Annotated in this window: 47 protein-coding genes and 1 pseudogene (2 of these 48 running past the window's edge); 35 read left to right on the forward strand and 13 right to left on the reverse strand. The window is 35.7% G+C overall.

The genetic code is table 11. The annotated features are described in order from the left end of the window. A protein-coding gene (locus tag ABH968_RS09335) for an ABC transporter permease (RefSeq protein ID WP_370043785.1) crosses the window boundary here: on the forward strand, positions 1-837 show its 3' portion. Its footprint begins 483 nt before the window's first position; the window shows 837 of its 1,320 coding nt (coding positions 484-1,320); its start codon lies beyond the left edge, outside the window; the stop codon is at positions 835-837. A 220-nt stretch (positions 838-1,057) separates the two neighbouring features. On the opposite strand, the gene ABH968_RS09340 is transcribed toward ABH968_RS09335, so the two are convergent. Further along, positions 1,058-2,218 (reverse strand): class I SAM-dependent methyltransferase, encoded by a 1,161-nt coding sequence (locus ABH968_RS09340; protein WP_370043786.1) that lies wholly within the window; start codon positions 2,216-2,218, stop codon positions 1,058-1,060. Positions 2,219-2,399: 181 nt separating this feature from the next. Here ABH968_RS09340 and putP point away from each other — a divergent pair, with 181 nt between their 5' ends. The 12 genes from putP (at position 2,400) to ABH968_RS09400 (ending at position 17,093) form a co-directional block, all read left to right on the forward strand. Continuing rightward, positions 2,400-3,887, forward strand: a complete 1,488-nt coding sequence (gene putP, locus ABH968_RS09345; protein WP_370043787.1) for a sodium/proline symporter PutP — start codon at positions 2,400-2,402, stop codon at positions 3,885-3,887. A gap of 133 nt (positions 3,888-4,020) precedes the next feature. Continuing rightward, positions 4,021-5,307 (forward strand): GTPase HflX, encoded by a 1,287-nt coding sequence (hflX, locus tag ABH968_RS09350; protein WP_370043788.1) that lies wholly within the window; start codon positions 4,021-4,023, stop codon positions 5,305-5,307. 408 nt (positions 5,308-5,715) lie between these two features. Then, positions 5,716-7,203 carry a peptide MFS transporter gene (locus ABH968_RS09355; protein WP_370043789.1) on the forward strand — a complete coding sequence of 496 codons (1,488 nt, stop codon included), beginning with the start codon at positions 5,716-5,718 and terminating at the stop codon, positions 7,201-7,203. A 752-nt stretch (positions 7,204-7,955) separates the two neighbouring features. Then, positions 7,956-9,101 carry a M20 peptidase aminoacylase family protein gene (locus ABH968_RS09360; RefSeq protein WP_370043790.1) on the forward strand — a complete coding sequence of 382 codons (1,146 nt, stop codon included), beginning with the start codon at positions 7,956-7,958 and terminating at the stop codon, positions 9,099-9,101. Then, positions 9,101-9,925 (forward strand): GNAT family N-acetyltransferase, encoded by an 825-nt coding sequence (locus ABH968_RS09365; RefSeq protein WP_370043791.1) that lies wholly within the window; start codon positions 9,101-9,103, stop codon positions 9,923-9,925. Before ABH968_RS09360 ends, ABH968_RS09365 begins: the two co-directional genes overlap by 1 nt. A 22-nt stretch (positions 9,926-9,947) precedes the next feature. Further along, positions 9,948-11,054: an o-succinylbenzoate synthase gene (menC, locus tag ABH968_RS09370; protein ID WP_370043792.1), complete on the forward strand. Its 1,107-nt coding sequence runs from the start codon at positions 9,948-9,950 to the stop codon at positions 11,052-11,054. Between the two features lie 299 nt (positions 11,055-11,353). Beyond that, a complete protein-coding gene (locus ABH968_RS09375) occupies positions 11,354-12,406 on the forward strand; it encodes a YkvI family membrane protein (protein ID WP_370043793.1) in 1,053 nt (350 codons plus the stop codon). A 648-nt stretch (positions 12,407-13,054) separates the two neighbouring features. Further along, positions 13,055-14,005, forward strand: a complete 951-nt coding sequence (locus tag ABH968_RS09380) for an ABC transporter permease (RefSeq protein ID WP_370043794.1) — start codon at positions 13,055-13,057, stop codon at positions 14,003-14,005. After that, on the forward strand, positions 13,998-14,951 hold the full coding sequence (locus ABH968_RS09385) for an iron chelate uptake ABC transporter family permease subunit (RefSeq protein WP_370043795.1): 954 nt from the start codon (positions 13,998-14,000) through the stop codon (positions 14,949-14,951). The genes ABH968_RS09380 and ABH968_RS09385 overlap by 8 nt, the downstream gene beginning before the upstream one ends. Continuing rightward, entirely contained in the window at positions 14,948-15,709 is a 762-nt protein-coding gene (locus tag ABH968_RS09390; RefSeq protein ID WP_370043796.1) for an iron ABC transporter ATP-binding protein, read from the forward strand. The genes ABH968_RS09385 and ABH968_RS09390 overlap by 4 nt, the downstream gene beginning before the upstream one ends. Before the next feature lie 57 nt (positions 15,710-15,766). Continuing rightward, positions 15,767-16,777: a siderophore ABC transporter substrate-binding protein gene (locus ABH968_RS09395; protein ID WP_370043797.1), complete on the forward strand. Its 1,011-nt coding sequence runs from the start codon at positions 15,767-15,769 to the stop codon at positions 16,775-16,777. 1 nt (position 16,778) lies between these two features. Continuing rightward, entirely contained in the window at positions 16,779-17,093 is a 315-nt protein-coding gene (locus ABH968_RS09400) for an antibiotic biosynthesis monooxygenase family protein (RefSeq protein WP_370043798.1), read from the forward strand. Between the two features lie 279 nt (positions 17,094-17,372). Here the strand turns inward: ABH968_RS09400 and ABH968_RS09405 are convergent, their stop codons facing one another. Further along, complete coding sequence (locus tag ABH968_RS09405; protein WP_370043799.1) at positions 17,373-18,023, reverse strand: hypothetical protein; 651 nt, start codon at positions 18,021-18,023, stop codon at positions 17,373-17,375. Between the two features lie 305 nt (positions 18,024-18,328). On the opposite strand from ABH968_RS09405, the gene ABH968_RS09410 reads away from it, so the two are divergent. The 7 genes from ABH968_RS09410 to ABH968_RS09440 all read left to right on the forward strand — a co-directional run bounded on the left by ABH968_RS09410 (position 18,329) and on the right by ABH968_RS09440 (position 24,551). After that, the gene (locus tag ABH968_RS09410) at positions 18,329-19,231 is read left to right on the forward strand and encodes a polyprenyl synthetase family protein (RefSeq protein WP_370043800.1); all 903 of its coding nucleotides are present in this window, start codon (positions 18,329-18,331) and stop codon (positions 19,229-19,231) included. 12 nt (positions 19,232-19,243) lie between these two features. After that, a complete protein-coding gene (comX, locus tag ABH968_RS09415) occupies positions 19,244-19,402 on the forward strand; it encodes a competence pheromone ComX (RefSeq protein ID WP_370043801.1) in 159 nt (52 codons plus the stop codon). Between the two features lie 35 nt (positions 19,403-19,437). Then, positions 19,438-21,696 carry a sensor histidine kinase gene (locus tag ABH968_RS09420; RefSeq protein ID WP_370043853.1) on the forward strand — a complete coding sequence of 753 codons (2,259 nt, stop codon included), beginning with the start codon at positions 19,438-19,440 and terminating at the stop codon, positions 21,694-21,696. Beyond that, positions 21,680-22,294, forward strand: a complete 615-nt coding sequence (locus ABH968_RS09425; RefSeq protein ID WP_232733125.1) for a response regulator — start codon at positions 21,680-21,682, stop codon at positions 22,292-22,294. The genes ABH968_RS09420 and ABH968_RS09425 overlap by 17 nt, the downstream gene beginning before the upstream one ends. Positions 22,295-22,728: 434 nt before the next feature. Further along, the gene (locus ABH968_RS09430) at positions 22,729-23,628 is read left to right on the forward strand and encodes a hypothetical protein (RefSeq protein WP_370043802.1); all 900 of its coding nucleotides are present in this window, start codon (positions 22,729-22,731) and stop codon (positions 23,626-23,628) included. Positions 23,629-23,657: 29 nt separating this feature from the next. Then, entirely contained in the window at positions 23,658-23,786 is a 129-nt protein-coding gene (locus ABH968_RS09435; protein ID WP_370043857.1) for a hypothetical protein, read from the forward strand. 153 nt (positions 23,787-23,939) lie between these two features. Further along, entirely contained in the window at positions 23,940-24,551 is a 612-nt protein-coding gene (locus ABH968_RS09440; protein WP_370043803.1) for a phosphatase PAP2 family protein, read from the forward strand. Positions 24,552-24,653: 102 nt separating this feature from the next. Here ABH968_RS09440 and ABH968_RS09445 read toward each other — a convergent pair whose 3' ends face one another. Next, positions 24,654-25,337 (reverse strand): 2-hydroxy-3-keto-5-methylthiopentenyl-1-phosphate phosphatase, encoded by a 684-nt coding sequence (locus ABH968_RS09445; RefSeq protein ID WP_370043804.1) that lies wholly within the window; start codon positions 25,335-25,337, stop codon positions 24,654-24,656. Positions 25,338-25,685: 348 nt separating this feature from the next. Between ABH968_RS09445 and ABH968_RS09450 the strand changes: the two genes are divergently transcribed. After that, a complete protein-coding gene (locus ABH968_RS09450) occupies positions 25,686-28,307 on the forward strand; it encodes a Spaf_1101 family AAA-like ATPase (RefSeq protein ID WP_370043805.1) in 2,622 nt (873 codons plus the stop codon). 121 nt (positions 28,308-28,428) lie between these two features. Next, positions 28,429-29,625 carry an AAA family ATPase gene (locus tag ABH968_RS09455; protein WP_370043806.1) on the forward strand — a complete coding sequence of 399 codons (1,197 nt, stop codon included), beginning with the start codon at positions 28,429-28,431 and terminating at the stop codon, positions 29,623-29,625. A 72-nt stretch (positions 29,626-29,697) separates the two neighbouring features. On the opposite strand, the gene ABH968_RS09460 is transcribed toward ABH968_RS09455, so the two are convergent. From ABH968_RS09460 to thrC, 5 genes are all read right to left on the reverse strand, one after another. Further along, entirely contained in the window at positions 29,698-30,168 is a 471-nt protein-coding gene (locus ABH968_RS09460; RefSeq protein WP_370043807.1) for a hypothetical protein, read from the reverse strand. Then, positions 30,101-32,275 (reverse strand): site-specific integrase, encoded by a 2,175-nt coding sequence (locus ABH968_RS09465; RefSeq protein WP_370043808.1) that lies wholly within the window; start codon positions 32,273-32,275, stop codon positions 30,101-30,103. Before ABH968_RS09465 ends, ABH968_RS09460 begins: the two co-directional genes overlap by 68 nt. Positions 32,276-32,277: 2 nt before the next feature. Next, positions 32,278-33,606, reverse strand: coding sequence for a tyrosine-type recombinase/integrase (locus ABH968_RS09470; RefSeq protein WP_370043809.1), 1,329 nt, complete (start codon positions 33,604-33,606; stop codon positions 32,278-32,280). 178 nt (positions 33,607-33,784) lie between these two features. Then, a complete protein-coding gene (gene thrB / locus ABH968_RS09475; RefSeq protein ID WP_370043810.1) occupies positions 33,785-34,714 on the reverse strand; it encodes a homoserine kinase in 930 nt (309 codons plus the stop codon). Then, positions 34,711-35,763, reverse strand: a complete 1,053-nt coding sequence (gene thrC, locus ABH968_RS09480) for a threonine synthase (RefSeq protein WP_370043811.1) — start codon at positions 35,761-35,763, stop codon at positions 34,711-34,713. Before thrC ends, thrB begins: the two co-directional genes overlap by 4 nt. A gap of 207 nt (positions 35,764-35,970) precedes the next feature. On the opposite strand from thrC, the gene ABH968_RS09485 reads away from it, so the two are divergent. Further along, on the forward strand, positions 35,971-37,200 hold the full coding sequence (locus ABH968_RS09485) for an MFS transporter (protein WP_370043812.1): 1,230 nt from the start codon (positions 35,971-35,973) through the stop codon (positions 37,198-37,200). A 649-nt stretch (positions 37,201-37,849) separates the two neighbouring features. Continuing rightward, the gene (locus ABH968_RS09490) at positions 37,850-38,716 is read left to right on the forward strand and encodes a MurR/RpiR family transcriptional regulator (RefSeq protein ID WP_370043813.1); all 867 of its coding nucleotides are present in this window, start codon (positions 37,850-37,852) and stop codon (positions 38,714-38,716) included. Between the two features lie 67 nt (positions 38,717-38,783). Here ABH968_RS09490 and ABH968_RS09495 read toward each other — a convergent pair whose 3' ends face one another. After that, positions 38,784-39,584 (reverse strand): GNAT family N-acetyltransferase, encoded by an 801-nt coding sequence (locus ABH968_RS09495; protein WP_370043814.1) that lies wholly within the window; start codon positions 39,582-39,584, stop codon positions 38,784-38,786. Positions 39,585-40,308: 724 nt separating this feature from the next. Between ABH968_RS09495 and ABH968_RS09500 the strand changes: the two genes are divergently transcribed. Then, on the forward strand, positions 40,309-41,235 hold the full coding sequence (locus ABH968_RS09500; RefSeq protein ID WP_370043815.1) for a manganese-dependent inorganic pyrophosphatase: 927 nt from the start codon (positions 40,309-40,311) through the stop codon (positions 41,233-41,235). A gap of 38 nt (positions 41,236-41,273) precedes the next feature. Here the strand turns inward: ABH968_RS09500 and ABH968_RS09505 are convergent, their stop codons facing one another. Then, positions 41,274-42,653 (reverse strand): FAD-dependent oxidoreductase, encoded by a 1,380-nt coding sequence (locus ABH968_RS09505; protein WP_370043816.1) that lies wholly within the window; start codon positions 42,651-42,653, stop codon positions 41,274-41,276. A 126-nt stretch (positions 42,654-42,779) separates the two neighbouring features. Here ABH968_RS09505 and ABH968_RS09510 point away from each other — a divergent pair, with 126 nt between their 5' ends. The 3 genes from ABH968_RS09510 (at position 42,780) to ABH968_RS09520 (ending at position 47,358) form a co-directional block, all read left to right on the forward strand. Then, positions 42,780-43,487 (forward strand): DsbA family oxidoreductase, encoded by a 708-nt coding sequence (locus tag ABH968_RS09510; RefSeq protein WP_370043817.1) that lies wholly within the window; start codon positions 42,780-42,782, stop codon positions 43,485-43,487. A gap of 579 nt (positions 43,488-44,066) precedes the next feature. Further along, on the forward strand, positions 44,067-44,690 hold the full coding sequence (locus ABH968_RS09515; RefSeq protein ID WP_370043818.1) for an FMN-dependent NADH-azoreductase: 624 nt from the start codon (positions 44,067-44,069) through the stop codon (positions 44,688-44,690). Between the two features lie 307 nt (positions 44,691-44,997). Beyond that, the gene (locus ABH968_RS09520; protein WP_370043819.1) at positions 44,998-47,358 is read left to right on the forward strand and encodes a bifunctional 2',3'-cyclic-nucleotide 2'-phosphodiesterase/3'-nucleotidase; all 2,361 of its coding nucleotides are present in this window, start codon (positions 44,998-45,000) and stop codon (positions 47,356-47,358) included. 30 nt (positions 47,359-47,388) lie between these two features. On the opposite strand, the gene ABH968_RS09525 is transcribed toward ABH968_RS09520, so the two are convergent. The 3 genes and pseudogenes from ABH968_RS09525 to ABH968_RS09535 form a co-directional block, all read right to left on the reverse strand. Further along, complete coding sequence (locus ABH968_RS09525) at positions 47,389-47,757, reverse strand: DUF2500 domain-containing protein (protein WP_370043820.1); 369 nt, start codon at positions 47,755-47,757, stop codon at positions 47,389-47,391. Between the two features lie 38 nt (positions 47,758-47,795). Beyond that, positions 47,796-48,014, reverse strand: a complete 219-nt coding sequence (locus ABH968_RS09530; protein WP_370043821.1) for a YceI family protein — start codon at positions 48,012-48,014, stop codon at positions 47,796-47,798. Beyond that, positions 48,004-48,305 (reverse strand): annotated as a pseudogene (locus ABH968_RS09535) (YceI family protein). The gene ABH968_RS09530 and the pseudogene ABH968_RS09535 overlap by 11 nt, the downstream one beginning before the upstream one ends. Before the next feature lie 495 nt (positions 48,306-48,800). On the opposite strand from ABH968_RS09535, the gene ABH968_RS09540 reads away from it, so the two are divergent. From ABH968_RS09540 to ABH968_RS09570, 7 genes are all read left to right on the forward strand, one after another. Beyond that, positions 48,801-49,106, forward strand: a complete 306-nt coding sequence (locus tag ABH968_RS09540; RefSeq protein WP_370043822.1) for a winged helix-turn-helix transcriptional regulator — start codon at positions 48,801-48,803, stop codon at positions 49,104-49,106. A 222-nt stretch (positions 49,107-49,328) separates the two neighbouring features. After that, complete coding sequence (gene murB, locus ABH968_RS09545; RefSeq protein WP_370043823.1) at positions 49,329-50,243, forward strand: UDP-N-acetylmuramate dehydrogenase; 915 nt, start codon at positions 49,329-49,331, stop codon at positions 50,241-50,243. Positions 50,244-50,298: 55 nt separating this feature from the next. Next, the gene (locus tag ABH968_RS09550) at positions 50,299-51,054 is read left to right on the forward strand and encodes an exodeoxyribonuclease III (protein ID WP_370043824.1); all 756 of its coding nucleotides are present in this window, start codon (positions 50,299-50,301) and stop codon (positions 51,052-51,054) included. 819 nt (positions 51,055-51,873) lie between these two features. Beyond that, the gene (locus ABH968_RS09555; RefSeq protein ID WP_370043825.1) at positions 51,874-54,237 is read left to right on the forward strand and encodes a penicillin acylase family protein; all 2,364 of its coding nucleotides are present in this window, start codon (positions 51,874-51,876) and stop codon (positions 54,235-54,237) included. Positions 54,238-54,834: 597 nt separating this feature from the next. Continuing rightward, positions 54,835-55,206, forward strand: a complete 372-nt coding sequence (locus ABH968_RS09560; RefSeq protein ID WP_370043826.1) for an ArsR/SmtB family transcription factor — start codon at positions 54,835-54,837, stop codon at positions 55,204-55,206. Continuing rightward, on the forward strand, positions 55,187-57,313 hold the full coding sequence (locus ABH968_RS09565) for a heavy metal translocating P-type ATPase (RefSeq protein WP_370043827.1): 2,127 nt from the start codon (positions 55,187-55,189) through the stop codon (positions 57,311-57,313). Before ABH968_RS09560 ends, ABH968_RS09565 begins: the two co-directional genes overlap by 20 nt. Positions 57,314-57,481: 168 nt before the next feature. Next, positions 57,482-57,671, forward strand: the 5' portion of a protein-coding gene (locus ABH968_RS09570) for a late competence development ComFB family protein (RefSeq protein ID WP_370043854.1). Its footprint extends 110 nt past the window's final position; 190 of the gene's 300 nt are visible here — the first part of the coding sequence; it begins with the start codon at positions 57,482-57,484; the stop codon falls past the right edge of the window.

Below are 57,671 nucleotides of genomic sequence, written 5' to 3' on the forward strand. Positions count from 1 at the left end.
GAAGCTGAAGTAGAAGGCACGTATTATAATGGTAGTGAGGAAGGTTATAAGGGCTCATTAATTGGTAAAGAGATCGAATTATCATTAATGCCACATACTGATGGGGCAGAAGAGACAGAGAACATGAAATATACGATTGTCGGTGTTATGAAGAAGCCTTCTTATGATTGGATGATTAATAACTCTATCTATATGGATACAGAGCAAAAGTCAATGCTAGCTTCAAGTTTAGCTGCAACAGGTAAGGTTAAAGAGGATGAAATGTTTTATTCGGAATTTAATATTTTTGCGGATAGCATGGAAAATGTAAAGCCGATATTAGACAAACTAAAAGACAAGGGCTATAGCGTTTATTCAGTTACTGAGCAATTGGATAAAATGAATGTATTTTTCCTAGTTTTAAAAATCGGTTTAATATTTGTTGGAACAATTGCTGTTTTGATCGCCTCAATTGGCATTTTCAATACAATGACAATGGCTGTTACAGAGCGTACTCGTGAAATCGGAGTTTTAAAGGCGATCGGAGCAAGTCCAAAGCTTATTCAACGATTGTTCTTAATGGAAAGTACATTCATTGGTATTATTGGTACTTTGATAGCGGTAGCCATTTCATATGTTATTAGCTTTGTAGCAAATGCTACATTACCTTTAATTCTAAAAGCAGCAACAGGGGAAGATGCTTTTAGTAGAAATGAAATAACATTCTCCCTTATTCCTTGGCAGCTTGTGCTTATTGCATCAGCGATTAGTATTGGGGTAGCGATGGTTTCGGGCTATCGTCCAGCACGTAAGGCCACAAAAATTGACGTTATTCAAGCATTACGACAAGAACTATAATAGAAAGGGCGGTCCAGAAGTTATTGGATCGCCCTTTTAAATTTGATTGCGCAAATTAGAAATGCCATCGGAAGGAAAGCGAATACCCGCGCATCACCATGAAATACCCGCGGAAGGAGAGCGAATACTCGCGCATCCTCATGAAATACTCGCGCATCCCCATGAAATACCCGCGAAAGAAGAGCGAATACCTGCGCTACGACCATAAATACAGCGAATTTTATAAGTAAGCTTGTAATTCATTTGCTAAAAACGGCTTGGCATTTAGCAACTTTAAAAAGGCATCATAGTTAGCACGTTGTTCGGAACTCGGCTTTTTACCTGTATGATAGGCTCGTATTAAAATGTTTTTAGGTGTATTTTCCATATCTATAAACTCTAGCAATTGTGCCTCATAGCCAACGAGTGATAAAATTTCCGCTCGGATTGCATCTGTTGCGAGCGCTGCAAAACGTTCGCGTACGAGACCGTGCTGAAGCATGATATCCAGTGCTGGTGTGTTAAGCTGGCGATTTAACTCATGCTGGCAACAAGGGACACTTAAAATAACGCTTGCTCCCCATTTTACAGCGCGGGCTAATGCCATATCAGTGGCAACATCACAAGCATGTAGCGTTACCACCATGTCCACAGCAGACTCCTCATTATAATCATTAATATCTCCTACTAGAAATTCGAGTTGTTCATAGCCTAAATCCTGTGCGATTTGTGAGCATTCTTCAATGACTTCCTTTTTTAAATCCAAACCAGTGACACGAATGTCTAAGCCTTTTTCGATTTTTAAATAATGGTATAGGGCGAATGTTAAATAGGATTTGCCTGAACCAAAATCTAAAATACGAACCTGACGATCTTTTGGCAAATAGGTTAATGCATCATCAATAAATTCGATGAAGCGGTTGATTTGTTTAAATTTATCGTATTTTTGTTTTTTTATTTTTCCCTCTTCTGTTTGTACGCCAAGACGAATTAAAAATGGGTAGGGCTTATCCTCTGCCAATAAATAGTTTTTCTTGCGATTATGCGTTAAATTGACTTGCTTTGGCGCTGAGGATTTATCGGATTTCCATAGTACTTTGTTCTTTTTTGATAGCTGTACTTGTATTTTTTCATCAATAAAATCAACATGCGCTTGACGGTAATCGTTAAAAAATGCTTCCAGCTTCTCATGGAAATTTTCTAATAAAACATTTTCATGTTTTAAAATACGTTCAAATTGATATTCAACTTGGATATGGTAAGCATCCTTAAGTAATAAAGGTTTTAGCTTTATACGCTTTACTTCGTTTGATTTCATACGTGGTTGACTGATCGTAGCAGTAACGAGTTGCTGTTGTAAAATCCGCTCCATAAGATGAGCTTTCATTTCTTCAAATGTCATACATTTCGCCTTCTTTATCGTGTTATAGATGGCACTAGTTTAACACACTTTATGAAATGCAATGCTAGTATAATTTCAAAATTCACTTTTTGGATATTTATAGGTTATTTTGTATATTTGTGGTATTTTAATTATAGAGAATTTTTAATAAATAGACTAAAGGGGAAATAGGGGGAAATATATGTCTGAAAACATGTATCAATTACTTGCGATTATTATTTATATGATCGCCATGCTAGGAATCGGCTGGTATGCATTTATTAAAACATCGAATTTAACGGATTACATGCTCGGGGGGCGTTCGCTAGGACCTGCTGTTACAGCGCTAAGTGCAGGTGCAGCAGATATGTCTGGTAGGCTGTTAATGGGTTTACCGGGTGCGATCTATTTATTTGGACTTGCTAAGGCTTGGATTGCCATTGGTTTAACAATTGGCGCCTATTTGAATTGGCTATTGGTAGCGCCGAGACTGCGTGTATATACACAAGTTTCCAATGACTCAATTACTATTCCAAGTTATTTAGATAATCGTTTACGTGACAATACAAAGCTAATAAGAATTGCATCAGGTATAATTATTTTAATCTTTTTTACATTTTATGTTTCTTCAGGAATGGTAGCGGGGGGCAAATTTTTTGATAGTTCATTTGGCTATGAATACCATACTGGCTTATTAATTGTATCTGCTGTTGTTGTGGCGTACACATTGTTTGGAGGATTTTTAGCAGTTAGTTATACAGACTTTTTACAGGGGCTTATTATGTTTGTAGCACTTGTTACTGTACCGTTATTTGGATTGTCTTTAACAGGTGGACTCGGAGACACACTAGCATCCATTAAAGCCGTAAATCCTGAACATCTGAACTTATTATCTTCACATGCAACAACAGCACTAATTATTTCATCACTTGCATGGGGACTAGGTTATTTTGGACAACCACATATTATCGTACGCTTTATGGCCATTAGCTCAGTAAAAGAAACTAAGCAAGCTCGCCGTATCGGTATTGGCTGGATGATGTTAAGTTTATTCGGAGCAATTGCCACAGCATTAGTAGGTGTGGCTTATTTTGAACAAAATGCTGGTGAGTTAAAGGATGCTGAGACAGTATTTATTGTACTTGGCCAAATCTTATTCCATCCATTTATTGCAGGTATAATGCTAGCTGCCATATTAGCTGCAGTTATGAGTACGATTTCATCACAATTAATTGTTACTTCGTCAGCGCTTGTTGAAGACATTTACAAAGCATTATTTAATAAAACAGCAGATGATAAGCATTATGTCTTTATTGGCCGTGTCGCTGTTTTAGTTGTAGCTATTGTCGCAGGGATTTTAGCATGGAATCCAGATAGTTCTATTTTAGACTTAGTGGGCTTTGCTTGGGCTGGCTTTGGTGCAGCGTTCGGTCCTGTAATATTGCTGTCACTGTATTGGAGGAAATTAACGAATTACGGAGCGCTCAGTGGGATGGTAGCTGGTGCTGCAACCGCCATTATTTGGGGGAAAATAAAGGTCTTATCTGATACATTATATGAGATTGTTCCAGGCTTCTTAGTTTGCTTAATCGTTGCCGTTATTGTCAGCATTTTGACATATAAACCGAATAAAGATATTGAAGCCGAATTTAATCGTACTGAAGTATTACTAAAGGAAGAACGTAAGTAAAAATGAAATGCGCCTTTTGCATAGAGGCGCATTTTTTACGATAGTATGTTAAACGACACGAATTTGGACATTATATGGTAAGATGAAGAAAATTTGTCGTAGTAGCACCAAGGTGTTGGTGGGAGGTTTGTGGATGGATAGAATTAAAGAAGTAGATATATTGTTGGAAAAAGCTGTTTTAGTTGGCGTGAATTTACGGAATGATGAGCATTTTGATTATTCAATGGAGGAGCTAAAAAATTTAGCTGAAGCTTTAAATGTTGAAGTTGCCGGCATTGTTACACAAAATTTAGAACGCATTACGCCATCTCATTATGTTGGTACTGGTAAAATAGAAGAAATAAAAAATTTTTATGATGAAACACAAGCAAATTTAGTGATTTTTAATGATGAATTATCACCTTCACAAATCCGTAATTTAGAGCGTGATTTAGAGACGAAGGTTATTGATAGAACGATGTTGATTTTAGATATTTTTGGACGTCGTGCTAAAACAAGTGAAGCACAGATGCAAGTCGAGTTAGCACAATTGCAATATATGCTACCTCGTTTAGTCGGCTTGCATGCATCTCTCAGTCGTCAAGGTGGTGGCACAGGGGGTGGCTTTAAAAACCGTGGTGCTGGTGAGACAAAGCTCGAGCTGGACCGTCGGAAAATTGAGGATCAGATTGCGAAAATAAAGAAGGACCTAGAGCATGTAAAGGAGCAACGAGAGACGCAGCGTAAACAACGACGTAAAAATGCCGTCCCTGTCGTTTCCATTGTTGGCTATACGAACGCTGGTAAGTCAACTATTATGAATCAGCTACTGACAAAAATAGGGCAGGAAGATCATAAACAAGTGTTTGAGAAGGATATGCTTTTTGCCACACTTGAAACATCTGTCCGTCAAATAGAATTACCTGATAAAAAGACATTTTTATTAACAGATACAGTTGGTTTTGTTAGCAAATTACCGCATCATCTAGTCAAGGCATTCCGCTCAACTCTAGAAGAGGCTCGTGATGCCGACTTATTACTCCATGTTGTGGATGTTTCCAATTCTGAGCACGGCTTTATGATGGAAGTAACAAATGAAACGCTCAAGGCAGTTGGTGTTGAAGGGATTCCGACAATTTATGTGTATAATAAAGCTGATATAGCAAACGTTCCTTATCCTGTTATTAGCGGTGATAATATTTGGATTTCAGCGAAGCAAGGGATTGGATTAGAGGAATTATTGCAAATGATACGTCAGCATATTTTCTCTAACTATGTAACATGTAAAATGCTTATTCCGTATGAACAGGGAAATATCGTCTCTTATTTAAATGAATATGCCTCTGTCCATGAAACAGCATACGAAGAAAATGGCACGCTGCTAACAATAGAGATAAAAGAAGCGGATTATGCAAAATTCCAACAATATGTAATTAAATAATCAATCACAGCATTGTTTTAAGGGCATGCTAGAAGCACTTCGTGTTTCTAGCATGCTTTTTTGTAATCGAAAAAGCGGATTTATATCGCTGTGAATGAAATTCTAGATAATACTAGCTTATTTGTAAAAAAAGTAAATAATCCGATTATAAAATATTTTAGAATAATTTAACGGCGGTTAATTATTTAGTAGATATTAAATAGTGAGAAAACTCAGGAATATCAACAGGTTTGGTATAATTTCAGTGGAATGAAACTGAATTTAAAGAAAAGTGATAAATTTCTAACATATTTTAAAACTCTTGAAAAAGTTTTGAAAACGCTTTAGTATGATGAAATAAAGTTTTTATTCATTACTATTGGGTAATAATATTATTATTGAATAATGAAATCGGGAGAGGATATTTTTATGTCTACTAAAGATGAAATCGTAAAATCCGTCCCTCAAAATGGCTTTGTCGGACACCCTAAAGGGCTCTTTACATTATTTTTCACTGAATTTTGGGAACGATTCTCTTACTACGGTATGCGAGCAATTCTGATTTTCTTTATGTATTATGAATTGCATGAAGGCGGCTTAGGCCTAGATCGTGGACTAGCGAACTCAATTATGGCTATCTACGGATCATTGGTTTACATGTCAGGGATTATCGGTGGTTGGATTGCTGACCGAATACTAGGTACACGTAGGACTATTTTCTATGGTGGCGTGTTCATTATGATTGGACATTTCCTGCTAGCGTTACCTGGTGGCGCAAGCATGTTATTTGTTTCAATGTTCTTTATTGTCATTGGGACAGGCTTATTAAAACCGAACGTTTCAAGCATTGTCGGAGATATGTATGCTGATACAGATAGTCGTCGTGATGCAGGTTTTTCAATTTTCTATATGAGCATTAACATGGGATCATTCCTTGCACCATTAATTGTCGGAACAATTGGACAACAGTATAGTTTCCACCTAGGCTTTGGTGTAGCAGGGGTAGGGATGTTAATTGGTTTAATAATTTTTAAATTAACAGGAAAAAAATATTTAGGGTTAGCAGGATTACAGGTAAACAACCCGTTACTGCCTGAAGAACGGAAAAAAGTCTTTACACGATTTGGGATTTTAGCGCTACTTATTATTATTGCTGGGGCAATTGGTATCAAAACTGGCGTACTAACAGTGAATGTTTTTGGTTTAATTATTACGGCGCTAGGTATTGTAATTCCAACGGTGTACTTTATTTATATGTATCGCAGTGAGAAAACAACGAAGGACGAGAAGTCTCGCGTGCTCGCTTATATTCCTTTGTTTTTATCGGCTGTAATGTTTTGGGCAATCCAAGAACAAGGGGCGACTATTTTAGCAACGTATGCAGATAGTCGTACACGATTGGATATTGGTGGTTTTCATATTCCATCTTCTTGGTTCCAATCATTAAACCCTTTATTCGTCGTTACAATGGCTCCGTTATTTGCCATGTTATGGATGAAGTGGGGAGATAAGCAACCATCTACACCGCGTAAATTCGCTTATGCATTATTCTTTGCAGGATTGTCATTCTTAGTGATGATGCTTCCAGCGTATTTATCTGGTGGTACAGATTTAGTAAGTCCATGGTGGTTAGTATTATCATTCTTTTTAGTTGTAGTTGGGGAGTTATTATTATCGCCAGTAGGGTTGTCAGTTACTACAAAATTGGCTCCAAAGGCTTTTGCTGCACAAACGATGTCACTTTGGTTTTTAACAAGTGCAGCAGCGCAAGCAATCAACGCACAACTTGTAAAAGTCTATGAAGTGGTAAGTGAATTCACATACTTCGGTTTCTTAGGCTCATTATCAATTGTTTTCGGAATAATAATATTAGTACTTTCGCCAATTATTTCAAAAGCTATGCGAGGTATTAATTAATCAAAAGATGCAAGTACAGTTATTCAAATAACTGTACTTGCATTTTTTTGTATTAAGAGATATTTTGTTGATACTTTGCTCATCACATAACGTGTGGTTGATTTCCATTCCACTTGGGCGCTTCCCTAGGGACGTCCGATGAGCCGCTTGGGCCAAAAGGATGTTGGTCACGAAGGCGTTATCACAAGACGTGATGGTTTTAGCCTTCTTTCCCTATTGACTCGTACCAATCAACCTATCCACATGACATATGTTTTAATATAATGTCATCCAACTTTTTAATTTTATCGGAACACTTTCTGGAATTATCGCCCAACTTTTAAATTTTATCGACAGCCCCCTTTCAAAGAGCAAAAAAGGACTCAGACACAAAACTGTGTGTGAATCCCTTTACTTTATTATGTCGCCCAGTCTCCATTCCAATCAACTAATATACATGGTATATATTTTAACAAACGTCATCCTAAACTTTTGGTGATGAGCCTTGTATTTTACTTATGTATGCATATTTTTAACTGATTGTAGCCTGTAGCGGAAATTAAACATCTTATAATTGGTAAAAGTGGATAAAAGAAGGTTAATCAACATACCTAGTCCTTGTGCTCGATATAAAAAATTATCTAGGTTCTGAAAGTGATAAACATGTATCATGTAGTTAATTTGCTGATTGAGAGAATATGTTTTTTGTGTGAAAAGATTTCATTTTCGTTATAATAGTCTTAATAGTATGATAATTTAAGGGGTTGGATGCTATGAAGGAAGCTTTAAGTCGTTTGAGGCCAAGATTAATGGAGATTTTCACGTATTTGCACGCGAATCCAGAAATAAGCTGGCATGAGGTAGAAACAACAAATTATATTTTTGATTTACTAACACGTGAAGGTTTTTCACCAATACGCTTTAAAAACAGTACAGGGCTTTATGTTGACGTAGGAAATGGTAATCCTAAAGTCGGTTTGCGTACGGACATGGATGCGTTATGGCAGGAAGTAGATGGTGAATTTCGTGCGAATCACTCTTGTGGCCATGACGGACATATGACGATGGCAATTGGTGCTCTATTACTTTTAAAAGAGCTTGCACCAACATTCAATGGTACTATTCGTGTGATTTTTCAACCTGCTGAGGAAAAAGGAACAGGTGCTTTATCTGTTTTAAAAGAAGGAATCATTGATGATTTAGACTTTTTATTTGGTGTCCATGTAAGACCTGTCCATGAGCTAGAAGACGGTACATATTGTGCCGCGTTGCATCATGGAGCTTCCCGATTGCTTGAGGGGGAAATCATTGGAGAAGATGCCCATGCTGCAAGACCGCATCTCGGCGTGAATGCCATTGAAGTAGGAGCAACTATTATCGAAGATTTAAGAACGATTCATACAGACCCAATGGTTCCTGTATCAGTTAAGATGACCAAATTCCAAGCAGGAGGAGAATCCGGCAATATTATTCCTGGAAGTGCATCGTTCACCATTGATATACGAGCTCAACAAAATGATGTAATGGATGCACTTGCACAGGGAGTAAAAAGGGTAATTGATTCTTCCAAGATCTTGCATAAAGTGCAGATTGAATTACGTACAGTAGCAAATGTTGTAGCTGCTGAGGTAGACCCAACTGCTCAATATCTTATGGAGCAGGCGATCGTGCAAGCAACAGGGTTGTCGAATTTAAGAAAACCAGTTCATACACCTGGAGGAGAAGATTTTCATCACTATGCTGTTCAACGTCCGCATTTAAAATCTACGATGTTAGGTTTAGGTTGTGGGCTAACACCAGGACTACATCATCCGAAGATGAAATTTAAGCAGGCGAGGCTTGTAACGGGGGTTGAAATCCTTACAAGAGCGGTATTGTTAGCATTGAAGTCGGGGAATACAAAGGAGGGGTCAGCATAATGTTAGAGAGAGTGCGTATTCAAAAAATAATGACACCTACAGAGATTGCAGAAGTACAAATTTTGAACGAAAGTATTTGGGGGAGTCAGGCTATTCCCTCACATCAATTGTTAGCAGTTGTACAAAATGGTGGATTAGTCCTTGGGGCGTATTTAGACGAAAAGCTGATTGGTTTTAACTACTGCTTTGTTGGCTATCGACATGGAAAAATGTATTTACACTCACACATGATTGGTGTGGAGAAAACATATCGTGAACAAGGCGTAGGTGAATTATTAAAGCATGCTCAACAGGAATATGCAAAAGAACATGGGTTTCAGCTTGTAATTTGGCTATTTGATCCGCTAGAAGCATGTATGGCTAATTTATCATTTTTGAAGCTCAATGCCTTTAGTTTTCAGTATGAAAATGATTATTATGGTCCGCTCAAGGATGATTTTAACGAGGGGCTACCGTCAGATCGAATTGTTGTAGAATGGTGGATTGAACGCGATCGAGTGGAGGATTCCTTGGATGAACTGGAAGAAGGAGCTGAGGAAATTGTACCGTGGTCTTTAACGGTAGATGGCTTGCCAGTGCTCGATATTGATGGCGAATTTCAGCGCGAGCAATTATATTATAAGGACGCCTATTTATTGCCCATTCCTCAATATTTACAAAAGATGAAAGTAGAGAGTCCTAAACTTGCAGAGGAATGGCGTTTTAAAGTTCGTACTATTTTAACGACATTATTTGAACAAAATTATGCGATTGTTCGAATGAAAAAGAATAAGGAATATGTTCATAGCTATCTATTAGTCAGACGCTCCTTATTAGCTTTATAATAAGGATAAGGAGTGAAATCTTGTGAAACTAGAACAGATTATAGTTAGACATATAAAAATGCCTATGAAAGCACCGTTTACAACGAGTTTTGGCACAATTGATGAAAAAGAACTCTTACTTATAGAAGCGATAGATCAATCAGGAACTGTAGGATGGGGAGAAGCAGTGGCCTTTGTAGCGCCTTGGTATACAGAGGAGACATTAAAAACAACATGGCATATGCTTGAAGACTTCTTAATCCCCATCTTGTTACATAAAGAGGTTGGGCATCCAGATGAAGTTAGTGCTTTGTTCTCCTCTATTCGTCGTAATTGCATGGCGAAGTCCTCTATTGAAGGGGCTATATGGGATATTTACGCTCAACAAACGAAACAATCACTTGCTCAAGCGTTAGGCGGAGATAAGGAGCAAATAGAGGTAGGCGTTAGCGTAGGAATTCAATCTTCCACAGAAGCATTAATTGATTTATTAAAAGGCCATGTAAATAAAGGTTATAAACGAGTAAAAGTGAAAATTAAGCCTGGCCACGATGTAGAAGTTATTCGAGCTGTTCGAGCTGAAATGCCAGATTTGCCATTGATGGTAGATGCTAATTCGGCTTATTCATTGAACGATATGGATGTATTGCAGCAACTTGATGTATTTAATCTTTTAATGATTGAGCAGCCATTAGCTGTAGATGATATTGTCGATCATGCTAAGCTACAGCGAAAGTTAAAAACGCCTATTTGCTTAGATGAAAGCATCACCTCTTATGAAGATGCACGAAAAGCGATAGAGCTTGGTAGTTGTGGTGTTATTAATATAAAAATAGGACGTGTAGGCGGGTTAACAGAAGCAAGAAGAATTCATGATTTATGTAAGGAAAATAATATTCCTGTTTGGTGTGGCGGTATGTTAGAGGCAGGAATCGGACGAGCACATAATATTGCATTAACGTCGCTCTCTAATTTTGTGTTGCCTGGGGATACTGCAGGCTCTAGTCATTATTGGTATGAGGATATTATTACACCTGAAGTAGTTGTAGAGGATGGGTATATTCGTGTGCCACAAACGGCCGGAATTGGATACACACCTAATATGAAAGTAATTGATAAGCTAACAATCAGTAAGAAGGTCTATCAATAATTGAAACTTCATTCAGAGGGATTCTTCATTCGAATAGTAATTGAACAAATCATACGGGCAATTGATCCTCCATTAGTTGCTTAGCGCCTTGAATTGGGAGTTTTAATGCCCGTTTAACTTCTTGCAGCAAATGTCTTTTGGTAGCGAAAGCAAAGCGTCAGCTACAAATGTTTTGTGTAGCGAAAGCAAAGCGTCAGCTACAAATGTCTTTTGGTAGCGAAAGCAACAGATGTTAAAACCTAATGAACGCAATAATGGCGAGGCATAATTGATTATAGGATAAACAGGGAGAGAACTGATTGAAAAAAAGTTTGCAAATCGGTGGTGCCTATGTAGGAATTATCGTCGGTGCGGGATTTGCATCAGGACAGGAAATCGTACTATATTTTACGAGCTATGGCTTTCATGGAATTTATGGTGCACTTATTGCTACATTTGGATTTGCTTTAGTAGGAATGTGCATTGCTCAAATTAGCTCAAGGTTGCGTACGACATCGCACAAGGATTTAATTTATCAAATTTCAGGTAATACTGTAGGTTTTGTGATGGATTATTTACTGTCGTTGTTCTTATTCGGTGTTGCAGTAATCATGTTTGCAGGAGCAGGTGCTACGTTTCATCAAATGTTTGGACTACCAGTTTGGCTGGGGAGCATTTGTATGATTGTACTTACTATCGCGACAGTTATGATGGATGTGAAGAGTATCATAAACGTTATTGCTGTAGCTACACCCTATCTGCTAGCAATTGTCTCGATAATAGCTATCTATTCATTAGCCACGATGGATTTAACCTTTGTCGAACAAGCTGTTATCGCACGACAAGCACAGGTAAGTTCTAAAAGCTGGTGGGTTACTGCTTTACTGTATTTGTCTTTTAATATCGGTGTGTGTTTTTCGCTTTTAACTGTTATGTGTGGATCTATTCGCAATGAAAAAGTGGCAGGGATGGGAGGCATTATTGGGGGGATTTTGCTTGGAGCTTTAATTCTACTTATTAACCTGTCCCTTCTTGCAAAAATGAATGAAATTGTTGGCGTAGATATACCGATGCTAGCTTTAGCAAATGAAATTCATCCTCTAATCGGTCTACTGATGTCCATTTCCTTATTAGGGATGATTTATAATACAGCAGTGGGGATGTTCTATTCATTTATGGTAAGATTTTCAAAACCTAATAAGGCCAGTTTTAAGGTAACTGCCGTTTTTATCGGTGGTTTGGGCTTTTTAGCAAGTCTTGCTGGTTTTACGACGCTTGTAGCCAAGCTATATGCTGTGATGGGATATGTCGGTTTTATATTAATCGTTTTAATTATTTTTGCATGGCTAAAAGGCGTTCGACGAATAGCTTAACTTCTTTCAGCAATTATTTTCTGTAGCGAAAGCGAAGCGTCAGCTACAGAAGTCTCCCACTTCTATAGGTGGTGAGATGAATGCGGTTTTAAGTCACTTTTCAGTGGGTGTCCAAACATCCGCTGAAATAGAGGAACTCAGTCTAAGAACGCCACGTCCTGTGGCAATAAACATCTGTTGGCTTAAAGCCTCTGGCGGATGCCACGGAATCGGAAAGAAGTTCTTAAAGGATGTTAGCCGTTATCGCATCCATGCGATAACGGCTAACTGACCTGCATCATGTTGTTGCCGCTGCCGCTTCGCTTTCGCGCAAAAAACATCTGCAGGCCTAAGCACAAAGCCGATTCCGGACGCAATTATGCCGAGGCATAATTGATTTAATAAGGTGATTGAGAAAAAATTAGTATTTTATTCTCAATTACCTTTTTATTTGTGTAAAGAATGTAGAGATATTTAACTTTGGAAGTAATACATAATGTAGATATTCTGTTGGGAATGCTCGTTTTTTAAGGATTTGTAAATAAAACGAGAATAATTCTCAATTGAAGGTTGACTGAGAACGGAAACGCGCTTATAATGAGAATCGTGAGTAATGATAATGATTTTCAATAAGCGTTGCGAGCAAAAATGAATCTACCGGGGATTACAATGAAAAAAAGATATCTTTTAACAGCAACTGTTGTGCTGTCTATAGTTTCACTATTTATCGGGGTAGTTGATATAAAACCGAGTGATCTATTAGACTTCGAATCAGAAGAAACTAGACTATTTTTTATTAGTCGTATACCGAGACTTGTAGCAATTTTGTTAGCAGGTGCAGGTATGAGTATTGCTGGTTTAATTATGCAAAGCTTAAGTAGGAATAAGTTCGTGTCACCAACGACAGCAGGTACGTTAGATGCTACAAAGTTGGGGATATTAATTTCGATGATGTTTTTCACAAATGTCTCGTACTTTCAAAAAATTTCCTTCGCTTTCATATTTGCTTTAGCCGGCACATTATTGTTTATGCAAATATTAAATCGAATAAAGTTTAAAGATGCGATCTTTATACCGCTTATTGGCTTAATGTTTGGGAATATCCTTTCTTCCATTACAACGTTCTTTGCGTATAAGGCGGATATTATCCAAAACATTTCTGCATGGTTACAGGGAGATTTCTCATTAATGATGAAAGGTCGTTATGAGCTTTTATACATAAGTGTACCCGTGCTGATTATAGCTTACATTTATGCGAATCGTTTCACAGTGGCAGGAATGGGTGAGGATTTTGCAAAAAATCTTGGTCTTTCCTATAAATTCGTTGTGAATTTAGGTTTAGTGTTAGTAGCACTTATTTCGACGACGGTGGTGCTAACAGTTGGTGTGATACCGTTCCTTGGTTTAATCATTCCAAATATAGTTTCGCTGTTCAAAGGGGATAACCTTGCTAAGACATTGCCTCATACAGCATTACTAGGTATGTCGTTCTTATTATTCTGCGACATTATAGGGCGTGTAGTGATTTTCCCTTATGAAATTCCGATTAGTATGACTGTCGGGGTCATCGGAAGTGCGATCTTCCTAATTATGTTGTTTAGGGGGAAAGCATATGCGTAACCGTACAAAAATGTTGATTTTACTAGGTCTTGCAGTAATTTCTATCTTACTGTATGTATTTTATGAACTTAATGGTAACTATCATTATGCGTTCCCACGCCGCCTTATTAAAGTGGTAGCGATGTCGTTAACAGGGATTGCGATTGCTTATTCAACTGTAGTCTTCCAAACAATTACACATAACCGTATTTTAACGCCAAGTGTAATGGGACTTGATGCATTATATATGATGGTTCAAACGTTCATCTTTTACTTTTTTGGCTCTATGTCGATATTCGTTATTAATGCAAAATACAATTTCTTACTAGCTGTTTTAGCTATGGTTGTCTTTGCGGTGATTTTTTATCGCGTATTGTTCAAAGAAGGAAAACGTCCGATTTATTTCTTGCTGCTTGTCGGTATGATTGTCGGAACATTTTTAGGAAGCGTAACGACGTTCTTCCAAGTGTTAATAGACCCGAATGAGTTTTTAAGCTTACAAAGTAAAATGTTTGCAAGCTTCAACAATGTCAATTCAGATTTAGTATGGCTTGCAGGTGTTGTCATAATCATTACCTTTATTTATGGCTGGCGTCACATGAACCAATTAGACGTAATGTCGCTTGGACGTGATACAGCAATTAACCTAGGGGTACCATATGACAAGCTTGTACAGCGAATGCTCATATTATCTTCGGTGTTAATTGCCGTTTCTACAGCTCTTGTTGGGCCTATTACGTTCTTTGGCTTAATCGTGGCAAATTTATCGTATCAATTTTTCAAGACGTACAAGCACTCTGTGATAATTGCAGGTTCTTGTGTCATGAGTATTGTAGCTTTAGTCGGTGGACAGTGGATAGTCGAACGTGTTTTTAATTTCGATACAACACTAAGCGTTATTATAAACTTCGTAGGTGGCGTGTACTTCATCTACTTATTATTGAAGGAAAGTAGGTCAGCAGGATGATCCAAGTAAAAGAAATCTCTAAGTATTTTGGGAAAAAACCGGTCATTCAAGATGTTAGTGTCGACGTTGCACCAGGGAAAATTACGTCTTTTATTGGACCAAATGGTGCAGGTAAATCAACATTGCTTTCAATGGTAAGCCGTTTACTTAATGCAGACACTGGAGAAGTATTACTCGATAAATCAGATGTACGTCGTTGGAAATCGGATGATTTTGCGAAGCGAATATCAATTTTAAAACAGTCCAATTATATGAATGTACGTCTAACAATTCGTGAGCTTGTTTCATTTGGGCGTTTCCCTTATTCGAAAGGAAATTTGAAGCCTGAGGATGAGCTAAAGATAGATGAAGCAATTCAATATATGAATTTAGAGGATATTCAGCACAATTATTTGGATGAATTATCGGGTGGTCAACGACAACGTGCGTTTATCGCTATGGTTATTGCACAAGACACAGACTATATTTTGCTTGATGAGCCGCTCAACAATTTAGACATGAAGCATTCTGTGCAAATCATGAAAATTTTGCGGAAGCTCGTTGATGAGCTGGGGAAAACAGTTGTCATCGTATTACATGATATTAACTTTGCTTCCGTATACTCTGATCATATTGTCGCATTAAAAAATGGACGTGTTGTCAAAGACGGTCCAACAAATGACATCATCAACTCTGATGCGCTTAAGGAGATCTATGATATGGATATCCCTGTTCAAGAACAGGACGGCTGTCGCATTTGCGTGTATTTTAACTCTTAAAAAATAATAGATGGAAATGTCCATCTAAAAAATAAATCTTAAAGGAGCAATTTTACAATGAAGAATTGGAAATTACTTACTGTTTTAATGGCAATGATGCTATTGGTATTAGCTGCTTGCGGCTCAAAGGATGATACTAAAAAAGAGGATACAGATTCTAAAACTGATAGTAAGTCTGCTGAAGAGCAAAAAGGAGAAGCTACTGCTTACCCCCTAACAATCCCAGCTATCAAAGAGGGGGAAGATACTTTTAAAGAAGTAACTCTTGATAAAATGCCTGAAAATATTGTTGTATTCGACTATGGTTTCCTTGATACTTTAGATGCTCTAGGTGTTAAAGTTGCAGGTCTACCGCAAAAATCAGTTCCTAGCTACTTAAGCAAATATACTGATAAAAATTACGTAAATGTTGGTTCTTTAAAAGAGCCTGATTTTGAAGCAATCTCTGCTATGAATCCAGACATTATTTTCATCTCTGGTCGACAAGCATCTGCTTACGATGAATTATCTAAAATTGCACCAACTGTATTTGTAGGTGTAGACGATCAAAATTTCATGGAATCATTTAAAGAAAAAACAGAATTAGCTGGTAAGATTTTTGGTAAAGAAAAAGAAGCTGCTGATGCATTTGCTGCATACGAATCAAAAGTAGAAGAAGTTAAAGCTAAAACAGCTTCAGCTAAAGAAAAAGCTTTAATCGTTTTAGCAAATGAAGGTTCATTATCTGCATATGGTCCTGGTTCACGTTTCGGTGTCATTCATGATGTATATGGTGTGAAAGCTGCTGATGAAAAAATTGAAGTTTCTACACACGGTGCTAACGCATCATTTGAATATGTACGTGACACAAACCCAGATATTTTATTCGTAGTTGACCGTGATGCTGCTGTAAATCCAGAAGGTGAGTCAGGTACAAAAGCTGCAATTGAAAACGAAATCGTTGGTGCTACTAACGCTGCGAAAAATGGTAAGATCGTTTATTTAGATCCACAAGTTTGGTATTTATCTGGTGGCGGTTTAACTTCTGAAACTCAAAAAGTAGAAGATGTTCTTAAGGTGTTTAACTAATATGTTTGTACAAATTAAACGTATTGTCGTTACGGAAGGGAATTCGGATAAAGTTGTTGAGCGTTTTGGCGCCAAAGAAGATGGTCCATCATTGCTTGAACAACAGCCAGGCTTTATTGATAAGCAAGTACTTGTAAAAAAAGTACGACGTGGTGATGAAGAAGTGCTAATTGTGGTTCGATGGGAATCAGAAGAGGCATGGAAAAATTGGGAGAAGAGCCCTGAGCATATTGCTGGTCATAAAGCAAGTGCTGGTAAACCGAAGCCCGATCATATCATCGAAAGCGGCCAAGAAGTTTATCATGTAAAAGGATAATATTTTAGAGGTGTCTCAAAGTTCATTTGAGGCACCTTTTTTCTTATGAATAGAATATGAAGTTTCACATTGTCCGATAGAAATGCAATGATAGATAGTCAAAGTGGAGAATAGAGGAGCTAAGGTGGCGGATAGAAGTCAAAGCGACGGAAAGAACCGCCAAAGTGACGGAAAGAACCATCAAAGCGACCTAATAGAACTATTAAAATGGCATAGAGAATGATATTAAGGAGGAAGGGTGAGGCACATATCTATACCTGTGCCATACCCAGTCTAGTATTAATGTTTAATGGACGCTTTATTCCATGCATTAAATGCCGTAGAAATATTAAAGGAAATACCATTGTCACTAATGGAAACCCCTGTAAAATTGACAGTTGATTGTTTGGGTGCCCAATTTGCTTCCTTTACAGCAGTAAATTTCCCTAAAGAGGACATTTCCATTTCTAATTCTGAATTATGAAGATAAACAGGTAAGCCGACTGTTTCTTCAATTTTAACAGTATCTTCAATTGATGGAGCGTTAGAGCAATTGCCTCTAGCATTTATAATACTAAAGCTTGGTGACTTATAGAGTATAGGTGTATGTATGTTTAATCCTGAGGTAAATGGACTTACTAAAGGTAACATAGACAGACTTTCTTCAGATACTCTAATTATTCCATATTGTTCAATAAAACTGTCCAGCTTTTGCTGAAAAATATCCTCAAATCCAGGAATATTGCAAATAAAATTTGAAAATGTAGATTTGCTTTTATACGCTGCTAATGTTTCTTTAAAAGCCTGTTGCTCGGCATCAATAATTATTTGCTCAATAGATTGTTGTTCTTTCGAAGGTTTTTTAATAGTGATTTCTTCTTCAGAGACAAAAATTGCGCAGGAAAAATTAGCTGTAAGTATTAAAACGTTTTCATTTACTTCATTTTTCATTTCAATCACTCCCAGTTTTTCGAGAATACAAATTTATCTTAGCCTATTTAAGCGTATCATCAGTGAGGACGCCATTTCAATGCTGAGTTTACGCCAAAAAATGGCGGTCAATAATAGTACACCGCCACTTATTTTACTATTCCTAAATAAAGAAATGGCGTGCTTTCCACAAATACCGCCATTTTTTGGCGGTATTTTGTGCAAATGGCATAATGTAAAATATTTCCTTTGAGTTTTGGCGTCTAGTATTATTTCCCATTAATCTGTATACTATTTAATAACATACTTAAGGGAGGTGAGGACTATTGCAGGGGCTTGACGAACAAATTAATGAGTCATTGGACATTCTAATTGAGAACGAGGCGCTGATAGATCATGAACTACGGTCGATGCTAAAAATTTTTAAGGAAGAAAAAAAGGCAGTTGGCTATTCCTTTGGTAAGCTATGTTATTGGCATTATGAAGCATTTACAGATTGTTTGAACGAGGATATCTATAAAGTTGCCGCAGCTATCGAACTTTTAATTTTATCTTTTGATATTATCGACGACTTGCAGGACAAGGATTCAGACTACAGTTGGAGTAAAACACCTGAATTATCATTAAATGTTGCTTTAGCTATGCTAGTCATGGCTTCTAGAACTATACGTGAAACTTCCTTTGAACACAAAAATACTGCTATTCAAATACTAGAGAATTATGCATTACGAAGTATAAACGGTCAGCAACTAGATTTACTCAATACTTGTAGAGATGAGCAATCATATTTACAAATGATTGAAAAAAAGTCGGGTTCTTTAACAGCGATGGGCTGCTTAATTGGTGAAGTGCTTGCAAAAGGTGAGATATCTTCTGAGGTTGAGGAGTATGGGAGATACATAGGTATTATCCAACAAATTAAAAACGATATTCAAGGTTTAAAAACTTGGGGACCTAAAAATGATTTACTAAATAAAAGATACTCACTGCCTATTATTTATCTTTTATCACAGAAAAATGATGTTTCAAAATCTGTTATAAACTATTATAATGACGATATAGATGCATTTTTAGATAATAATGCTACGGAAAACGAGTTGACAAATGGTGGTGCGATACGTTATGCAATTACTATTAAAAATGTTTACAAGTTAAAAGCATTCAATATTCTTGAAAATGTAGCTATAAATGAGGTATGTAAAGACTATCTAACAAAACTAATGAAATGAGGAGAGATTTGTATGATTAATGTAATTCAACATCTAGAAAAGAACCCAGACCTAGTTACACTATTAAAGGAACAAAAAGCCTCATTAATTGGAATTTCGTCTATGGAACAAAAGGCAATTTTAGATGCGTTTAGTAGTGAAGTAGAGTTGGAAAGTGCAGCTTGGTTATAAAATCGTTGAGTAGTAAGTTATTTTGGCCTGCTATAATGCTCTATTTAGTGATCGGTATTTATCTGAATTATGTGAATTATAGCGGGCCGTTATTGGAAATCGAGGTAGAAAAAGAGAATGGCAAGTGGGGAGTAACGCAACCTTACGATAAAGACTGGATAGAATGGAAAAGTATTTCACCATCTGATGTTATTTTAAGAGTAGATGATGTGCCGATGGATCATCTAAATCAGTTGAAATATAAATCAATAATAGTAGCTGCTAATAAAATAACCATAATGAAGCCAAATGGAGAAATAACTGACATACATATTAATCATTTAGATATCCCCAATCAATTTTACTATATATTACTATTTCCAGCTTGTTATTATTTATTAACTCTATTCATTACTATATATCTACATTTTAATCAAAAAAATACTAAGCTTACTAACTTACTTATTTTTTTTATGTTAACTGTTTCATTGGCTTATGTAAGCAGTGGAGTTGCTAGTAGAGTAAATGGAATTGGGATAATAGTAAATCGTAGTAGTATGGTATTGTGTTTAGTCATATTATTACATTTTTTGAGAGATTATTATTCATTTGTAAAAACAAATTGGCTGTTCACAAACAATATCAAATTCTTTTATATATTCCCTGTAATCGCTTTTTCACTGGGCTGTATTATTATTTTCTATCCTGCTTCTTATTATTTTCTTTCTGAAGTTGTGTTAGTCCTTTTTTTCATCCTCCTTATTATTATTCTTAGTATTTTATTACTAAGCTATTTCAAATATAAATCACCTCAGTTGAAAATATTGTTATGTAGTATATTGATACCGTTTCTGCCATTTCTTTTTTTATATTCACTCCCTAAAATTTTTTTTGATACGTATATTCTTTCAGGTGAAATCTGCTCTTTATTTTTATTGCTTATTCCTTTTAGTTTTATCTTTACACAGGTAGCAGATCGGCTATTTGATATCGAATATCATATTACTAGATTACGTTATTATGTATTCTTTTCATTGTTATTTACTTTGTGGTTTATGGTTGGCTTGTATTGGATTGCAGGAAAATATTTAACGATGACTGTAATGTCAGGTGTTTCATTTTTTACCTTTACATCGTTAGTTATTCTTTTTTACATAAAAGAGAAGGTCGATTACCGAAAACGAAAAATCTTATTTTCTACAAAAGGGGATTATATACATCAATTATATACGGCGGTAGATAAGATTGGTAAAACAATAAAAATAGATGAACTTCTAGAGAGGTTTGCTCAGGAGGTTTCTTTGCATCTTGAGCTCGAACACGTATTTGTATTAACTTATGACTATGACACAAATCGATTTAAATCAACGGTTGAGGGAAGTATTCCGATTAATCCAATGTTAATGGAAGATTTAAAATTGGGGGAAATTAAAAAATTTGACCAAGTCTATCTAGCCTTCCTCCATCAAGATGCTCATTATAAAAGAGCCTTAGTATTGCGACATAATAATTCGATTCATTTAAAAGATGAAGAGCTTCTATGGATTGAATTGCTCTTATTGTATGTAAACAATTTTATTGAAAATACAAAGATGGTAGAAGAACTGTTAGAGGAACTAAAGCATATGAGGCAAGCAGATGATAGTCAATTACCTTGGCTAAACAAGTTATTATGGTTAAGATTTGAAGAGGAAAAATATCAATTAGCTCAAGAATTACATGATACAAATTTGCAAGAGCAGCTCCATATTGCCCGGGAGGTTGATGTCCTAGTCAATATGAAGAATGCATCAGATATCCAGCCAAAACTTGCGAAAATTCACAGACAGATGGTTACATCTATACATGATTTAAGAGCTTATTGTGAAAATTTGAAGCCCCCATTATTAGATACACTAGGGTTAAACGCAGCATTAGAAAAGCTAATTCGTAAAGTAATAGAAAGATCTAGTTTTGTGTTAATTTATACGATAGATCGTCTTTATTTAGAAGATGAGCGTATGAATTTAATGATTTATCGATTATTTCAAGAATTACTCAACAATGCTTTAAAACATTCCTATGCAACAACAGTTGAAATTCATTTGCAGGAAATGGACGATGGTTTCGAAATCATCTATAAGGATGATGGTGTAGGCTGTAATATTGATGATATTATTATCGCAGATTCGATGGGAATTCAAGGTATGCAAGAGCGTGTAAAGGCCTTTAACGGGCAGTTTCACATCGGTACACAGGTTAATGAGGGAATGACTATTAGAATTACAGTAAAAGAAGGAAGTGATACACTTGATTACGATGCTCATAGTGGATGATCACCCTATTGTGTTAGAGGGAACAAAAAATTTATTTCAAGAAAATGAAGATATTATAGTTGATACAGAAAGTGATGCAACTCATGTCATACAGAGAATTAAAAACAAACCATATGATATTTACTTAATTGATATAAATATGCCGTTAGAAAATGGCATTAATTTAGGACGAAACATTAAAGCTATCCAGTCAAATGCTTCAATTATCCTTTATACTGGTGATGATATTACTGATTATTATCCACTTATTTTAGAACGGAAAATAGAAGGTATTTTAGCTAAAACAGCATCTAAGGAACAAATTTTACGAACTGTTCGAGCCATTGCAAATGGTGAAATTGTTTTACCTCAAAATTTCTTGGATTTTCTCGATAATAAATTTAAATTGCAAGATGCAAAACTCGATATTCACTTAAATGAAAAAGAAAAGAAAATTTTAAGACTAATTGCAGAAGGACATACGAATAAAGCGATTGCTATAGAATTAAATATTCCTCAGCGAACAACCGAAAGATATTTAACTCAGCTGTTTTCTTTATTGAATGTAGATTCACGGACAGAGGCTGTAAATCTTGCAGAAAGAATGAATTTACTATAGATTGTCTGTATGCTATACTTATTTTCATTGGTATATTTTTCAATAAAAAGGGAGAGTTTAGGTGGTTTTTTAATACCATATTTTAACTTGGTTAATTATACCTAAATCCAGATTCTAAATACCTGTAATTTTCGTGTAACACCGCCAAACTTTGGCGGTGTTTTTTATATGTCCGCCAAATCACGCCAAAAACCGAGGCAAAGACCGCCAAAAAATTGGCGTAAACCCAACGTTGAAATGTCGGTGTAAGTACTGGTACGCTTAAGATAATCGTGGTTAAGTAGATTTGCTATAGTAAGTATTACTATATAAGATTTCGTTTAAAATAAGAGCCTGACTATCTATGAATAAAGTAGAGATTGTAGATTTTTTTAAAGTTACTAGCTAGTCAACATACTTCACCATAAAACTTTATATAAAGGTAGGCGTGTATTTTGAAAGTAGAACTTGAAAACTTATTTTCTATAGATGAATCTAGTCAAGATCAAGTCATTAAAGTTTATAATCGCTATGGTATTTGTATCGGTGCACCTGAAATAAGAAAAAGAAAATTAAAGGCATCATTCAATCCTATTTTTACATTAAATGAAGATGTCACATATGAACATGTAGCAGCACTATATAAATCATTGGAACACGAATTAGGAATTGTTTCAATCGGAGAACGTTTTTACTTTGACTTTTCAGATTACGAATATGAGCAAGCACCATTGTTCACATTAAACTCAACAGGTAACTCACCTGATATGTTTATAGATGATAAAGGAACTTTATTTTCTATAAGCACCCATTGCCAGCATTGCGGACTAATGGAAAAAGAGCAACTTTCTCCATTAGTGATAGATACAACAGAAATGAAAGACCGTCATCTAGTTCATGTGAGCGGATATTGGGTTGCTTCACAGGAATTAGTGACTTTAATGAAGCAAGAGGATATTAAAGGCTATGAACTTTTAGAGGTTATTCATCAAGGACCGGAAGAAGGGAAGCAAAAAGCTTTTCAAATTTTTCCGACACAAGTATTACCAGAATGCAGCACTGAAAGAGTTAAATTGTATTTTGCGACAGAACAACCGCCATGTCGATGCGGATTAAGTGGAGTAATCAATGGTCCGGATATTTACAAACGTAAAGATTTAACCAATATAAAAAATGATGTATTCTTCTCAGCAGAATGGAGCCATGACGGAAGATATTTATATCGAAAAACTTTGTTCAGTAGAAAGTTTAGAGAATTAATTATTAAAAATAATATATCTCGTGAGGTAAAAGGAGAGAAGGATAAAAACTTCGGGCCAAAGGATTGGTTATTCGATCCAGTATTATTAAAATAATTCAGACTGAAGATGAGGAAGTGTATATTTTGTTTAGAAAAATAATACCTATCGTTGCAATTTTATTTATCGTTGCATTAGCTCTTTCAAATTATTTTAATAAAGCAGAAGTAAAAACATTTGTCATTCCCCAGGAAAGAGGGGGCACATTGGGTTAGTTCACCAATCGGGCATTTACGGGCAATTAACCTTGTGCTTAATTTTACGTTCGGAGTTTTACACGGGATAAAAAGCAAATTCACCTCTAACTGACTTAAATATGATATGATGTGAAAAATATAACAGCATATAGTTTTGAGGTGAAGTATTATATGAAAAAATGGGCTTATCCTTTAGCGGTATTAACGCTCATTATCTTTTTTGTATTACGAGTTACTTTTCAAAGTAACTTAATCAATACTTTTGATACAAAAATGGCTGATTTATTTTTCGGTAATCGTTTTATAGAATTTTTTCACTATATAGGTGAACCGGCATTTGTAGTGTCTGTAGCTATAGTCTTAATAGTATATTTAGCATGGAAGGTAAAAAATAACCGAGGTATACTATTTGTTTTGTTAACAATTGCAGGTGGGAATGTACTTAACCAATTATTGAAAAAATGGGTACACCGACCAAGACCTGAGATTGAAGATCAATTAACATCCTTTAGCTTTCCATCTGGACATGCTATGACCGGCATCTTGTATTTATTTACAATAGCCTATATTTTTTCGGAGAACAATAGTAAGGGACGTAAGACATTGCTTTGGCTTGGGGCAATTGTTCTAACTGTACTTATTGGTTTGTCTCGAGTTGCTGGAGCCCGTCATTTTGGTTCAGATGTATTGGCCGGATGGAGTATGGGTTATACGTGGTTTATCATTTGTGTTATTTGGTATGAACGTCGAAAGAGACTTTTTAAGGCGAAAAATAAATCATGAATTTGGAAAGGGAGCCACCTAATTGAAGGTGGCTCCCTTTGTTATGTCGAAACAAGGGCGGCACTTCTAAACATACCGCCCTTATTTCACTAACCTTTTCAATTACATTGAAACAGCCTTTTCTGCGGCCATAAGCTTTTTTACAACTTCTAAGCAATCATAGAATGTTTCAAAGGGCTCATAAGGAAGATGGAGGTCTTTACAGCGTTTAATAAGATGATCCCTAGCAAGTACTAAATCTGCCTGTTTTGCTGCCTCAAAATCAGAAAGTGAATCTCCAATCACGATTTTAAAATGATTGCTCTGTGTAACTTTACGCATAACGCTTGGCTTGCAGCAACCACAACCCTGTGTCTCAAATTTCGCACATTCTTCATCACAGCTATTTGGAAAGATGAGCTTAATGTGCTGTCCTGAAAAATCAGCGCTGTTACAATATATACCAGAAAATGGACCGTGTTTTTTTAATAGTGGCTCAATGAAAAAATCGACACCCCCACTAACAATATAAAACGGAATATGTTTCTCTTGTGCAAAACGAACGAAATCGCCAAACCCCTCACGTACAATAGCCGTATCCAATAAATATTGGATCACAGCATCCTTTTGTTTAGTTGATAATAGCTCGAACATTGCTGAAACGCCATCTTTAAAAGTTATAGTTTGTTCCATCATTGCTTTAGCAATTTTCTCAGATTCCTCTGGAACGAATTGAGTCATTAGAGAGACGATATTATCTGTTTCTGTTATAGTGCCATCAAAATCACAGAAAATAATTGGTTTCAAGCTACTTCCCCCTTCAAGAAAAAACGTCTACTTTTGCATTTTATTAAAAGTCAAGAATAAATAAATATTAATTGCATTATTGGCTAGTTTAATAAAATGTTGCACATTATAATAGGTATTTTAGACAGAACCACTAATTTAGGTTGGTTCTGTTTTTTATTTGTATGCATAAAAAAGACGTTTATAATATTAAATCCCTTTAAACAATAACATATTTTCCTATATTAGTGAGTTTTAAATGGATTTTTGTACCAACTCTTTTAGTTTCTCTATTATAATAAAAGAATGAAATATTTAATATTCTATAGATAATTTCAGGTGTTTCACAAAATTGATCAGAGGTGGACTATGGAGTCTTACAAATATAACTTTAAAAATAATAATGTTTTACAAGAAGTTTGCCGGAAATTAGATAATTCTAGAAAAAGGTATGGGCGGCTATATAAATTTGAAATACATATTCATACACCAGCTTCATCTGACTACCAAATACATCAGGTTAATGAGAATGGTGAGAAAGTTTATTATAAGGATTATAGTGTAGAGAGGATTTTGAACTACGCATTGGAAATTGGTATGCTAACACAGCAAGAATTTCAAGATTATCTAGATAACTTTAATTTGGGTCTTTATGGTGAAGATTATATGCAGAAGTTAAGAGATCGTGGACTTGATTATATAAATTTCAAAGAATATTTTACATATTATATGATAGCTTACAAATTATATAAAGAAGAAATTGAAGGCGTAATCATATCAGATCATAATACTATTGAGGGGTACGACAAATTAAAGAATATGATTTCTTATTGTTACACAAATGCTTTTTCTAATCTTCCTAAAAAAGATATTTGGGTTATTTTAGGAATCGAAATATCATGTTCTGACAAAAATCATGTTGTAGCCATTATTGATGAAAAAAATAGAAAAGCCCTTGAACGATTTATCGAAGATAATATCGTATCTGATCAAGAATCTAAATATTGTGGAACCATAGAACATAGTTTAACTATTTTACAAAAAATCCATGACATTGGTGGTAAAGCATATATAGCACATATCAACTCATCCAACTTTAAATATTTAACAGGAACTTATAAACATAAGTTATTTAATTCCTCTTTATTTGATTTAATCGGTGTTACAAACCAAACTTATAATATTGAAAACACAATTAGCGCATTTAGTAAAAGAACTAACTCTGATATTTGTGTTTTCTACGAAAGTGATTCTCATGGCATTAATACATTGGGAATTAGAAATACTTGGATTAAAATGCAAGGGATTTCATATGGGAATTTATTGAAAGCGATTTTTAGTCATCAGATTAGCGTATACCCTTTCCATAAACCTAAAATCGCGCCTACATTTATTAAAGGTATATATATACCGGAAAATGATACAGGATTCTTAAACAACACTACATCCCCATTTTACTTTAATTTTTCAAAAGATCTGACTTGTATAGTTGGTGGAAGAGGAACTGGGAAAAGTACCATATTAAAGATTTTAGATATTTTATTTTCACAAGAAGTTGAAAATAAAAAAACTCTAAATTTCATTAGTAAGCATGGAATGATTTATTTACTCTTTAGACTTAAAGGTAAGGATTACATATTAAGGTTTATCCCACAAATAAACCCTGAATACTCAGAAGATAGTATTTACTATTATGCCGAAGATGCTTTCATACGGACTAATAATTCGACACTGAAATTAAATGATTTTTGGTTCAATTTATATCAAGTTAAAACTGGAGAAAATAAAGGCCAATATTTATTTGCCCAAATTCAAAAACAAGTCGATAAGGAAAATATACTTTCCCAGATTTATAGAAAACATTTTTCAATTTCAAAGATTATTTCTTCAATTGAAAGTAATGATTTCTCTACTTTTATTAAAGATCTTATGTTTAGTGGTGAAAGTCAAATTGAAATAAATAAGATTAAAAATGAACTATATTACAGTAACAAAACTGATTTTTTGAAAAATGCTGGTAAAAAAATATCTTCTATTCAATCAATTTTGAAAAATTGGAGGGCAAATATCACTTCCTTGCTACAAAATTTTAACTTGGACAATAAAGACGTTCTGTCGATACATTTAGAAAATACTTACGTAATCCAAGAAAATTTTATAGACATTATATTTGGTGAATTTCTTGATCAACTTGAAAGAGACAATATCTATAAAAATCATTTTGTAGATTCTACTACATTAAAATGGTTCGATGTGTATGAGTTTATTAAAGCCCAAATAGGAAAAGTGGGGGCCTTACGTTTCTTAGAAGCCCTGTATTTAAAAGAAAATAAATTTTTAGAAAGCAACTATCCTATTAAAAATTTTATTACTACTAAAGTTTCGGAAAAAACTATTACGCATGGTCTAGAAGATGCTAATAAAGTAAGAATTGACAAATTATATACTGCTATTAGGAATCACTTAGCCAATTCACGTAAAGAGCTTGCACAGATTATTGTGAAGGCATATATAGATAATGGTAAGTTTTCAATGAAATTTAATGTAAATGCTCGAGAAGATATTGGGTCGTCAGCGAAAGTTAATATGAAAAATATAGAAGAACTTTCGTTAGGTCAAAAGGTTGTAGCAACACTAACATTTATAATTAACTATGGCAAATATTCAAATGATATTACTCCATTAATTATCGATCAACCTGAAGATAATTTAGACAACCAATATATTTATAAGACCTTGGTTAAAAGTTTACAAAATATTAAAAATCAACGCCAAGTAGTAATAGTAACACATAATTCAACATTAGTTATAAATACAGGTGCTGAGCAAATTATTGTTCTGGAAACTAAAGATGGATTTCATAGCCATTTAAAAGCACAAGGCTACACAGGTAATAAGAAAATTATTGAACATATTATTAATTATTTAGAGGGTGGAAATGAAGCATTTCAGCGCAAAGTTAAAGAATATAATTTACTTCTAAATAGTTAGACACAAAGTAGCAGCATTATCCTAGTCGACAAATTAAAAGAAACTTGTTCAAATAAAATTGTATAACAAATTAGCTAAAATAGTTAGTTTTGGGATAAATATATTAAAAGGAGAGTTTATTATGTCTAAAAGAATAATCAACCCGTTTACACCTCAAAAACCAATTGATAATCCGGAATACTTCTTTGGAAGAAATAACGAAGTTGACTCAATTATTGATGTATTATATCAAACAGCTCATGAAAATCCCGAACATGCAATAATCACTGGTGATAGAGGAATTGGTAAAAGCTCATTATTAGTTCAAACAAAAAGAATAGCAGAAGGTGATACAACATTAATTGAAAAATTTGATATAGATACAGGTGGAATAGATAACTTTAATTTTAAGTCTATTTGGATAGATACTGTTGAAAATCAATCTGCTGAGGAAGTTGCTGGATATATATTATCAAATTTGAAAAGAAGCATTACAATTCTATCGAAAATTGATTTTTCATTAGACTTATTTGGTGTACAAATAGCAAAAAAAGAAGAAGAAGCTAAAGCGAAACCTATTAATGAAGTAGTGGGTAACTTTGTTCAAGAAATGAAGAAGGTTTCTAAAAAGGTTATGGAAGAAAAATTGGATGGTATTATTATATTTATAGATGAAATAGATAGAATGGATATGACAAAAGATCTTCCAACTTTTTTTAAACTCGTTACTGAAAGCTTTTCTAGAAATCATATTAATAATATTATTTTCTTTTTTGCAGGGATTTCTGGTGCTGTTCAAAAAATGAAGGAAATTCATCCATCCATAAGTCGTACATTTAAAGATATTGTATTACATAAGCTTAATCAGTCAGAAATAGAATTAATACTGATAAATGGTTTTGATAAAGTTGGTTTCACGTATTCTGATGATGTTTTAAATAGAATTGGCTATATGTCTGCTGGTTTTCCAGAACCAGTTCACCTTTTAGGTGGAACAATTATAAAATATAGCGATAATAATAATTTGAACATGAATAGTTTGACAAAAGGGATTGAAGACATTATACAAAATAAAAAAAATAATGAGCTAAAGAATCTTCTAGAGGAAGCTGGTTCAGGTAAATATCAACAAATTTTGAAAGCTATGGCTAGTAATGAAAATATAAATGTCCCACTTGGTTATATAGATAATTATTTAGGTATTAAACAATCAGAATATAGTATGAATATTAATAAATTATGTGAAAGAAATATAATAAAAAAATACTCTCGTGGTATTTATTCATTCGTAGATCCATTATTGAAAGAATATATAAAAATATTTGGGGTTTTAGAGTAATGATTATCTTGAATATTCAATAACTGAAAACAACAATAGAGTTTTACCGAATCGGTTAACTCTATTGTTGTTTTATTTAAACTTTTCAAATTGATTAATTACCCATCTTTTTTGATTCTCAGCCACGTATTGTTCAACCGCAATCAATCTATTTACCAACTCTTCCTTCGTAAACGTCATGTATTTCGTTTTAGTGATGTTTATATCACGTTTAGGTGAAATCCTTCTTAAACTTGATTCATCAAATTTTAAGGGTGGTACGGGCTTTTTACGCATCTTCTTTATTTTAAACGTTCTGCTATGTTTTTGATAATAGGCGTACAAATCATCATTTCTTTTAATTGTATTCGGGTGTATCCCTTTTCCTTTTGAATCAAGTTTTTTTGAATACTCACTAATGTTGTGATAGGTTACAGGAATCCCTTGTTTAACAAGCATATCAATAGTTTCAATACCAATAGAAACCGAGCGCTCTTTACGTTGATGATGTACCTTTTCTAACCATTGACGATCTGAATGTATTTTGTTGGATGGTCGGTTCATATTGACGTTCCTCTCTATACTTTTTTATTAAATCAATTTCCCTTAGTTCTATTTTCGCCTGTTTTGCCATTTCTTTTGCTTTTCGAACTTCAACTTCTAAACCTAGTTGTTTAAAACGTTTCTCCATATCCTTCGACAATTTTATCACTTCAAAAAGTTCATCCTCTTGATCTGGTTCAGGGATTTTCGCTTTGCAACCTAAACATTGCATTTTTGTTGGGCAGACGTAATCAGTAACGCACGTACCGCCTAAAACCTTATTGAATACCCCTACTTTCCCCATGTAATTATCTAATTCTTTTTGCAACTTTTCGCCATTTCTTAAATATGCATCATCTATATCTACATAACTCGATATTACATCATGTAGCTCACCTATCGATTCTGCTATCTGAGTAGGAGTAGGGGCTGAGTAGTAACCTGTTACATTCAGATCCTTTTGATGTAACATTTCTGCTACAATATCAATCGGCATTTTTTGTCGTTGAACAGCTTCTGTTGCGAAAGCATGACGTAAAAGATGTGTTTTTATCTTGACTGGCTGACCATCTTGCGTTTCAAGAACTATTCCATGAAGTAGAAATCGAATACAACCGTATATAGTTTCCTTTTTTATTAACTTTCCTTTGTATTGGAAATAATAGGGTTTCGATTGTGAAAATAGACAATTTCTTTCACCGTTGTATTGAAGACTTGGAATGTTTTGAGTGTCATAATGCTCTTTTAACATTTTTACCACAGTTTGAATTATATTCATTGTCTGTTTACTGATATAAAATTCTTCTAGTGTATCTCTGCCTTTAGGAATCGCTTTAAAAGAAAAATGTAATCTATCTTTTACTTTCTTAGCTTGTATGCATTCTTTTGTATTATTAATTTGAAGTACTTCACTTATTCTTGCACCCGTAGTCGTTAATATATCAATTGCTAAAAGTCCAAATTTACAAGCGACATAAAATGGCTCTACATCTATTAATAAACCTTTTACCTTATCTTTATGTAAAGAAAAAAAGGGGGTAGATGATAATAATATTCCTTTATGTTGTGAACCAAACGGCATAGGATATTTTCCGTTATCATTTTTATATCCCCAATTGGATAAAAAATTTAAAATGCTTTCATGCTCTTGAAGGGGTCTTGTTCTATTCCAGTTTCCTAATACATTTTTCTTGATTAATTCATTAAACCAAAGGTCTTCACTTTCACAAGCATCGTTAGATTGTGAACGAATAAATTCAAGGAAATATGCATTGTTTTCAACGGAATAGGTAAGCTTTCTTTCTCTAGCATATTTTATTACTGTATCTGAGAACTCTGTATGATGACTAAGTACGAAAGATGGTTTATCCCATAAACGAAAATAAAAACGCTTTCCAATACGATCGGGTTCATCATAATAAAACTCTGAAGGTAGAGCTATAGATTCAGTTTCAACTTTATTGATTTGCTTTTGAAAAGCATCTCGTATTCTGTTCATTTGATTCCAACGAAAGTTTGCTTCTGCCCTAATTGCTGGAAGATTGGGCACAACTGCATCTGTTTCATCTTTTCGAATAGTTTGTGCATTTTCAATTGCTAATTTAGTGAAAGTAAAATCCCGACTATCAAAAGAGGGATATTTAAATAGATATTTTTTTAAGTATTCTTGTTCTTCAATAGATAATGTACTTAATACCCATTTATTCGTATCGTAGGAGGCTGCATTATAGTATCTTAATGATATACTTTTCTTATTATAAGAATCGTTTGGGAGAACTTCTCCTTTTAAATACTTATAAAAATGAATATCTACATCGAAATCAGACAAATTAATTAGTGAAAATACTTTAAAAATATCTTTCAAACGAGCATTTAAAATTGATAAGTGGTTTTTAATCGTCTTAAACGCTTTATTGCTATCAGTTTCGATCATTGCAATTAATAATAAATGGTTTCTCCAATCGAAGTCTAAGCTATTATTGTGAAGATATTTCATAATCCTTTCATCTATTTTGTCTATCAAAAATTCATCTCTACTGTTTTGTAAACACATAAGCTTCATGTCCATTTTATCAAACCAAATTTGATGCCATTTTGTTATCGGCATCTGGACTTTAGTTTTATTCATATTTACTCCAACCCTTCTAATAATTCTTTTAAATCTTCATCAAAACTTTCGATAGTCTGTGATTCCATGACTCTAAGCTTTGATTTCCTCGAAGATTTACTTTTCTTAATATATTCTTTTTCGTTTTGTTGCATTTGTTTTAGCATTTTTTCATGCAATTCTTGATGTTTCATTTCATCAAAGTGATGTTCATATACATTTATCGTATCTGGATTTTTCCATTTCATATATTTTATTAACTCGTTTTTTCGTTGCTGGATTTCAGTTTCATTTTTTGCAATGTTATAAATCTCTCGTAATCGAGAAGTAACGAACCAATGTCTTGCTTTATGTGGATTTAAACTAATCCCATTGGCTTTCATCGCTTTTTTCCAATGATAATACCATGCATGATAGGTAAAGGGCTTACCGTTCGATGATAAAAATAGAGAAGCTTCATCTGGTAGTTCATGAAAACTTAAATGGTTTTTATCAATAGACTTTCGCTCGGAGTCAATATAGTGAAACAATCGTTTAACTGTATCTTTGCTAAAACGTAGGAACTTTACTTTTCTACCATGACTACCTTTGTTAAACGTAATTAATTCTTGATGGCTTTGCCGTTTTCGATAATCCCCAATAGTAAGCTCAATAATTTCTGATGCTCTTGCCCCAGTTTCAAATAACATTCGTGCAATTATCATTTCTCGTAGAGACCAATTTACCTTTTTACCTGCCAGATAGACCTGATAAGGCAATTCTATATCGTCAATAATTTGTGGCTGCCATTCTTCGTTAATGATTTTAAAATAGGAATCAGTTAATCTACGATGATTTAAAGGTTCTTCAGTTCCAGCAATTGCAGGCATTCTAGATTTATTTTTTCGTACGCTACTTTCCCTAAATTGATACGGAGTGGCTTTATCATCAATAAAAGGATTACAATACGTATAGTAACCTAAGCGTATCATAGCTTTATAGAATGATTTTAGCGCTGACAGAAAATGACTAATAGAATTTGGACTTTTTCTTGTTAAGCTCACAAATCGGTATGTATCTTTATCTCTTATTTTGCAATACATCTCATTTGTTAAATAATCCTCAACTACAGTACGAATCTTTTCTGCATTATCATTCCACGCTACACGCTTTCTTTTATAATTACTTAATCTGTCTAACCATTTAAAAAAGGGGAGTATACAGTTTAAATAGGATCTTGCTGACGTTTTATCTATTCTTCCTAAACAATCATGGTAATAATCAGTTAAGGGTAAAAATGGTTGGTCGTTTTTAAATACCAATAAATTATATTTGCTTTTCGTGCACTTCGGACAATATTCATACCAATACAAAACTTTCGCCTCCATTAAATGATAACTTTCGTTTAATTTAACTTTTCACCTTATAAAATAGTACAAATTATTTCAAAAAAAAAATGTACACCACTAAATTTTAATTTAGTAATGTACATTTTTTATATTATGTGCAACATTTTAAATAATGGATAGTAAAATCAAACATAATGTACTATTACTTACTTTTAATATTACTAAGTAGTAGACGTCCTAATTTTACCTTTACACCATTTTTATCGGCTTTTGTTAAGATAATTTGATGATCTGGAAATTGATTTTTCATGGTATTTACGAAATCTTGCGCAATAGCAGTAGGGATGATGGAAATCAGTGTTGGTCCAGCACCGCTTAAAGCCGTTCCAAATGCCCCATTAGCCTTTGCGGCTGCATGAATTTCTGTATATTGTGGAATTAAATTGGCGCGGAAAGGTTCATGGAATAAATCAGCTTCCATATAACGACCTGCACGCTCAAAATCATGAACCATTAATGATGCTGCTAGCATATTTGCATTTGCAGAGGCCCTCACTGCATATGCACGGTCAAATTGTTCTGGTAAAACAGACCGAGATTCACTTGTTTTTAGTTCGACATCGGGCACATACACAACAAAGGAAGCATCTATATCATTGACATGAATTGTATCAACAACGCCATTTTCATCCATTGAGGAAATTGTTAATCCTCCTAATACCGAGGCTGTTGCATTGTCTGGATGTCCTTCGATTTGTGATGATAAATTGAGTTTATCCTGTACAGTTAAGCCTAGGTCACAGACTTGGTTAGCTAGTTCAATTCCTGCAACGATGACTGCTGCACTACTCCCCAAACCACGGGCTAATGGAAGCTCACTTGCCATTTCAACACGGCAAGCAGGTAGCTGCTTACCGTATTGATCCGCAATATTTTTGGCAATCACGTATAGTAAGTGCTCTTCCAGCTCAAACTCTATAGGACCATTATCATCGAGGTGGATAATTTCCCAACTATCCTGTAAAGTCACGGTTAACTTTAAGTAAAGAGATAAGCCAAGCCCTATTGAATCAAAGCCAGGGCCTAGATTGGCTGTGCTTCCAGGAACCGTGATTTCCCACATGTTACTCATAGTACGCCCTCGATGTATTTTCGAATTTCTTCTTCATCGTTTTTAAGTGAGACAACATCTACAGTTGAGACATTCATTGCAGTATCAGGATCTTTCAATCCATTACCCGTGAAAATTGTCACAACTTTAGAGCCCTTCTGAATCTTGCCATTTTCAACGGATTTAATAACGCCCGCTAATGATGCAGCTGAACCTGGTTCAACGAAAATTCCTTCAGTGCCAGCAATTAATTTGTAAGCGGCTAAAATTTCTTCGTCTGTAACCGAATCAATAATTCCACCAGACTCATCGCGAGCTGCTTCTGCAAATTTCCAGCTTGCAGGATTGCCGATACGAATAGCTGTCGCCACTGTCTCAGGATTAGCAATAGGTTCACCTTTTACAATTGCTGCTGCACCTTCAGCTTCAAAGCCGAACATCTTTGGTAAACCAGAGCCTTTTGCAGCATCATATTCTTTAAAGCCTTTCCAATACGCAGTAATGTTACCTGCGTTACCAACAGGGATACAAAGATAATCTGGAGCTGTTCCTAAAGCATCTACAATTTCAAATGATGCCGTTTTTTGCCCCTCGATGCGGTATGGATTCACAGAGTTTACAAGTGCGACTGGAGTTGTTTCACTTACTTGACGAACAATATTTAATGCATCATCAAAATTACCGTCGATTTCGATAATCTTTGCACCATACATTGTCGCTTGGGCTAGTTTACCAAGGGCCACTTTTCCTTTAGGGATAACGACTATGGACTGGATTCCAGCACGTGTTGCATAAGCTGCTGCGGCAGCTGATGTGTTACCAGTTGAAGCGCAAATAACACATTTGCTACCATCCTCAATCGCTTTTGCAACGGCAAATACCATACCACGGTCTTTAAAAGAACCGGTTGGATTTGCACCTTCGATTTTTCCATAAAGCTCAATGCCAAGTTTTTTAGATAAATTTACTAAATGTATAAGAGGCGTATTGCCTTCGTTTAAAGTTAGAGCTGGTGTATTTTCTGTTACGGGTAAAAATTGTTTATATTCTTCAATTAGGCCTTTCCACATAACGTTTACGATCTCCTTTTGTTCTTATAGAAAGAACAGTTGTTTTTGTATAAAAGACATTTTAACGCAAATTGCCCTATGTTTTCAATAGCATTTCAGAAATTGTCGAAACAATTCGGTAATTTGAATTTTTCCTTGTCACTTTCTTGAAACAACTGTATAGTAAACTTACGATTGTATAGTCAAGTGTAAAGACAGGTGGTTAAAATGACGACAAATACAGTAACAACGAGTAAGTCTCAACAATCTATTTCTCGCAATAAGCTTTTAGGGGTAGCAGGCGTTGGATGGCTTTTCGATGCAATGGATGTAGGAATATTATCATTCGTTATTGCAGCATTAGCAGTTGAGTGGGGATTAACGCCAAGTCAATCGGGCTGGATAGGTAGCATAAACTCAATTGGGATGGCTGTAGGAGCTCTTATTTTCGGCGTGCTTGCCGATAAAGTGGGACGTAAGCAAATTTTTATGTGGACGCTTGTGTTATTTTCGATTGCAAGTGGTTTGTCTGCATTTACAACTACATTAGCTGCTTTTATGGCACTACGCTTTTTAGTAGGCATGGGACTAGGGGGAGAATTGCCAGTCGCATCGACGCTAGTTTCTGAGAGTGTAGAAGCCAAAGAGCGTGGGCGAGTGGTTGTTTTACTGGAAAGCTTCTGGGCGGTGGGCTGGTTAATCGCAGCATTGATTTCGTATTTTGTTATTCCATCATGGGGATGGCGTATGGCTTTATTGTTAACGGCAATTCCAGCAATATATGCAATTTATCTTCGCTGGCACTTACCAGATTCACCACAATTTGCCGTAAAGGCAGAGTCTAAGAAACGTAGTGTTGTGCAAAATATTCGAGAAGTATGGTCAAAAAAATATGTACGCTCGACACTTATGTTATGGGTGTTATGGTTTACGGTTGTTTTCTCGTATTACGGTATGTTTTTATGGCTACCTAGTGTCATGGTTGGTAAAGGCTTTGATATGATTACGAGCTTTAAATATGTTCTCATTATGACGCTTGCTCAGCTACCAGGTTATTTTACAGCTGCATGGTTTATAGAAAAATTCGGACGGAAATTTGTACTTGTTTCTTATTTAATTGGTACAGCTGTAAGTGCTTTCATTTTTGGTAATGCTGAAACAATAGTAGTGCTATTAACTTCGGGGATGTTTTTATCGTTCTTTAACTTAGGGGCTTGGGGTGCACTTTATGCTTATACACCAGAGCAGTATCCAGCTACTATTCGTGGAACGGGTGTAGGAATGGCAGCAGCTGTTGGGCGCATCGGTGGTATTTTTGGACCTCTGTTAGTAGGCTTTTTGTTAACAGCAGGTTATGATATCGGCTACATTTTCGCTATTTTCTGTGGAGCGATTATTATCGGTGTTGTCGGAGTAATATTTTTAGGTCAAGAAACGAAACAAATTGAATTAGAATAACAAAAAGAATCATGTCTTGGATGAACTATAGTCCAAGACATTTTTCTAATTCAATTACATAAAAATTAGAAATCATTAATTTTTATACAAATATTTTAAAAAATCTGTTAAAATCACAAAATAAGGTTTACCACTGAAAATGGGAATTGATTTGTTAAAACGTATAGCATGCGGATAAGTTGATTGGAGTGCAGGTTAGTGACTTATTGGGGATCAGCAATAGAAGAACGAAGGCTAAAACCATCACATCCTATGATAACGCCTTCGTGACCAACATCGTGCCGCTGACGCTTCGCTTTCGCACAAAAAACATCTGTTGCTGTTGCTACGTTGCACTTCGCTTTCGCACAAAACACATTTGTTGACCCGAGACCCTGAAGCGAGCTTTGTTAGGAAAGCGCGCAGTGGCAACCCAAAATTAACCTTCAAGTGATGGTGATGATTCATCAATAAACTTTGATAATGAAAATAGAACGATTTTATGTCTTTTTTTCGAACTATTATATTAGCAAGTTGAAGCGTTGAAGATTTTTCGGAAAAGTCATTGTATTCAGAATCTAATCGTGATACTGTATTTTTAATCGAATTCAGAGTCAGTAGGAAACAATCTCCATTCGTGATAATTTCATTGAAAGAAAGGTTGTTAGAAATGAGCATTAAAGAAGATATAGAAAGAAAATTTGTTAGGCTGTCGAAGGGACAGCGTAAAGTTGCGCAATTTGTTATGAATAACCCTACAGTTATAATTGGTAACGGAGCAGCAGAAGTTGGTAGACAGGCGAATGTTAGTGAATCGACAGTTATTCGTTTTTGTTATGCGATGGATTTATCGGGCTATGTAGAGCTTCAAGACAAGGTTAGAAGCTATTTAATGACTCAAGATGATGGTGCGAGTCTTCAAACTACATATTCTTCAAGCAAGAAGGATATTCCGAGTTTTGGTAAGGTGATGCAACGTGATATTCAAAATATTCAAGATACGATTCATTTGATTAACCATAATATGCTTCAAAAAAGCTCGGAATGGATGCATGAAGCAGAGAACGTTTATATTTTAGGTACTCGTCAAGCTGCGTCCATTGCAAATTGGTTATCGTCTACAATGAAAACTTTACGCCCAAATGTGAAACAGCTTCGCTCAGAATCCGACGATATTGTACAGCAAATTAACAGTATGAGTGAGCACACGACATTAATAGTTTTTTCATGGGAAAAGCATTCAAACGATATTCAAACGATTGTAGAAATTGCCAAGAAGAAAAAGGCTAAAATTATTGCCATTACTAGTTCGGCGTTGTCTTCAATTCGGGAATATGCAAGTGCGTTATTTTCACTTGGTCTGAAAAAGCAATCTTCATTGGACGTTATTCCAGTTTTGTTTTCGTTTTTACATGCGCTAATTGAGGAAATGGTCAGTCAGGATAAGGCACAATATGAGAAATTTCAGCAATCATATGAACAAGTAGAAAATAATTTGCTATTCTTAGATGCTGCAAGAGAAAAGCAGGTTTTCTAAAAACTTTACAACGCTACACATAAAAAAAGATGTCCAAATAAGTTTTAGACATCCTTGAAAAAGAAGCTTATAAAATTTTACTTAAGCTATATTCGTTAATAAAGGTATCATTTAATTTAATGGCGTTTTGTCGGATACCTTCTTGCTGAAAACCTAATTTTTTAAACAAATTTAAAGCACCATCATTATGCTCCATAACAGATGCTTCTAAGCGTAAAATATCTCGCTGTATAGACCAGCGTTCAACTGCCTTCATCAGCTCTGAACCGATACCTTGTCGCTGATACTCTTCCTTAACAGCTAGGCGAACTGATGCAACATGCTTAGCTTTAGAATGTTTATATCCATGGACAACGGCATAGCCAGCAAAAATGCCATTTAATATACAAAGTAAAATCGTACGGTTTTTCAATTGTTTCCAATAGCCTAAATCTTTACGAAGCTGTTGAACTGTGAGGTCTAATTCGTTTTCCATATTATACATGAAGTCTGTTTTTTGGAAAATTTCTTCTTGCAAATGAATAAATGATCTAGCGTCTGATGCTTCAATTGCTCGAATTATGTATGCAGGTGGGTTATCGTCATTTTTAGAAATATTGCTCGTAGTCTTCATTTGTGTACGCGCGAAAGTTACACTGGTACCGAGTTTTACATCAATGACATAGTAGCCTGCATTTGTCCATGACAAATAGTGAGAGAGTGGGGGCTTTGTTTTCTTCCACCAGCTCCTATTCAAGTAAGCTGCATTTGGTAAGGCTTGTCCCATAATATTTTCGAGTTCGCTAAATGATAAAGTAATTTCTTGTTGTAAAGCTACTTCAAAATAATTTGCTAAAGGAATATACTTTTTTTCCATCTTCTTTGTCATCGTGATCCCCATTTCCTGTATATCCTAATAAATATAGACTATCTGATAATAGCATAAAATTACGGTTTCTTAAATATAAAACACAACTATATATCTATTAATAGTAAATATTTTTTTAAAACTATGTATTATTATTATTAAATGGTATAAATAGGATGTTATTAAAAGGGAAATATATTAAATTTAATGATAACCTAGAAATAGTATTAATAGGTAGTTTCCCGATGATTACCATACAGTAGATTTGATTTCCGTTTCGACTGTGCGTTTTTCTGAGGGCGTCGGATGAGCCGCTTGGGCCTACAAATGTGTTTTGTGCGAAAGCGAAGCGGATAGTACGATGTTGGTCATGAGCCGTCATCACAGGGCGTGGTGCCTTTAGCCTTCGCGTTTCTCTACTGGCTCTCTCCAGGATTGCATCTGTGATATTATGATCCCCAAGGAGTCCCCGAGTTTTTACTCCAATCAACTCATATTTATGGCATACGTTTTAACAAATATCCTCCTCCATTTTGTGATTGACTAATATTTAAATTAGCTTCTTTAATGTATAGGAAAGATAAATAATACATGAAGACGCAGTTATCCTAAAATAGGAGATTTTAGTTGTGTATTGGCAGTAGATCCTTTATAGATAAACTTTCACTTTATAATATGTTTGTTCATAAGGTATGATAAAATAAAAAATAATAAATGTTATTGCCATTTAGGAGGAATAAATTCAATGAGTAAAGTTTTAGTTTTTGGTCATAAAAATCCAGATACAGACACAATTACATCTGCAATTGTATATGCATATTTAAAACAGCAAATTGGCGTTGATGCTGAAGCGGTACGCCTTGGAGAAGTAAATAACGAAACACAATTTGCTTTAGATAAATTTGGCTTTGAGGCACCTCGATTAATTTCATCAGTAGTTGGAGAAGCAGAAAAAGTAATCCTTGTAGACCACAATGAGTTCCAGCAATCTGCTGATGGCATTGGAGAAGTACAAATTACAGAGGTAATTGATCATCACCGTATTGCAAACTTCCAAACGGCTGATCCACTATACTACCGTGCAGAACCTGTAGGCTGTACTGCAACGATTTTAAACAAAATCTTTAAAGAACATGGCGTAGCAATTCCTGCAAATATTGCTGGATTAATGCTTTCTGCCATCGTTTCTGATACTTTATTATTCAAATCTCCAACTTGCACAGAGCAAGATGTAAAAGCTGGTGAGGAGCTAGCAAAAATTGCAGATGTTGATGCCGCTGAATACGGTTTAGCAATGCTTAAAGCGGGTGCTGACCTTTCAGATAAATCATTAGTAGATCTTTTATCATTAGATGCAAAAGAATTCCAATTCGGTGAATATAAATCAGTAGTAGCTCAAGTAAACGCTGTCGATATTAACGATGTACTTGGTCGTCAAGAGGAATTAGAAATTTTATTAAATAAAAATGTAGCGGAAAATGGCTTAGATTTATTCTTCTTTGTTGTAACAGATATTTTAAACAATGATTCAACTGCCGTTGCAATTGGACAAGTAGCAGAGGCTGCAGCAAAAGGATTTGGTGCTGAACTGGTGAATAATCGCATTCTTTTACCAGGTGTTGTATCTCGTAAAAAACAAATTGTTCCAGTTTTAACTGATGCATTGAAATAATGAAAAGAGGTTGTCCTAAAAAAGGGCAACCTCTTTTTTCACTCTAGTTTTAAGGGGTGTACAGCAGGACCTTCAAGAACTTCTCCTTTGGCATTAAAGCGAGAACCATGACAAGGGCAATCCCAAGTTTCGTCGGCTTCATTCCATTTTGTTTTACAGCCTAAATGCGTGCAAGTTGGTGTATTGGCATGTTTAACATAACCTGTCACGAACTCCTTGGCTACGAAACCTCCTACCTTTAGCATCTGCATAAACTGAGCCCCAAATTTCGTACGTGCTGGCGAATAAAGAGGAATTGCACCATCCTCATTCCCTGCTCCTGTTATTAGGGAGGATAGTAAATCTCCAGCTACAAATGAATTAGAAATTCCCCATTTTCGATAGCCAGTTGCAATGAAAACATTAGGCAAGGACTGTGTAATCCTGCCAACATACGGGACCATATCAGGTGTTTCAATATCCTGCGCTGACCAGCGATAGATTGGATCCTGATCGAAATGCGCCTTCATTTCATTTTGAATAGCCTCATAATAGGGCTCCGTATTGGTTGTTTCACCTGCAATATGATTAGCTCCACCTAATACTAAATAATGCTCACCGTTAATGGTAGCTGTCCGAATAGAGCGAGTAGGATTATCGACGCATAAATATTGACCTTGTAGTGTATCAGTAATTTTCCCAGCAACCATATAGGAGCGACTGTTAGAAAGTTTAAAAAGCTGAAGTCCTCTAAAGGCTTCGATTGGATAATGTGTGCACAAAATAAGTTTGTTATATTGAACCGACATATCATTTGCGGTATGTAAGCTATTTTGTGGGATGTTTAATTGCTGAACACGGGTATTTGCATAGATTTTTGCACCCATTGATAATGCTTCTTTTACAAGGAAATTACAAACTTCTACTGGATGTATTTGTGCCTGTTGGGACATGCTAAGTGCTTTTGTAATTGGGAAAGGAAGCTCTGTATCAGAAGTGATTTTCGCCTTAATATTTAATACTTTATAGGCATTCCATTCTTTTAATAATTGGGCATAGCCTTCTTTTGTTTGGCAATAAAGCAATGAATCTACTTGTTGAATACTTTCTTTAGGGAGTAATTGCAATGCTTTTTCTACGGCTATTTGGTTGAGCTGATAATAGAGTCGTGCTTCATCTACAGAAAGCTTTTCAATAAGGTTGGCATAAACTAAGCTATGCTGTGCAGTTAATTTTCCTGTTGAATTACCAGTCGTACCATGACCGATATGGGAATTTGCTTCAAGCAAGACTACATCTACACCTGATTTTGCTAAGATATAGGCTGTATATAATCCAGTCAAGCCTCCACCGATTATACATACATCACAAGTTGTTGATGCAGGAAGAGATGGTAGCGAGACGGGATCAATTGTTCCGAGCCAAAGAGATTGTGTCATACATAACCCTCACATTGTTTTTACGTTCAGTATGTAGATTGATTTGAAAATTTATGCAATGAAGCTTAAAAATTGCCTTACTGTAATTACTATCGCTACAATGTAGCAAAAGGAGCGTGACTATCTATGAAAATTGAAATCTGGTCAGATTATGTATGTCCATTTTGTTATATTGGTAAAAAGCAGTTAGAGCAGGCGATTCAGGATACTGGTTATACAGGGCAGGTAGAGCTCGTTTATAAAAGCTATCAACTTGACCCAACAACACCTGTGGATACAAATGTGACTACGTATGAAGCATTGGCGAAAAAGTATGGAATGTCGCTAGAAAAAGCGAAGGAAATGACGCAAGGTGTTGCTGCTCGCGCAAAAGAAGTTGGTCTAGATTATAACTTTGATCATTTAATGGAGGAAAATACATTAAAAGCGCATCGTCTAGTAAAATGGGCAGAACAACAAGGGGATGTTACAGCGCTTGTTGAAGCACTATTGCACAATTATTTTATTGAAGCAAAGCGTATTGGCCAGGATGATGTATTAATCGATATTGCTGAGCAAGTAGGTCTGAATCGTGAAGAAGTTGTAAAAGTTCTTTCTAGCGATGATTTTAAAACAGAAGTAGAGACTGATATACAAGAAGGACTGCAGCTTGGCGTACGAGGGGTACCGTTCTTTGTATTAAATCGTAAGTACGGTATTTCTGGGGCACAACCGCAAGAAGTATTTGAAGAAACTTTACGTAAAGTAGCAGAGGAAGAAGGCTTACAACCAGGATTAAAGATGGCAGGCTCTGAAGATGGTGGAGTTTGTACCGATGATAGTTGTAAATTTTAATTTTGTTGTTGAAAGTAAGAAATAATAGAACCTGATCACTTTGGGCAGGAAGCAGATCTGACTATTACAACATTCGGGTAAGGACCTCGAAAAAGTTGGGTTCCCTTACAGAATGCTCTCGAAACACGAAGAAGTCTAGTAAGTTCATTTCACACTCCAAGCAACCTAACACATATGCATTAATAGCTAATTAACAAAAGGGGATGGATCTTTGTTAAACGCATATCATGTGGCAAAGTTGATTGGAATGGAGACTGGGCGACTCCTTGGGGATTAGCGTCACAGATGAGACCCTGGAGCGAGCGCATAGGGGAACGAAGGCTAAAATCATCACGTCCTGTGATAACGCCTTCGTGACCAACATCCTTTTGGCCCAAGCGGCTCATCGGACGCCCCCAGGAAAGCGCCCAGTCGGAATGGAAATCAACCTTACTTTATGATGTAAATATTTTGAATCAACCACATTTCAGTCAAAAGTCTGAGTCTACTAGCGTTGACTTTTTCCGCAAATTTTTTTAATATACTTATATATCTTGAATTCGAGATATTAAACTTTGATTTTAAGGGAGAATTTATATAATGAATGTATTAGTAGTAAAAGCAAACAACCGTCCAGATGGTATTTCAACAAAAATGTACGACACATTTATGGAAAATGTACAAGGTGTAGACGTAACGACTTTTGACGTATTCGCAGAAGATATGCCTTATTTCGGACAAGATCTTTTCAATGCTTTTGGTAAAGTTCAAAACGGTGAAGCGTTAACTGACATTGAATCACGTCTTTTAGCAGCAAAACAAAAAGCAATGGATGCTTTAACTGCAGCTGATGTTGTTGTATTTGCTTTCCCACTTTGGAATTTAACAATCCCAGCGAAATTACAAACTTTCATTGACTATGTATTCCAAGCTGGTTATACATTTAAATATAATGAAAACGGTCAGTTAGAAGGCTTAATGACTGACAAAAAAGCAGTTATTTTAAATGCTCGTGGTGGTTACTATTCTTCACCTGAAGCACAACCAATGGAAATGTCAGTTAACTATATCAAAAACGTTGTTGGCATGTTCGGTATGGAAATTATCGAAGAGGTTATCATTGAAGGTCATAACGCGTCACAAGATAAAGCACAAGAAATTATTGCAAATGGCCTAGAAGCGGTTAAAAAAGTAGCTCAATCTTTACAAACTGTAAACGCATAATAAATTATTTTTTAATAAAAGTTCTCTCTAATTTGAGAGAACTTTTTTTTATTTCTTTCATAGAGGTATGGTAATGGTAAGGAGGTCTGAAATATTGGTATTATACGCTTATTCTTGATTTACATTTAATAACATCACGTTATGTGAAATAAATATGAAATGATATTAATCCATCATTTTCTAGTAAAGTGTTTTGCTATTCGTTTAAAAATACATACAATTAGGACTATTTGTTCAGTTAATAAAGCAATTAGTATAATATAATAGAAATCGTAGGAAAATATTAGATTTATAGGGAGGCTGTTTCATGAATAAGAAATTAATGACTAAATTCTTAGCAATGTTACTTGTTCTATTCACGGTGTTACCATTTGGACTATCCGCAAATGCTGCATCAGGCGATGTGACACGTGGGGATTACGTGAAAGAATTAGTAGAAAGCTTAAATGTGGAGCTAGGTGATGGTTCGAAAATTGCCTTCACTGACGTCTCTAAGGATTTAGCCCCGTATGTAGAAAAAGCAGTAGAATTGAAGCTTATTAAAGGTAAAACTGCGACATTGTTTGGTCCAAATGATAAATTGACACGTCAACAAGCATTTGTTATTTCTGCCCGTGGATTAGTCAAAGAAAACGCTCCGCTTTCTGTATTAAATAAGTTTAAAGATGCAGATCAAATTGCTACAACACATAAGCAAGATTTAGCAAATGCTGTTGCAGCAAACATCTTACAAGGCTTTGAAGATAACACAATTCGTCCTCGTGACTATGTAACAACTGATCAAATGCAAAGTATTATTGAACGTTTTGTAGCTGAATACAAGTTACCTACATCTACAACTAAAGTAGACCTTCAAATTTTAGGAACAACAGATATTCATACAAACCTTGCAAATTATAATTATTTTTTAGATGCTGAATCATCTGATATAGGTTTAGCAAATACAGCAACATTAATTGAACAAACTCGTGCTGAAAATCCGAATACACTACTATTTGATAATGGTGATTTAATTCAAGGAACACCACTAGGATCTTATAAAGCGTTAGAGAATGTTTTAAAACCAGGTGAAGTTCATCCAGCTATTGCAGCACTAAATTCACTGAAATATGATGGTGGAACTTTAGGAAACCATGAGTTCAACTATGGTTTAGAGTTTTTAGATGAAGTATTAAATGATGCAAAATATCCAGTCGTAAATGCAAACACATACGACGCTAAAACAAAAAAGCATATGTACACACCTTATGTAATTCTTGATAAAGAGGTTGTAGACAATACAGGTAAAAAGCACACACTTAAAGTTGGCGTTACAGGTATCGTACCTACGAAAATTGTTGAATGGGATGCTATTCATTTAGCAGGCAAAGTAGAAATGCAAGAACCAGTTGAAGCGGTGAAAGAGGTTGTACCAGAAATGCAAAAAGCAGGTGCAGACGTAATTGTAGTACTTTCACACTCAGGTATTGGTGAGGATACTTACGTAAAAGGTAACGAGAACGTAGGATACCAAATCTCTGAGATTGAAGGGGTAGACGCTTTAATTACAGGTCACTCTCATTTAACATTCCCAGGTGACTATAAAAATCTTAAAAATGTTGATCAAGAAAAAGGGACAATTAACGGAGTACCTACAGTAATGGCAGGAAGCTATGGTAGCTATCTTGGAGTTATTGATTTAAACCTAGAACAACAAGGCTCTAAATGGGTTGTGGTGGATGGACAAGGTTCTATCCGTTCTATCAAACAAGAAGGCTTACAACCATCTAAAACAGTTTTAAATGCAATTAAAGAAGCGCATGAAGGTACATTGAAGTATATACGTCAGCCTGTTGGTGAGACAACTGCACCAATCCATAGCTACTTCTCGATGGTTCAAGATGATCCTTCTATTCAAATTGTGACACAATCTCAAAAATGGTTTATTGAAAAAGAGTTAAAAGGTACAGCTGATGAAAAAACACCACTACTTTCTGCTGGTGCTCCTTTCAAGGCAGGCTCTCGTAATAACCCTGCAGATTACACAAATATTCCTGTAGGTCCGCTTGCGATTAAAAATATGGCAGACATCTATTATTACGATAATACGGTTGCAACGATTAAAGTAACAGGTGCACAAGCTATTGAATGGTTAGAAATGGCTGCTGGTATTTTTGCAACAGTTGATCCAAATAAAACTGAAGAACAAAATATTATTGATCCAGAGGCACGTTCTTACAATTTTGACGTATTAGATGGCTTAACATATCAAATCGATGTAACATCTCCAGCGAAATATGATAGTCGAGGTATTCTAGTAGATGAAAAAGCAAATCGTATTAAAAACGTACAATACAACGGTAAACCAATTGATGTAAATCAAGAATTTATCATTATTACGAACAATTACCGCGTGGGTGGTTCTTATGGTGCCACATTTAAAAATACAAATGGCTCTAACATAACAAACTATGCTTATGAAAATCGCCAAGCTGTAATTGATTACGTTATGGAAAATAAAACAATTAATCCTGCTGCGGATAACAACTGGTCATTTGTACCGTTCCCAGCAAATACAAAAATTATTTACCACACTGCTAAGGATGCACAAAAAGTCATTCCAGCAGGTAGCAATATCGAATATTTAGGAGATACAGAAGGCGGCTTTGGTAAATATTTAATTAAGTAATAATGAAATGTTAAAAAGGAGAGCGCGTTGTTAAACGCTGCTCTCCTTTTTGTGTCGCTCAAATGCATGATAACGTGTTCCTTGAAATGTTAATAAGCCAAAGTCACCATCTGCAAGCTGTCCATAATCATGGCCATTCATTTTTAATTCTAGACGATCGCCACTTTGCACTTCAAACGTTACATAGTACGATGTATGAGCACTAGAGTTACCAGAACCTCCACGAGTATTTGAACGTTTTGTTACGACTTTAGCGGGTACTGTTAATACTGGTTCATTGTTGTTTTTCGACCATTGTAAGATACCTCTAATAATAGTAAATGCCATAATACCGAACACGATAAAAAATATTATTGAAATAAAACTGGGTGCATAAGAGAATTCATCAAACCCAACCATAAAAGGCCTCCAATCTATGAAATATGTGCTTGAAGTCGTTATAAAGGATTTATTTCAAGATCCACCACAACATCGATTACATCACTAATTAATACACCACCTGTTTCTAAGAGATTTTTGTAAAATAAATTAAAATCTCGACGGTCAATTTGTGCCTTAGCTTGGAATCCATGTACTTCTTGCGCCCATGGATTTACATCGTTCCCTGTATATACTGTTGTAAATACGATAGGCTTCGTTATGTCTTTAAATAGCAAACTTCATATCTTCTAGTTTTTCAATATATGTAGACGTAAATGAAATTTTTGGATAAATGTCAGCGTCAAAAAAATCAGGAGATACAAGATGCACATCGCGATCAAAGTTTTTCGTAGAAACACTAGCAACAGCGATTGTGAATGATATGTTTGCATCCGCCATTTGTTCAATATCTGACACAGCTATTTCTGCATTGTACGATTCAATACACCATATATTTTTGATACCATCATATGTCGTACAGAAAAGCCAATAGTTGAATGACTAAAATCAATCGCATACTTTTGCATTGGAAAAGCCCCCTAAAACAGTATCTTACACGAATAATAAATGAAACAATTCAGATATTCAATGAGTTTTTTGAAAAAATGAGAAAATATTACATTGATAAAAGTTTCTTTTGTGAATGTTTAAAATGATTATAAAAACTCTGATTCGCGAAAGACAGTTTTGTCAACATAACGTCATAACCGTACGTAATCTTTTCTTTTACAAAGGGGATACAACAATGGAAGGAGTCATAATAATAAAATCATGTGCATCTATTTAGAAGTAAGTTGCCATTTTCATTGCTGTTATTAGACGACCTTGACTCGCCTCTAATCGGACGGTCATGGTTAATTTCTATGGCATCATTAGTCTGTATTTAAATGATAAAACATCCATTAGTTACATTTAGTAATTAAATAAAAAATAGTAAACAAATTACTGTAAGTAAATAAGTTACTTCAAATTTACTTTTTTAAAAATAATCGTTACAATAGAGTACATAAGAGGTGAAAAAAATGAGTGAGTCAAATTTATGTCCTCGTTTAGCTAAAGCAATGGATTTAATCGGAAAACGCTGGACAGGGCTGATTTTATATCAATTACTAGATGGACCACAGCGCTTTAACGAGATTGAAACTGCATTACCTGTAAGTGGCCGTTTATTATCCGAACGTTTAAAAGAGCTGGAAAAAGAAGGGCTTGTTGAGAGAAAAGTATATTCAGAGGTACCAGTGCGTGTTGAGTATTCTTTGACAGATAAAGGTTGGGCTTTAGAAGGTGCAATCCGCAATATCGAATCATGGGCAACGAGCTGGCTTTAAAATTGTGAAGTCTATCTCGAAATTTCTGATGGATAGATAAACATGGATATATGTAATACTAATGACCATGAACTTTCTTTATCATATTCATCATCTCTGCACGGGGAGTCTCGCTACCCGTTAAGGCGAGATAAAAAATAACCTTCATTTTACTTGTCAAATTAGGGTTCTAAATCCATACTAGTGTAGAGTAAGAAGGACGTTAGAAAGGAATTAGCTCTCATGACAAAAGAACAATGGGTGGCGGATTTAGCACAGAGCGTTAATCCAGCCAATATTAAGTTAGATGAATCATTACAGCAATATACTATGACAAAATTAGGCGGTAAAGCGGATGTTTTCGTTCTCGTTGAAACAGAGGAAGAGGCAGTAACGGTTATTCGCTATGCCCATAAGAATAATATACCTTTATTAATGTTAGGTAATGGATCTAATATGGTCGTTCGTGATGGCGGTCATCGAGGGATCGTTGTTACATTTTCATTTTTAGATGAGATTCGCATTAATGGTAACCATGTTTACGCGCAAGGCGGTGCACTTATTAAGGATGTATCGAAACTGGCTGCGGCAGCATCTTTAACAGGTTTTGAATTTGCATGTGGTATCCCTGGCTCAGTTGGTGGAGCTATGGCAATGAATGCAGGTGCATATGGCGGTGAAATTAAGGATATTATTATTTCTTCGAAAGTATTAACAAAAGAAGGCGAAATTTTAATATTATCGAAAGATGAGCTTGAACTTAGTTATCGTCAAAGTATCATTACCAAGAAGGGGTATTATGTATTATCATCTGAATTTCAATTAGCAAAAGGTGTACAGGAAGAAATTGATGCAAAAGTTGCTGATTTAACGTGTCAGCGAGAATCTAAGCAACCGTTAGAATACCCATCTGCAGGGAGTGTTTTTAAGCGCCCTCCAGGTCACTTTGCTGGCAAGCTTATTCAAGAAAGTGGCTTACAAGGAAAAGGCGTAGGTGATGCAGAGGTATCAACGAAGCATGCAGGCTTTATTGTTAATAAAGGTAATGCAACGGCTACTGACTATATTGCAACAATCAAAATGGTACAACGAGTAGTTAAAGAAAAGTTTGGCATCGATTTAGAAACAGAAGTAAAAATCGTTGGTGACGACTTATAGGATACTACGCCCTTCACTAAAGGTGGAGGGCGTTTTTTGAGGAGTGAAACAGAAAATGAAGTTTATATCATGGAATGTTAATGGAATTAGAGCCTGCTTAGGTAAAGGGTTTTTAGATTTCTTCAATCATGTAGATGCAGATTTTTTCTGTATTCAAGAAACAAAGTGTCAGGCTGAACAAGTGGAGATTTCTCTTGAGGGATATGAGCAATATTGGAATTATGCACAGAAGAAAGGTTATTCAGGTACAGCCATTTTTACAAAACATACCCCACTTGCAGTACGTTATGGCGTTGGTGAGGATGAATCGCAGGAAGAGGGAAGAATTATTACACTAGAGTATGAAGATTTTTACTTAGTGAATGTTTATACCCCAAATTCACAGCGTGATTTAGCGAGATTACCTCTTCGTTTAAAATGGGAGTATCGATTAGCGTTATATTTAAAAGAGCTAGATTCCAAGAAACCTATAGTTTACTGTGGTGATTTAAATGTTGCACATATGGAAATTGATTTAAAAAATGCGAAGTCTAATGTCGGTAATTCAGGTTTTACATATGAAGAACGTGAAAAAATGACGGAGCTATTGGCAAGTGGTTTTGTGGATTCATTCCGCCACATGCATCCAGATACGACAGACCACTATACATGGTGGTCTTATATGAATAAAGTACGCGAGCGTAATATCGGATGGCGTATCGACTACTTTATTGTTTCTGAAAGACTAAAGAACAACATAAATGTGGCAAGTATTCATTCACAGATTATGGGCAGTGATCATTGCCCAATCGAATTAAAGCTTGGTCAGTAATATCTATGAAAAACAAAATGGTCAAGTGAAAAAACATTTGTTGCTGTCGTTGCGCTTTCGGACATAAAACATTTGTTGTTAAAGTTTCGCTTTATCACTATAAATTAGAATGACATGCCAGAAGATACATGCTATGGGAAGTGGTTGATTGGAGTGGAGACTGGGCGACTCCTAGGGGATTAGCAATAGTGGAACGAAGGCTAAGAGCATCACATCCTGTGATAACGCCTTCGTGACCAACCTCGGTGCCGCTGCCGCTTCGCTTTCGCACAAAAGTTGGCCCGAGACCCTGGAGCGAAGCGAAGCGGCTCATCGGACGCCCCCAGGAAAGCGCCCAGTCGGAACGGAAATCAACCCCTCGTTTTGCCGAAGAGGCATACTTTATTTAATATCACACCTTAATTTCATTGACACAATAGTTTTTTAACAACATAAAAAATCGTATTTCTAAAAGGAAATACGATTTTTTTTATACTGCAACGCAATAAATAATCAATTATGGCTCGGCATAATTGTGTCTTGAATCGGCTTTGTGCTTAGGCCTGCACGATGCAGGTCAGTTAGCCGTTATCGCATGGATGCGATGATTTTAGGCTAACATCCTCTGTGAACTCCTTTCCGATTCCATGACATCCGCCGGAGGCTTTGGGCCAACACGATGTTGGTCACTCAGGCGTTTTCACAGGATGTGAAGTTCTTAGCCTGAGTTCCTCTATTCCAGCGGGGGTTTGGACACCCGCTGAAAGAAGTTAAATTTCAAAACTTTTAAAAGGATTTGAAAGCGGGTAAAAGAATATATTGCAAAAAGGGGGTTGAGATGTGAGAAAGTTTACATGGAAAAAGTGGCTACTGGTTATAGCGGGATTTTTAGCTGTAGTAGCTATTGTTGCATTTATCGGATTTACATGGTTTATGAATAAATCAAAACCAGTAATTGATGGAGAGCTTTCGTTGAGTGTGCTAGACGAAGATGTAACTGTCACAAGGGATGACAAGGGAATCCCTCATATTTTTGCTAAGACAGATGCAGATTTGTATCGTGCACAAGGCTATGTTCAAGCACAAGATCGACTGTTTCAAATGGATTTAGCGCGAAGACAAGCTAGTGGTCGTTTGTCGGAAATAATCGGTGAGGCAACTATTGATACTGACAAACATTTCCGAACGTTTAGCTTGCGTGATGCAGCTGAAAAATCATTATCTATCTATGATGCAGAAAGTAGACAGGTGCTTGAGTGGTTTGCAGATGGTGTCAATGCTTTTATTGCACAGGCAAAGAAAAATAATAGATTAAGTTATGAATTTGCATTACTAGGCTACGAACCAGAGGAGTGGTCCGTTGTAGATTCTCTTACTATTGGTAAATATATGGCCTATGACTTAGGTGGTAATTGGAATACGCTTGCGTTCCGTCATTGGGCTTTACAAAACTTTGATGAAGAAAAAGCTAAAGAATTATTTATAAAGTATCCTAAAAACGCTTCATCCATTCTTCAGGCAAATAAAGAAAATCCAGTAGCCGTGGCAGGGCATTTTAATGCAGACCTGTTGCCAAATGAATTTAACGGTAGTAATAACTGGGTTGTATCGGGGAAGAAAACAAAAAACGGTACGCCAATTTTAGCGGATGATCCACATTTAGGATTAAGTACACCATCTATTTGGTATCAAATGCATCTACAATCTCCTGAGCAAAATGTTAGTGGCGTAATCTTTGCAGGTGTTCCAGGAATTATTTTAGGCCACACCGATAACATTGCATGGGGAGTAACGAACGTTGGACCTGATGTACAGGATTTATATATTGAAATACCAAATCCGAATAATCCAATACAGTTCCGCTATGATGGCAAGTGGGAGCAAGCAGAGGTACGTGATGAACCGATTAAGGTAAAGGACGGAGAAACGGTAGATTTTAAAGTCGTTGTCACACGCCATGGCCCAATCATGACAGATTTAGCTTTTAAAGATACTGAGCCTACAGCACAATTTTCGATGCAGTGGACGGCACTGCAGCCTACGACAGAGCTACGTGCAGTACTAGGCTTTAATAAGGCAAAATCCTGGAATGAATTTGAAAAAGCGTTAGAGGATTTTAAGGCACCAGCTCAAAACTTTGTCTTTGCATCAAAGGATGGCACGATTGCCTATAAAGCGAATGGTCAAATTCCGATTCGAAAAAAAGGAGACGGGCAATTACCAGTACCGGGGGATTCTAGTGACTTTGGGTGGGAGGGCTTTATCCCATGGAATGAGCTTCCGACTGTAGTAAACCCAGATGAAGGCTTTATTGCAACAGCGAATAATGAAGTCATTGGGGAAGAATATCCTTATCATATAACAGATTTCTGGGCACAGCCTTATCGTTTTGAACGGATTAAGGAAGTCTTAGAGGCGAACGATTCTTTAACAGTGGAAGATATGATGAACTTACAAATGGATCAGCATAACCTATATGCTCGTGAGTTTTTACCATATTTATTAACGTCGATAAAAGCACAAGATCAGGATGGAAAATATAAAGATGTTATTAAATTATTAGAGAATTGGGATATGGTAGATGCAAAGGATTCAGGCGCGCCATTAGTGTTCCATACATTAATGGAAAAGTTACAGGAAGTGTTATTTAAGGGTCAGATGCCAGAAGATATGTATGAATTAATGTATGGGAAATTTAATATTACTGACCAGCTTTTACGTACAGCTTATGCCGGTAAGAATAGCATATGGATCGAGGAGCAGGGTGGAGTCGATGCAACAGTTTACAAGGCGTTAGAGCTCACTATCGCACAAATAGAAGATCAATTCGGAAAAAACGTATCGAAATGGAAATGGGGTGACTTCCATCAACTTACCTTTGACCATACATTAGGTAAAGCTTCGCCGATTCTTGCGGCATATTTTAATGCTAAAAAGGTTCCTATTGGTGGCTCAAAGGTTACTGTTCAGGCTGCTGATAATGATTTAGCTGGTAATGTTGATCACGGGGCATCATGGCGCTTTGTTGTAGATGTTGGTGATTTAAGCTCAGCCTATCATATCGTTGGTCCGGGACAGAGTGGACATGTAAAATCTGCCTGGTACCAAGATCAAGTAATGGATTGGGCTAATGGAGATTATCATCAAACGTTTGTGAGGAAAGAAGATATTAAAGGTAAAACGTTACGTTTAAAAGCAAAATAGGATGAGAGGCTATAAGAATCTATAGGTTTTTATATTAAGACAACAAAACTCTTTTCTATTTCGAGTAGAAAGGAGTTTTTTGAAATAGATTCAAAACTTAACTATTTATTTATTTATGCACTTTGTTATTCTGGTTAAAATTGGAAAATTGTCAGATAGTGAATTGATTAAGGATATTCAACGACATAATAGCTAAGTAGCCACTCGATTAGGACATGGTAAGTGAAGTGGTTGATTGGAGTGGAGACTGGGCGACTCCTTGGGGATCAGCGTCACAGATGAGACCCTGGAGCGAGCAACGCGAGTGAAGCGGCTCATCGGACGCCCCCAGGAAAGCGCCCAGTCGGAACGGAAATCACCCCCTCGTTTTGTCGAAGAACAAATATGACACCTTAAATTCATTAACAAAATAACATGAAAAAGCTATCACATTGAAGTGATAGCCTTTTTAGTTTTATATTTATAAGTTAGCAATTCAAATAAATGTATTTTTAAATTTGTGATATAAATCATTTACATTCAAATATTTGTTTGAATATGATGGGATATTATGTTATGTTGAAAACAATCAAACGAATATTTGAATGAGGTGAGAAAATGCCAAAAGAAGTATGTGAGATAACACATGTTCATGAAGAATCGGTCATTAAGGTACAACAGCAAATGCCAGATCTATCGGGAGTAGCTAAATTTTTAAAGGCATTATCTGATGAAACAAGACTTAAAATTACGTATGCCTTAACGGTTGAAGATGAATTATGTGTTTGTGATGTTGCCTCTATAATCGGCTCGTCAGTAGCAACAGCATCGCATCATTTACGTTATTTGAAAGATAATAATTTAGCGAAATCATATCGTAAAGGAAAGCAGATGTATTACTCTTTAGCTGATGAGCATGTGTATCAAATTGTAACGGTTGCCTACGAACATGTGAAAGAGGGGATTGCAAATGGCAGCGACACCAACTAAACAAGAATATAGACTTCAAAACTTATCTTGTGCCAGCTGTGCAGCAAAGTTCGAAAAAAACGTGAAGGCTATTCCAGAGGTACAGGATGCACAAGTGAATTTTGGTGCTTCTAAAATAACAGTTATTGGTGATATTGATGTTGATCAACTTGAAGAAGCAGGTGCCTTCGATGGCATAAAAGTATCCCAATCAACAGCAAAAACAATTGAAAAATCAACACCTTTTTATCGGAAAACGGAAAATATATTAGCTGGAATCTCTTTGTTATTCATAATGCTTGGATATGTATTTGGAGCAATGCGTAGTGAAACTGAACCGTTAACTATTGGGATGTTTATCATCGCGATTCTAGTTGGTGGAATTGGAATTTTTAAAACAGGTTTCCGCAATCTAGCACGCTTTGAATTTGATATGAAGACGTTGATGACCATTGCAGTAATAGGTGCAGCTATTATAGGTGAATGGGAAGAAGCTGCCGTTGTTGTCTTTTTATTCGCAGTAAGTGAAGCACTTGAAGCCTATTCGATGGATAAGGCGCGTCAATCGATTCGTCAGCTAATGGATATAGCTCCACCAACAGCAACGATAAAGCGGGCGCATGGCGAGCATTTCCATGAAATGGAGCTGCCGACGGAGGAGATTGAAATTGGCGACATTTTAATCGTAAAACCTGGCCAGAAGATTGCTATGGACGGAATTGTAGTTAGTGGGTTGTCAGCGGTGAATCAGGCGGCGATTACAGGTGAATCTATCCCGGTCAATAAAACAGTCGATGACGAAGTATTTGCAGGAACTCTAAATGAAGAAGGTGCCCTAGAGGTTCTTGTGGCAAAGCGAGTAGAGGACACAACAATTGCAAAAATTATTCACCTCGTTGAAGAAGCACAGGCTGAAAAAGCACCTTCACAGCAGTTCGTTGATCGCTTTGCGAAATACTACACACCTGCAATTATGATTGTTGCTTTACTTGTAGCGGTTATACCACCTTTATTTATAGGTGATTGGCAACATTGGATTTACCAAGGATTGGCAGTTCTTGTTGTAGGTTGTCCATGTGCTCTGGTTGTTTCTACACCGGTTGCTATTGTTACGGCAATCGGGAATGCTGCTAGACAAGGCGTTCTTATTAAAGGTGGTATCCATTTAGAACAGCTTGGTCATATTGAAGTAATAGCATTTGATAAGACAGGTACACTTACAAAAGGTCAACCTGCTGTAACAGATATTTTTACATCGCAGGAAGTGTCTGAGGATTATGCTTTACAGCTAGTAGCGGCCGTTGAAAAGCAATCACAGCATCCATTAGCTAAAGCAATTTTACAGGCATTGCATGAGAAAAATTTAGCAGAGCTTATACCAACAGACTTTCAATCCGTAACAGGCAAGGGTGCCTATGCAACGGTAGATGGTCAAACAATTTATGTAGGAAGCTTAAAATGGATTGCTACATTAACGACTGTTGATGAAACGATAAAAGAACAGGTTAAAAAACTTCAGCAACAGGGTAAAACAGTTGTAGCAGCTGTTAGTAATGATCAGTTTATTGGGATGATTGGTATTGCTGATCAATTACGTCAAGAAAGTAAAGATGTCTTAAATAAATTAAATGGTTTAAAAGTGAAGCATAAAGTTATGCTAACAGGTGATGCAGAACCAACAGCACAGGCAATTGCAACTTCTTTAAATATGACAGATGTAAGAGCAAGTTTATTACCTGCAGAAAAATTAATGGCCATTAAAGATTTACGTGCACAGTTTGGCGCAGTGGCGATGGTAGGAGATGGTGTCAATGATGCTCCTGCACTTGCCTCAGCCAATGTTGGTATTGCAATGGGCGGTGCTGGCACTGATGCGGCACTAGAAACTGCGGATATCGCATTAATGGGTGATGATTTAACTAAGCTTCCTTATACAATTGGTTTAAGTAGAAAAACATTACGCATTATTAAAGAGAACATTATATTTGCCCTAGCCCTAAAATTTGTTGCCCTGTTACTCGTTATCCCAGGATGGCTAACATTATGGATTGCAATCTTTGCAGATATGGGTGCTACATTAATAGTTGTTTTTAACTCATTACGATTAATCAAATCTAAGAAATGGTGAATAAGATATAATCCGGTGGAAATGTGTAGGAAATTAGTCATTCTGAGGGGCTAGTAATATTTATTGATATAGATGCTACTAGCGATTCTTGAAAAAAAGCTTTGTTAACGCTATTATGGTCTCAGGAATAATGTAACAATTAAATATAAATGAGGCGAAGGTTTGAATATGTCAGATCCTATTTTAGTAAATGTTACAGAGGAAATTGTGTGTGGTTTAGTAAGTTTTCTACTACGAGGACCGGAATATCAAACATTTTGTAAATGTGAAATCTGTGAACTTGACGCAGTGGCACTTACACTGAATGCATTGCCTAGTAAGTATGTTACATCTATGGAATCCCGAGATGAAGCATTTA

Source organism: Lysinibacillus sp. RC79 (assembly GCF_041262405.1).
Lineage (GTDB): Bacteria > Bacillota > Bacilli > Bacillales_A > Planococcaceae > Lysinibacillus.

What these genes read in the sequence shown, in the direction of transcription:
- ABH968_RS09340 (WP_370043786.1), bottom strand. Translation starts at nt 2,218, where the DNA reads ATGACATTTGAAGAAATGAAAGCTCATCTTATGGAGCGGATTTTACAA.
- putP (WP_370043787.1), top strand. Translation starts at nt 2,400, where the DNA reads ATGTCTGAAAACATGTATCAATTACTTGCGATTATTATTTATATGATC.
- hflX (WP_370043788.1), top strand. Translation starts at nt 4,021, where the DNA reads ATGGATAGAATTAAAGAAGTAGATATATTGTTGGAAAAAGCTGTTTTA.
- ABH968_RS09355 (WP_370043789.1), top strand. Translation starts at nt 5,716, where the DNA reads ATGTCTACTAAAGATGAAATCGTAAAATCCGTCCCTCAAAATGGCTTT.
- ABH968_RS09360 (WP_370043790.1), top strand. Translation starts at nt 7,956, where the DNA reads ATGAAGGAAGCTTTAAGTCGTTTGAGGCCAAGATTAATGGAGATTTTC.
- ABH968_RS09365 (WP_370043791.1), top strand. Translation starts at nt 9,101, where the DNA reads ATGTTAGAGAGAGTGCGTATTCAAAAAATAATGACACCTACAGAGATT.
- ABH968_RS09380 (WP_370043794.1), top strand. Translation starts at nt 13,055, where the DNA reads ATGAAAAAAAGATATCTTTTAACAGCAACTGTTGTGCTGTCTATAGTT.
- ABH968_RS09385 (WP_370043795.1), top strand. Translation starts at nt 13,998, where the DNA reads ATGCGTAACCGTACAAAAATGTTGATTTTACTAGGTCTTGCAGTAATT.
- ABH968_RS09390 (WP_370043796.1), top strand. Translation starts at nt 14,948, where the DNA reads ATGATCCAAGTAAAAGAAATCTCTAAGTATTTTGGGAAAAAACCGGTC.
- ABH968_RS09395 (WP_370043797.1), top strand. Translation starts at nt 15,767, where the DNA reads ATGAAGAATTGGAAATTACTTACTGTTTTAATGGCAATGATGCTATTG.
- ABH968_RS09400 (WP_370043798.1), top strand. Translation starts at nt 16,779, where the DNA reads ATGTTTGTACAAATTAAACGTATTGTCGTTACGGAAGGGAATTCGGAT.
- ABH968_RS09405 (WP_370043799.1), bottom strand. Translation starts at nt 18,023, where the DNA reads ATGAAAAATGAAGTAAATGAAAACGTTTTAATACTTACAGCTAATTTT.
- comX (WP_370043801.1), top strand. Translation starts at nt 19,244, where the DNA reads ATGATTAATGTAATTCAACATCTAGAAAAGAACCCAGACCTAGTTACA.
- ABH968_RS09420 (WP_370043853.1), top strand. Translation starts at nt 19,438, where the DNA reads ATGCTCTATTTAGTGATCGGTATTTATCTGAATTATGTGAATTATAGC.
- ABH968_RS09425 (WP_232733125.1), top strand. Translation starts at nt 21,680, where the DNA reads ATGCTCATAGTGGATGATCACCCTATTGTGTTAGAGGGAACAAAAAAT.
- ABH968_RS09440 (WP_370043803.1), top strand. Translation starts at nt 23,940, where the DNA reads ATGAAAAAATGGGCTTATCCTTTAGCGGTATTAACGCTCATTATCTTT.
- ABH968_RS09450 (WP_370043805.1), top strand. Translation starts at nt 25,686, where the DNA reads ATGGAGTCTTACAAATATAACTTTAAAAATAATAATGTTTTACAAGAA.
- ABH968_RS09455 (WP_370043806.1), top strand. Translation starts at nt 28,429, where the DNA reads ATGTCTAAAAGAATAATCAACCCGTTTACACCTCAAAAACCAATTGAT.
- ABH968_RS09460 (WP_370043807.1), bottom strand. Translation starts at nt 30,168, where the DNA reads ATGAACCGACCATCCAACAAAATACATTCAGATCGTCAATGGTTAGAA.
- ABH968_RS09465 (WP_370043808.1), bottom strand. Translation starts at nt 32,275, where the DNA reads ATGAATAAAACTAAAGTCCAGATGCCGATAACAAAATGGCATCAAATT.
- thrB (WP_370043810.1), bottom strand. Translation starts at nt 34,714, where the DNA reads ATGAGTAACATGTGGGAAATCACGGTTCCTGGAAGCACAGCCAATCTA.
- thrC (WP_370043811.1), bottom strand. Translation starts at nt 35,763, where the DNA reads ATGTGGAAAGGCCTAATTGAAGAATATAAACAATTTTTACCCGTAACA.
- ABH968_RS09485 (WP_370043812.1), top strand. Translation starts at nt 35,971, where the DNA reads ATGACGACAAATACAGTAACAACGAGTAAGTCTCAACAATCTATTTCT.
- ABH968_RS09490 (WP_370043813.1), top strand. Translation starts at nt 37,850, where the DNA reads ATGAGCATTAAAGAAGATATAGAAAGAAAATTTGTTAGGCTGTCGAAG.
- ABH968_RS09495 (WP_370043814.1), bottom strand. Translation starts at nt 39,584, where the DNA reads ATGACAAAGAAGATGGAAAAAAAGTATATTCCTTTAGCAAATTATTTT.
- ABH968_RS09500 (WP_370043815.1), top strand. Translation starts at nt 40,309, where the DNA reads ATGAGTAAAGTTTTAGTTTTTGGTCATAAAAATCCAGATACAGACACA.
- ABH968_RS09505 (WP_370043816.1), bottom strand. Translation starts at nt 42,653, where the DNA reads ATGACACAATCTCTTTGGCTCGGAACAATTGATCCCGTCTCGCTACCA.
- ABH968_RS09510 (WP_370043817.1), top strand. Translation starts at nt 42,780, where the DNA reads ATGAAAATTGAAATCTGGTCAGATTATGTATGTCCATTTTGTTATATT.
- ABH968_RS09515 (WP_370043818.1), top strand. Translation starts at nt 44,067, where the DNA reads ATGAATGTATTAGTAGTAAAAGCAAACAACCGTCCAGATGGTATTTCA.
- ABH968_RS09520 (WP_370043819.1), top strand. Translation starts at nt 44,998, where the DNA reads ATGAATAAGAAATTAATGACTAAATTCTTAGCAATGTTACTTGTTCTA.
- ABH968_RS09525 (WP_370043820.1), bottom strand. Translation starts at nt 47,757, where the DNA reads ATGGTTGGGTTTGATGAATTCTCTTATGCACCCAGTTTTATTTCAATA.
- ABH968_RS09540 (WP_370043822.1), top strand. Translation starts at nt 48,801, where the DNA reads ATGAGTGAGTCAAATTTATGTCCTCGTTTAGCTAAAGCAATGGATTTA.
- murB (WP_370043823.1), top strand. Translation starts at nt 49,329, where the DNA reads ATGACAAAAGAACAATGGGTGGCGGATTTAGCACAGAGCGTTAATCCA.
- ABH968_RS09550 (WP_370043824.1), top strand. Translation starts at nt 50,299, where the DNA reads ATGAAGTTTATATCATGGAATGTTAATGGAATTAGAGCCTGCTTAGGT.
- ABH968_RS09560 (WP_370043826.1), top strand. Translation starts at nt 54,835, where the DNA reads ATGCCAAAAGAAGTATGTGAGATAACACATGTTCATGAAGAATCGGTC.
- ABH968_RS09565 (WP_370043827.1), top strand. Translation starts at nt 55,187, where the DNA reads ATGGCAGCGACACCAACTAAACAAGAATATAGACTTCAAAACTTATCT.